This window comes from Nitrospinota bacterium (assembly GCA_016217735.1).
Lineage (GTDB): Bacteria > Nitrospinota_A > UBA7883 > JACRGQ01 > JACRGQ01 > JACRGQ01.
Window position 1 is genome coordinate 1 of sequence record JACRGQ010000025.1, and the last position, 56,898, is coordinate 56,898.

The window sequence follows — 56,898 nt, forward strand, 5'->3', positions numbered from 1 at the left end:
AGGTGCGACACAGCTTTCCCCGGTTTCCACTTAATGAAATTCTACGATTTCCAAGATACAAGGTGCGAATTCATTCGCACTATCGGCCCACCGGGCCAATCCTTCTTGGCGCGTTGCGCAAGGGAGCCACGGAATTAACAATTCAATCCGTGGCGGGTATCCCCTTTAAGGGGACAACGCGGACAAGAGTGTCCGCGCCACCTATGAATTAGCCTTTCCGTCTTAATGCAATAGGAGGATTGCGCCCGCGGCCGCGCCGACGGCTAATAAAATCCATTTAATGCCCGCGAGCGTTAGGCGCAATCCCCTGTTCTCTTTTTCAGTTTCATCCAGCAAGGCGCGGCCGGTTTCCCGCGCGCCTTCGCAGGCGTGTATCGTCTGTTCGTCCAGCGACATCTGCTGTCGCGCGTAGTCAAGCTCTTCCCCGGCGGATGCCGCCGCGCCGTTGCACGCGTCGAGCGCCGTACGCAGCGCCCCGTTCTCCTGATAGAGCGCGTCGCGCAGGGCGGTTTCAAGGGGCCGCTCCGATTCGCGGCGCTTTCCCTCTTCCGCCAGCGCCACCAGCGGCGGCAGATACTCGCGCGGCACCGCCACGTTCGCCGCGCCCTCGTCAAAATGCGCGGGGCCGTCTTCAGCGGCGGCGTGGTTACCGAAGCAGAGCGTTAAGGCGGCGCAGCAGAGCAGCGTCATCCGCCATTTTTTGTTTCTCTCCATCGCCCCTCCTTTCTCTTTGCCCAGGTAGGTGCGACACTTCTGTCGCACTCTCGGCCCACCGGGCCGATGCCTCTTTTCTCCGTTGTTCATAAAAAGGAAGGGCCGCCGCCGCGCGCGTTGAACGCGCACGGTTCTCATCCGCCTTCTTTCCGGCGAGGCGGAGCCTTTCGCGCCCGGCGGCGCGTTCGGCGTCCAGCGTTTGCAGGGCGGATTCGGCGGCCCGTAACCGTTCTTTCAAAATTCCCTTCTTTTCCCCGCCGCCGCCGTCCGGCACGCGGAAGACAAGCCAACTGGCCGCCGCGAAGATGGCGAGTATGGCAAGGACCAGGTGCCGTTGTTTCATCTATCCCATCCGGCGTATTGCGGTTTCCATTTGCCCAAAATCACCGCGGGGTAATTCAGGTTTTCCCGGCAGGAAATTCCGGCCCGGAAACGGCGGCAGCATTCCACGCCGCGTGCGCCGCAGGCGCGCATCTCTTCTTGAATCCAGCCGAGGCCGCCGTTATAGGCGCGCAACGTCAGCTCCCAGCGGCGCTCATCGTCCGGCAGCCGTTCGTGGAGATGCCGGTCATACCGCACCAGCGCGCGGATCGCCCATTTCCAGTTAAACATGCCGCCGCCCGCCAATTCGGGGTACGCGCCGCCGATCCAGGCCGCCGTGGCCGGGGTGAATTGCGCCAGACCGCCGGCGTGCGATGAACGCGCCTGTTCGTCAAAGCCCGATTCCTGCCGTATCTGCGCGGCAAAAGTGGAAACCGGTTCGTCCTTCCCCCAGACAAAGCGGACTTCGCGCGTGAGAAACGGCCGGTATTTCGCGGCGGGAGAGGCGTTTCCCATGAGCGATACGGCAAGCGTCAGCGCGGTTATCGGTATCACAGCCCCTCCGCCATGGCGATGATGATGGCGAAGGCGAGCGCCGCGATGACCAGCGCCTCCGCCAGCACCGCCGCCCCGTGGGCCAAAATTGTCGCGCCGCCGCCGGCCGTGGAGGGGTGGGATTTAAGGTGGGATAAGGAGCGGTGCAGGTCTATGTAGGGGAACATCGATTTGCGGGTGAAGTGAAACACAAGAAGACCGCAGCCGACGACGGCGACTTTCCAAAACATGAGGCGCAGGTCATTGCGCGTGCCAAACAGCAGAAACGGGACAAATGAAAAAAGATATGCGGGAAACAGCCGCTTGAGGTTGCGGGCCGTCCGGCGAACCGGGGAGGCGTTCACCACTTTGCTTGCGATACCAATCAACTTTTCGTTTATCATCATGCAGCGAAAGATAACCGAAAATTCGGCGGTATTAAATCACGCGGGACGTTTGTGGCGTTTTTGGTGGAATTGACGCGGATGGAGGGGAAAAGGCCAAAATAGCCTCGCTGGAGGAGATGCGGGAATTGAAGGAATTGAAAGGCGGGATATTAGCGGGAAAAAAACGGCTCGATTTTGTGCGGCTTGTCCAAGTCGCAGCGCATTTCCATCGGGATGCAGAACGAGAATGTGCTGCCTGTGCCGGGATCGCTTTCCACCCATATTTTGCCGCCGTGCAGTTCGATGATCTGCCGGGTGAGATTAAGTCCGATTCCCGCGCCGCCCGCTTTGTTGCGGCGGTTTTCGGCTTGCCGGAAGCGTTCGAAAATTATTTCATGCTGGCTCCGGTCGATGCCGATGCCGGTATCGGTCACGCTCACCATGATTTCGCGGGGAAGTTCTTTGACGAGGACTTCGATGGATCCCCCCGCGCCGGTGTATTTGACGGCATTATGGATGAGGTTGCCAAGCGCCTGCGTCAGCTTGCGGTAATCGGCGTACAGCAGCAGCGGACGCTGGTCGATGTGGGCGCTGATGGCGATGCCGCTTCCTTCGGCCATCAGGCGGAATTGTTCGACGCACCGTATCGCCAGTTCTCCCATGTTGATGCGGTCGACGTTCATCGGCATATTGCCGCTTTCGATGCGCGAGAGGTCGAGCAGATCGTTAAGGAGTTTTTCAAGCGTCTGGCCCCGCTCCATGATGATCCTTAGGTAGGAGGAGCGCTCTTCTTCGTCCATGCCGTGGAAATCGATCATGAGGCGCGCGAAGCCGATGATGGAGGTGAGCGGCGTCCGCAGCTCATGGCTGATGTTCGCTATGAAATCGTCCTTGAGGCGGTTGGCGTTGTGAAGCTTCTCGTTTACATTTTCCATATCCCGCGTTTTTTCCGCCACGGTTTTTTCGAGGGAGGCGTTGATGGCGGAGAGTTCGGTTTGCAGATCGGTCATCTCGATGATCTGGCCGACGGCGTTCACCATTGGCACGAGGGCCCGCATGATCTGCCCGTCAAAAAAGCCGGGGGAGGGATGTGAAAAATTCGCGACGCCGGTGAGGCGTCCCTGGTAGAGCATCGGGATGCAGGCGACCGATCCCTGGTTGGGTCCGCGTCCGCTTTTGATAAAGGCCGTGTCGCCGGCAATATCGTTGATGACAACGGGCTGCATGGTTTTCGCCGCCATGCCCGCCGCGCCGGCGCCCGGCTTGAGCGAAAGCCCCTCCTTGTGATGATGTTTTCCCGCAAGCGTTTCGAAGTAGTCCATCTGGCCGGCGCCCGCAGAATGCACCAGGAGATCGTTAACCCGGTCATGCAGCATGATGGAGCACTGGTCAAAATTAAACGCGTCTATGAAAATCTTCACGATGCGATGGGGAATTTTGGCGGCGTCGCCGCAACTGCTGAGAATATTGGAAAGGCGCGTGAACGCGGAAAGGAGCAGCACCGCGCGTTGGAAATCGGCATTCATGCCGCGAAGCGAATCCGATACCGCATCGGCCATTTGGTTTTTTTGCGACAGCGCCGTTTTCATGGCGGCCACTTTTTCCGCGATGGGCCGCTCTTTCGGCGGCAGGCGTTTAATCCCGCGGCGGATGTCCGCCGTTATGCCGTCTTCGGCATCGGCGATGCTGGATAACACATCGGCCAACTTCGGAGCCTTTGTTCCCTTTTTAAGTTGATTCGCCATATTCAAACGGATTATAGCCTATTTTGCACCGCGCGCCGATTGGCCGAAATGCGCACGGCCCCTAAAAATAAACACGGAAGTCGGCATGGGCGGAAAGCGGGTATGATCCGTATTCGCTATTTATCCCCTGGGCCGAACCCGGTTCGCCGCGCGGGATATTGAAGCCAAAGGCCAGCTCGCTTTCATCACTCAATGAAAAGAGGCCGTAGAACGCCAACGCCCGCGAGTTGTCCCCCCAGTTGACCAAGGCGAGCATTTGGCCGGTGAACAGCGGCGTGAATTCATATGAAAAACCGAGTGCGCCATATTCCCGGCCCGGATACGGCGTGGCGCCAAACCGGTAAGCGGCGGGGGAAGAGGCGCCCACGCCGTTATGAAAGTGCTCATAGCGGATTGTAAGCGAGTTGGAAAACCGGTGCTCGGCGCCGGCGGCGATTTCAAGCCACGCATTGGCGCTGTTTTGGCGGCGGTGTCCTTCGGCTCGCAGCCCGAGCCATGAAAAAAGCTCCCCTTGCAGCGATCCGCCCATCACCGTGTCATCCTTTATTTTTCCTCCCAGCAACGCCCATTCGAAACGGGCGAATGTGACGGCGGCCCGCGCGATGGTGGCCGCGCCGCCGCCGTCAACGGAACTTGCGTAGCCGTTTGCCCCGGCGGGATCGGCCGCGTAGCCGAGCGCATGGATGAGGGATATTTGGGAAAGCGGACCCACACGGAAATCAAGCCGTGCGCCGTCAACGCCGGGCTTATAGACCCGGTAAAAGTTTTGGGCCGCGAAGGGGGCGAAGAAATCGTTCGGCGTGAAGTAAAAGCAGGTGGCCAGGCCGATGGGTTGCCGTCCCGCGCGCAGATCAATCCGGCCGGCGGAAAAAGTGAGGAATAACTGGTCTATGGCGAACCGCGCCGCGTCGCGTTTTCCATCGCGCAGCGCCCACTCCAGCGCGCCGCTGCGTTCCACCTCCGCCGTTTTTTGCAACTCGGAGCCGGCGTATGAGCCGAAGAGGTGGCCGTTGAAATCCAGGCCCAGATGGGGACCTAACCGTCCCGCGGCGATAAGCCGCCCCTCCGCGGCGAGCACGCCGTCATTGCGCGCGGGGTAGAGCGCCGGGATGTCCGGGTTTTGGCTGATGCCGCCGTAGAGGCGGATCAGTCCGCGCGCCCCAAAATTATTTTCACCGCCATCGTATTCGTAAAAAGCGGCGGCAGGGAGCGCGGACGCGGTCAGCAGGGCCAGCGCGAAGAAGAGCGCGCGCGGCTGTTTCATCCCTTGCGTTCGTCCCCGGCCAGCTTGCCGTCGCGCAAGGTGATGATGCGCCGCGCGCGGTCCATCACCCGCTGATCGTGCGTGGAAAAAAGAAAAGTAATCCCGTGCGCGGTGTTGAGGTGGTCCATGATGGAGAGCAGGGAGGCGGCGGTGGCCGAGTCGAGATTGGCGGTCGGTTCGTCGGCCAGAATGACGGCGGGTTCGGTGACCATCGCGCGCGCTATCGCCACGCGCTGCTGCTGCCCTCCGGAGAGCTCTTCGGGGCGGCGGTTCTCCAATCCTTCAAGGCCGACCTCTTTGAGCATCTCCATCACCCGCGCGCGCCGTTCGGTTTCCGGCATTCTCTGAAGGACGAGAACGAACTCGGCGTTCTCGTAGGCGGTGAGCACCGGGATGAGATTGTATGCCTGAAAGACAAAGCCGATCCTGTCGCGCCGCATGGAGGAGAGCGCGGTGCGGCTGAGGCGCGCCAGGTCGTTTCCTTCCAGCGTGACGTTGCCGGCGGTCGGCACGTCGAGCGCGCCGATGATGTTCAGGATGGTGGTTTTGCCGCTGCCGGACGGTCCGCAAAGCGCCGCGAAATCGCCTTTGTTCACCGTGAGCGAAAAACCGTCGATGGCGGTCACGTCGATTTTTCCCTGATGGTAGACCTTGGTGACGTTTTCCAACTGTATGATCGGGCCGCTGTCCATGGTATTCCCCAATTAAATGTTGCGTATGCTTTCCACCGGCGGGATCCGGCTGGCTTTCCACGCGGGGTAAAGCCCCGCCAGCAGCGTCAACCCGAAGATCGCGGCGGCGATGCCGGCCACGTCCGCGGGATAGTAGATCACCTTCATGACCGGATCCACTGGTACGCGGTTGAGGTCATAACCCGGCGGCAGGAGCGAGCTGAGGTCGTATCCCCAGCGGCTGAGGTAGATGTATAAGGGCGCATTAAGGATTACGCCCAGCGCCAGCCCCAGCAAGCCGATGAAAAACGATTCCATCAGCACCAGCCGGAACAGAAACCAAGGGGACGAACCGACCGCCAGCATTATGCCGAATTCGTGTTTGCGCTCCAGCACGCTCATCAGGATGGTATCGAGGATGCCGGCCGCCACCAGCAGCCCGATGAAGAACTGGAAGAAGAGGTGGGAGATGCGGTCTATGGTTATCATGCCCGCGATCTCTGTCTGGGTTTCGCTCCACGTCCAGGTTTCGGTGTCCGGAAAGGCGTGGGCGGCGATGGCGGCGCGGATATCGGGGGCGAGGCGCTCGTCGTTCAAAAAAACCGCCACCAGCGTCGCCTCGTTTTCCGCGTAGCCGAGCATGCGCCGAAGCCGGTTGATGGGGAGCAAAATAACTCCGCCGTCAACCGCGTCGACATCGGTCTGGAAGATGCCGGTAACGCGGGCCAGATCGCTGACGATGTTGCCGTTCACATCGGCGGCGGTGTAGACAAGTTTTTTTCCCACTTTGAGATTCAGTTTTTCCGCCAGCTTCGCGCCCACCATGACCCCCGGCTCGTCGGCGTTTTCAAACAGGCGTCCGGCGGCCAGCGATTTCAGAAAGAAATTGTATTCGGCTGATTCCAGCGCGGGATCGATGCCGATAATGCTTCCTCCCACCGTTTTGGCGGCGGTGGCGATCATCCCTTCCGCCATGATGCGGGGAATGGCGCGGGTGACGTTCGGCATTGCCCCGGCGGTTGTCAGCATTTGAGCGCCCACGGCGATACGTTTAGTCGCCGACGGACTATCCAGGTAGCCGGTTGGTTCGATGGTCACATGTCCGAACCCCATTTTCACGCTGGTCTTAACCATGTTGGCCCAGTTGTGATTGGCCATGCCGGTGAAGAGGAGCGTGACCCACAGGCCGGTGCCCACCGAGAGCGCCGTGAGCAGGGTGCGTCTGCTCCGCCGCAAAAGGTTCCGCCAAGCCAACCGCCAGATCATCATGTCACTGGTGGTGCAGGGCTTCCAGAGGTTTCAACAAGGCGGCTTTCAACGCCGGATAGATGACAGCCGCCAACACCACAATGAACATGAACCAGACCGGCATGGCGAGCGCCTTTGTGGTCAGCTTGCAGTACCATATCGGGTCGAACGCGATGCCGGCGAGGGACGCGCCGGAGGAGAGGGAGGAGAGGTCGATGCCGTGAACTTCAAAATGGCGCACCACCGGAATGCCGAAACCGAGAGCCACCACATTTGCGATAACCGCCTCCAGCATCGCTTCGGCCACGATCAGCCAAAAGACCTGCGACGGGGTGACGCCGATGGCCTTCATCACGCCAAATTCCCGTATCCGTTCAAAGACGTTCATGAGCATGGCGTTGAGGATCACCATGCCCACCGCCGAGTAGGCGATGAAGAGCATGAAGAGGAGCGAGATGTCCATCACGTCGATCATCTTGGCCAGCACCGGCTGCAACTGCCGCCAGTCTTTGACCTCCATTCCCGGGGCCAGCGCGGCCACCGCCTCGGCCGCTTCGGCCAGGGCGCGGTCTTTGTTTATGCGAACCACGGCGATTTCGTGCGCCCCTTCCGGCACTCCCATCAGGCGGCGGAACTCGGCGTCGACCATGAGGAATCCGCCCTGATCCACCGCGTCTCCCACGCTTTTAAGGATGCCGCGGACGAAATAGATGTCATTGGCCAACGCGCCGTCGGAGGCTTGGCTGATAACAACGATTTCGCCCCCCGGCTTCACGCCGAGCGTGCGGGCCAGCTTTTTGCCTATCACCACTTCTTTGGGTTTGTCGGCCGAAAGCCAATCGCCCTCCATCACTTGGCGGTCGATCACAGTCACCTTCGGCTCGTTCACCAAGTCAACGCCGCGCATCCAGATGCCGGAGGAGGTGCCGCCCGCCGCCGCCAGCCCAAAACCGTAGAGGCGGGGCGCGGCGTGTAAGCCCGTCAGCGCCAGCTTATCCACCAGCGCGGCGGGATCGGGCACACGGGCGTAGAGGTCGGGGTCGTTACGGTAACCGGGGGCGTGTATCTGGATGTCTCCCGTGCTCACCCCGATGGCATTCTGTTCCATCGTATACAGCAGCCCTTGGCCCAGCGCGGCGAAGAAAAGCATGATGAACCCGGCGAAGGCCATTGAGCCGATGGTGATGACACTACGCACCCGTTTGCGGCTGATATTACGAAGCGCGATGGGGACGATCTTCATCTATTTTTTTCTCAGTGAAGCGAGGGAGAAAAGCTCGTCCGGCAGTTTAATGTCGAACTCCAGCGATTCATGCACCACCTCGGTGTACTCGTCCGGCTTATCGGACGGCACCACCTTCAGGACGGCGGGTATCGTGCGGCCGCTAAAGTTCTTCAGGCCGGTAAAGGTCATGGTGCGCGCTATGTTCATCTCCTCGTCATAGTAAATTTCCTTCACCGGAATATTCTCGTCCTTGACGGACAAAATGATCTTGCCCCAGACCACGGCGGATTCCGGCTTCGGCATGAGGGTGAATTCCATGATGTTCATGCCGTCCCTCGTTCCGGCGAAGGTGATCTCGGCGAAGTAGTCGTCCAGCATCCGGGATTCCTTCACCAAGTCGTCGTTGGTGAAATGGCTTCCCATCCAGGAGCCCATCATCATGCCGCTGGTGAGCCGGATGGTGCGGTCGGTCTGCGGCAGGTAGGTGAAGATGTCGTTGCCCGATTTGAGCGTGGCGGCGTCCTTTTCCTTGAGCGGCAGAATGATGCGGACGAGCGAACGGTCTTTTCCCTTGCTCCACCCCTCCATTTTGAGGCTGCGGGAGTAGTTGCGCGTTTTCACCCGCATCAGCATGATGCCGTGCGACGAATCGCCGCGCCACATCTCGTCGATGCTGTCGAGGATGCGGGCCGCTTTTTCACGCGGCGTTTCGGCGGCGGCGGGAAAGGGAAGGATCAGGGCCGCCAGCAGCACAATCATGGGTTTGTTCATCATTCGTACCTCAATGCGCCAAGCACATCCAGTTTACATGCTTTATTGGCCCGGCGCACGGCGCATGTCAATTGTTTCCCGGGGTGAACGGCATGGTTTTGGGAATCCCCGTTTCCTTCGCGAGGGAGTGAAGGTAGACCATGGTAAAGTCCGGCGGCGACGCGGGGCTGAAAAGGGCCGGCGCGTACGTATTGAATAATTCCAGCGCGGCGCCGTTCTCTTCCCGCGCGATGTGGCCCAGCATCCCCGCTTTCAGCACAAAGGCGCGCAGCCGCGCATCATCGCCAAAATCGGCGGTGGCCAGGAGTTTCCTGGCGGCGCCGGCCGATGCCGCGGCATCCCGCGCCGAGAGCGCATGCACAAGCCGCAGCCAATCCGTTTGGCCGCAGTCCCGCATCACGCGCGGCCACAGGCGCGCCAGTTCCCCCTCCGAAAGGAAGGTAATGGTATTACGGGCGACATATAACAAAGCCCTGTTGTGCTCGCCGCCGCAGCCGGGGGATGTCAGGATGACCGCGGCATCCCGTACATCGTTAGGCATTCCCTTCGGCAGGGGCGCGCCGGTCATGATGAAATCCTGGAGTTGCCCCGCCCGCACCGCGTATTGGTGCTGCATGAAAAACGGCGAGGCCGTTACCCGCGTGACCGCGCCGCCGCGCCGCGTGCCTTCAAGCATGTCCAACAACGGAAGGGGGGAGGACCGCAATTCGTTCAGCGGGAAGAAATTGGATTGCAGGTACCGGGCTTTCACGGCGTTCGTATCCAGATACGGAAAATAATCCGAGTTGGGCTGGACGCCCATTTTGTTGAAAAATCCCGCCAATAGTTTTTTATCGCCCAGCCGCAGCAGGCGCAGATCGTCCGGCGTGGCCACGCCCACCCGCGCCAGCAACGGGGCAAGCTCCGGCGGCGCGGCGGAAAGCGCCGGCTCCGGGAGTTTCCCTCCGTTCCGGGCCACGATAATCACGTCCGATTTATGGGCGCTGTAGATGGCCCAATCGGAAAAATTGCCGTCCATGGCGTTAATGATGGATGCGAAAAGCCGCGCATCGGTTTCGTACAGGTGCAGCCACTGGATATATATGCCGCCGGGATTCAGGTTATGGGAGACGAGCGAGTAAAACTCCAGCGAGAAAAGGCCCGATACGCCGCTCACCCAGGGATTGGAAGGTTCGGAGACGATGATGTCGTATTGTTTCCGGTTGATGGCGAAAAAGGTCTTTGCGTCGTTAATGCGGATATGGCTCCGGGGATCGTCGAAGGTCCGGGCCGAGACGTCCCTGAATTGTCGCGCCGCTTCCACCATTGCCGGCTCGATTTCTATCGTCTCCACGCTCCGCAGCGAAGGCGAAGCAAGGAGCACCCGTGTGGTAAAACCGGAGCCCAATCCGATGTTAACCGCGGTTTCGGCCTTCGGATTGAACAGTATCGGCAATGTCCCCAGCAACATTTGCGTGGATTCGTCCGTTGTGGGGGGGCTGTCAGGGAGGATATTGATGGAAGCATCCGGCTTGCCGTTAGTGGCGACGGTGAGGGAGCCGCTGTCATCGCGCATAACGGTAACCGTGGCGGTTCTCCCGTCTTTGTGGAAAACGATGTGCTCACTGGCATCTATGGTGGCGGCGCCGTTGCGGTAAACGCCGGAGGCGAGCTGTTCGGCCTTGAACGGCACCGCGATGATCACGGCCATTCCCATCGCCGCGAACGCGCCAAGGGCGTAAGCGCCGCGGCGTGATTGGCCCGCGTGGTATAGCAGCAGAACGCCCAGCGCCGCGTCCATCGCCGCCGCCGCAATGCATAATCCCCTGAGCCCCAGCATCGGCATCCCCACGTATATGGCGAACGCCACCCCCGCGATGGCCCCCGCCGTGTTGAAGGCGTAGACTTCGCCGATGGATTTTTCGCCGTGGCCGGCCGAAACAAGCGCAGCGGTGAACAGCGGAAGCGTCATGCCCGCGCATAACGCCGCGGGAACCATCACCGCGGCGGCGATAAGATGGCTGGCGGCGTTAAACAACGTGTATCCGCCGCCGGTCTTGGCCAGCGATTGCATGATATCCGCCATTACCCCAAAACTGCTTGAGTACACCGGCAGCGTGGCAAGGGCAAGCAGGCCCATGGCGATTTGGACATAGCCGGCATACGCGGTCTTGCCGGGAAGGGTGTCAATCCGCCTTCGAATCCAAAATCCGCCCAATCCGAGGCCGATGATGAATGCGCCGACCATCAGTTCGAATGCGTGCGTGGATGCCCCCAGCACAAGGCTGAGCATCCGCAACCACCCCACCTCGTACATAAACGATGACGCGCCGGTCACGAATGCGGCGGCGAGGAAAAGCGTCCGGAGGGTTGTGGCTCCGCCCCTTGCGTCAACCTCGGGCACCAGGGCGGGCGATTTCTTTCCGCGGGAGACCAGCCATGCGGCCAAACCGGCCACGGCATGGAGAAGCGAGGCGGCCAGCAACGTGCCGGGAAGGCCCAAGCGCGGAATCAGCATAAAGCCGGATGCGATTATCCCCGCCGCGCCGCCCAGGCTGTTCGTGCAGTACAACAGGGAAAGCGAATAACCGGCATTCAGCGGAAAGGCGCGTATCAGCGCGGAGCTGATGAGCGGGAATGTGGCGCCCAGCAACATCGTTTGCGGCAAGATGAGCGCGGCGGAAAGGACGTGCTGGAAAACGCCCGCCGCGAGCGGAGATGGAAGGGCGGGCAATATGGCCTTGTACGCAAAGGTGGTGGCGGCCACATACTCATGGTGGAAAGCCCATCCCCACACGGCGAGCGCCCCTTCCGCCGCGGCGTACACCGCGAGCGGATTTTTAATTCTTTCCGACCACTTGCCCGCAAGCCAGGCTCCCGCCGCCAGGCCGCCCATGAACAGGGCCAGCACCAGCGTTTGGGCATAGGCCGCATGCCCCAGAAAAAGCTTCAGGTAATGCGTCCAAATCGATTCGTATATCAGGCCCGCAAATCCGGAAGCCGCGAAGATGGCGTATATCAATATTCTGATGACCCGCTCCCGTTATTATTGCCGCCGCCGCGCGCGGCGGTGATTCACTGTCAAAGATGGCGCCACCCCCGGAGCCGTACTTGTTTCCGCCATTTCCGACGGGGTTATTCATACCTCAATGCGTCTATGGGGTTCAGTTTAGAGGCTTTGTATGCCGGATAAAAGCCGAAAAAAAGCCCCACCGCGCTGGAAAAGCCGAACGCCAGCAGGATGGAGGAGGCGGTGATGATGGCCGGCCAGTCGGCGAAGTGGGATATGACCCGCGACAGGCCGATTCCCAGCGCGATGCCGAGCGCCCCGCCGAGAAGGGAAAGCAGCAGCGCCTCGATGAGGAACTGGAAACGGATGTCGGCCGCGCGCGCCCCCACCGCCATGCGGATGCCGATTTCTTTTGTCCGTTCGGTGACGGAGACCAGCATGATGTTCATGATGCCGATGCCGCCGACCAGCAGCGAAACGGAGGCGATGGCCATGAGCAGCAGGCTGATGATGCGCACCATCTGTTCGGCGGACTGGAGAACCTGCGTGATATTGCGCACCGAGAAATCGTCCTCCTGTTTCGGGCCGATACGGTGGCGCTGCCGGAGCAGGGCGTTGAGATGTTCCTCGGCTTCGCCGAGTTGATCGAAACTTTTTGCTTTCACGAAAATAAGCCGCACGGAATCGGCAAAAATGCCCCCCAGCACTTTTTTCTGCGCGGTGGTGACCGGCATGTAGATGGTGTCGTCCTGATCGCGCCCGTCAGGGGATTCGCCCTTCTTCTCCAGCACGCCGATTACGGTGAAGGGCACCTTTTTTATATTAATCACCTTCCCCACCGGATCGATGGCGCCGAAGAGGTTGTCGGCCACCGTCGTGCCGATCAGGCAGACTTTGGCGGCGCCCCGCACGTCTTCCCATGTGAAAAGGCGCCCGGCGGTGACGGACCAGTCGCGGATTTCGAACACCGGCGGCGTGGTTCCCTGAATGATGGTGGACCAGTTCTGGTTGCCGTAGACCGCCTGCGCCACGCCATTGACGAAGGGGGCGGCTTCCGCCACGGCGCTCAATTCCTTCCGCATCGCCTCCGCGTCCCCCAGCGTAAGGGTCGGTTCGGTGCCGGCGCCCATCCGTTGGCCGCCGCTGGTGGCGCTGCCGGAAAAGACCATGAGGAGGTTGCTGCCCAGCGAGGCGACCTGCTCGCCCAGCTTTTGCCCCGCGCCGGCCCCTATCGCCAGCATGGTGATCACCGAGGCAACGCCGATGATGATGCCGAGCATGGTGAGGAACGAGCGCATCTTGTTCACCAGCAGCGCGCGCAGTGAAATCCGGCCCGTCACCCGCAGATTGATCATCGCCCCTCCCGCGGTTCGTCCGTCACGATGAGGCCGTCGCGTACGCGGATGATGCGGCGGCTGTAGGCGGCAATGTCGGCCTCGTGCGTGACGAGGATGATGGTTTTTCCCTTCTCGCGGTTGATGCGGACGAACAGCTCCATGATCTCGGCGCTGGTTTTGGTGTCGAGGTTGCCGGTCGGCTCGTCGGCGAGAATGAGCGGCGCGTCGTTGACGATGGCGCGGGCGATGGCCACCCGCTGCTGCTGGCCGCCGGAGAGTTCATTGGGCCGATGCTTTTCCCATCCGGTAAGACCCATATGCCGCATCGCTTCCCCGGCGCGCCGCCGGCGTTCCCCCGGCGCCACGCCGCTGTACAGCATCGGCAACTCCACATTCTCCAGCGCGTTGGTGCGCGGGATCAGGTTGAATCCCTGGAAGACGAAGCCGATTTTCCGGTTGCGGACCGCCGCCAACTGATCGCCTTGCAGCCGGTCAACGTTGCCGCCGTCAAGGTGGTATTGCCCCTTGGTGGGGGTGTCAAGACAACCGAGGATGTGCATGAGGGTCGATTTGCCGGAGCCGGATGGCCCCATGATGGCGGCGAATTCACCGGCTTCGATTTGCAGCGATACGCCGGCCAGCGCCGTGAAGGGGTTCTTGTTTTCGGCCCCGTATACTTTGGTAATGTCCGTCAACTGTATGAGCGGCATAGGGGGTCAGCTCCGATTTTGCGATGGTTGAGCGCGTCCGCGTTGGCAGGCTGTTGAAAAATCCCCGTGTCATCCTGAGCCGGAGGCGAAGGATCACTTTCCGGAAAGAGATTCTTCGCTACGCTCAGAATGACATGCATAAATAGTGTTTCACGCCGCGTTAAAAGAGGCGGTGGCCGCGCTGGTCGTTTTTCCCTTTTTGCGCCAGGGTATCCACAATGATCTCCATCCCTTCCTTCAGTTCGGGAGAGGTGACTTCGGTATAGCTGCCGTCGCCGATGCCGGTTTGCACGGCGATGCGGCGTGGCGCGTCTCCGGCCAATATCCATACACCGCTGCCGTGGATGGGGGGCGGATTTTCCTTTTTATTTTCTTTCCCGGCCGTCTTGGGCTTGAAGCGGAGCGCCCCGTTCGGCACCTTCAGCGCCGCATCGCGCGTTTCAATGATGATGCCGACGTTGGCGGTCATGCCGGGCTTGAGCTTCAGCTCCGGATTGTCCACCCGCACCACCACGTCGTAGGTGACCACGTTTTGCACCACCGCCGGGGCGATGCGTATCTGGTGGACGGTTCCTTTAAAAACCATATCGCTATAGGCGTCCACGGTGAATTCCACCGGCTGGCCCGTCTTCACGCGGCCGATGTCCGCCTCGTTCACGCTGGTGTCGATCTGCATCTGCTTGAGGTCTCGCGCGATGTTGAAGAGCGTGGGGGTCGTGAAGCTGGCGGCCACGGTCTGCCCCACATCCACGTTGCGCGAGACCACTGTGCCGTCCACCGGGGAATGTATTTTGGTGTACCGGAGGTTGGTCAAGGCGACCGCGACAGCGGCCTCCGCCTGCTGGCAGGTGGCCTTGGCGCTGTTAAGGTTGGCGCGTGCCAATTCCAGGTTGGTTTCGGCCTGATCCAGGTCGCCGCGGCTTACCGCCTGTGCGTCGAAAAGTTCCTTGGTGCGGCGCCGGCTCCGCTCGGCGTCGTGCAGGCTCGCCCCGGCCCGTTCCCGCGCGGCAACGGCGACCGCCAAACTGGCGGTCGCCTGCTCAAGCTGCGCTTCAAAAGCGGTGGGGTCTATCTCCGCCAGCAGTTCTCCTTGTTTAACGAGGGAGTTGAAATCGGCGTGAAGCGCGCTGATCCGGCCGGAGACCTGCGTACCGACCAAAACCGACATCACGGGATTCACCGTGCCGGTGGCGGACACGGCGGAGCGCAACGGCCCGCGTTCCGCCGTGGCGGTTTTGTATTCCTGTTCGCCGGTTTCCCGTTGATGGTACGCGTAGTAGCCGCCGCCCGCCGCGAGCAGCGCGATGATGCCGATAATAAGCGCTTTCTTCATGCAGCGATCCTTTTTTTCATGGCGCAACGAACTCTGAATCCCATTATATAGTTTTGACGTACAAGAGAGAAGAAAGGTTCAATCGCCGCGTGGCGGCCCACGCGGTCAATTTTCTTTCGGGATGCGGAATTCCTTCTGATGGCCGACATACCACTCCACATAACTGTTGTAGAGGTTGTCCGCCAGTTCGGCGATGTCGGGATTGGGTTGATCCATGTTTTGCAGCGTCATCTCCAGCGAGCGGACGTACTCGTTGCGGTAATGCTCGCGCATATCCGGATGCACCTTCCCCAGGAAAGACGGGTCCGCCATCACCTGCAGCGCTTCATTCAGCGCTTTTTTCATCTCCTTTTGCAGTTCCACGCTCTCCTGGTAGGTGAATTTGCGGTTGAAATCGCCGCCGCGCACGATCCGGAGGTATTCCTTGTTCGCCCGCTGCGATTTGTAGAAGTGCGCGGCGGCTTCCAGTTCCTGCGAGGTCCAGTCGCCGCGTATCGGGCTGCAGGCGGCAAAGATCAGCAGGGCTATCAGCGGGATGCGGCGGATGTTGGAGGGCATCAGTACGCCGGCGGCATATGTATGTTGTCGCGGTTGGCGTTATACCAGTCCACAAACGCGGAAAAAAGCTCTTCCGAGCGATGCGCGGTTTTAGAGTCCGGGTTATCCAGATTTCGCCGCGCCAGTTCCAGCGCGGTCTGGAATTCGCCCCGGAAATGCTTCTTGAACTCTGGATGCACCTTGTCCAAAAAACCGTCCTGCACTATCCGGGCGCTGGCCAGCGCATTGTCGGTGAGCTTTATCACTTTTTCTTTTTCCCCCACCGAGAAAACCTCCCCGGCGCGGTTGATGATGCGGGTCGCTTCGCGGTTGTCCCGTTGCGCGGAGTAGTAGTAGTTGCTCGATTTCATATCCTCCGGCGACCACACGTGCTTGTCTTGCTGGCAGGCCCCCACGGCGGCGAGCAACACCAAGACCGCCCGGATAAGGGGGCTTGCAAAAGAGCGCGTACCATTCATGGTGATTATAATTATGCCATAAACGGTTTTTAAATCAAATAGATAGATATGTTGGCCGGAAGGTAAGGGGGGCGGTTATACATGATTGTTGCGGGGAAGGATTATTCTTCCGTCGGTGATTGTGCCGGTTGATATAATATTTATATGGCAGGAAAAGGTTAAAGCATTAATGGTTCAGATGATCGTTGCCACGCTGTTGTTCGGCCTCGGCCCCGTTCTCATACGGATGGGGCTTAACGAGGGGATCAGCCCGGAGCACATCCTGGTGCTGCGGATGATGGTGGCGTTGCCGCTGTTCGCCGTCACGGCGCTTTTTTTCCGCCAACTCAAAAGCTCGGCCCTTTCCATGCGCGATTTTGCGTTCGTGTCGGTGGTGAGCGTGGCGGGGATGGGAGGGGCGATGTACTGCTTCATCCATTCCATCGAATTGTTGGGGGCGTCGGTATCCACGCTGCTGGGGGCGGTCAGCCCCGCGATCACCGTGCTGATGGCATGGAGGCTGGGGCGTTCTCCCATTACGCCGCTCAAGGTCGTTAGCCTCGCGGTATCGTTTGCCGGCGTCGCCCTTCTGCTCCTGCCGGTCATCGGGATTGGCAATCTGGGAGCGGTGGTGGCCGGCTCGATGGCCGGGGTGGGGTATTCGATGCTGGCGAACCTCTGCTCTTCGGCGGCGATGCTGGCATTTGAAAAATACATGGAGCGTAAAAGCCCATTAGTGGCGGCGTTTCACATCACCGCCTTCATGTTCATTTACGCCGAGGCGCTCTATGGCATGCCGCCGCTGGCTCTCGGCCTGAAAACGTGGGTGATCGTTCTCCTGCTTGGCAGCGTGGCGTGGTTCGTCCCCTTCATGCTGTTTTTTTACGGCATCCGCGCGTTGGGAGCATCGAAGGCGGCGCTGGTACAGAACAGCGGTCCGGCCGTGACGGTGCTGGCCGCGGGATTTTTGCTCAACGAGCGGTTGGTGTTGGCGCAACTTGCGGGAATGGCGCTGGTGTTATCGTCGGTCTATCTGTTGAAAAAGGACACTACGCCCGCGCCGCCACCCGGTGGAGACACCGTTGTGTTTCCACCGGGTGGCGCTTTTCAGGATTCCCGTTCGCCGTAGCGTTCTTTCCACCGTTCGCTGCCCGGTCCATACAGGGACCACGCGGTGGAGCCGATCTTGAACGGGTCATCATCGTTGCGCCGGTAGGGGCGCGGGCCGAGCATGGCGTAGGCCACTTTTCCCAGGACCAGCAATGTGAGCAGGACAAAAGATGCAATGAGCACTGTGGTAAGCATAAGTTACCCCCAAACAAAAGTTACGCCTTCGCCACCATTCTACCACCGATGGACGGTTTTGTTCCGTCAAGTTTATGCAAGTTTATGCGGAATTAAGACCGGCGATTTGTTGCGCGCGGAAAAAACGGAGCGGCTATTCGGCCGCGTGGCCGTTGAGCGATGAAAGTTCCGTCAGCAGGTGGTTTTGAATCTGGTGCGCCATGCCGTTGTAGCAGGCGAGGTCGTTGAAGATCATCGAAAATCCCAGCACGTCGCCGTTCTTCAGCGGGTAGTAGCCGCTTATGGCCGATACCGAGTCCAGCGTGCCGGTCTTCACTTTCACCGGGTTGGAGGCGCCGATATCGCGCTCGCGCACGCTGCCGTCCTTTCCCATCACCGCCAGCGAGCTTATGAATTCCGGTCCGGCTTCAAACTCGTGGTAGAGGCGGTCCAGCACGTCGGTGAGCGCCGAGCATGATACCTTGTTGTCCTTGCTGAGTCCCGATCCGTCGACGAAGCGGTAACGGTCTTGCGTGATTCCCCATTCGGCCATCACCGATTCGGCCACGGTCAGTCCTTTGTTGATGGTGCCGGGGGCGGAGACCTTTTCGGCGCCGACCGTCTTGAGTATCTGTTCGGCCATGAAGTTGTTGCTGAATTTATTCATGTCCATCACCTGATGCAGGAGCGGCCGCGAGCTATGCACAAAAAATTTGGTGGTGGGGCGCGAAGGGGGCGCGTTCAGGATGCCTCCGTCCACCGCCACACCCATGCCGGTCAACAGTGTTTTGAAGGTGTCGCCGAAGTAGCGCACAGGGTTGGCCACGGCGCGGTAGTAGGTCAGCTCGCCGCCGCCGGGGCGGATGCGCCCCAGCACTTCCATCGTCTCGCCGCCGCCGGGGCGCGGCTTCATCCGTATCGCCACGAATTTACGGCCCCCGTTGCCGTAGGTCATCCGGTTCACCAGCTTGAAATAGGGGGTGGCCGGATCGACCACCACCATCGGCTTTGCGCCGGACGGGTCGGGGTAGATCATCACCGTCACGGTATTGAAATTGAGCGCAAGCGCGCTGAGCGGCGCTTCAAACGCGCGGCGTATGGAGGAAAGCCGCCATCCGGCCGGGAAGAACTCGCCGTCGAAGTAGCCGTCGTCGAGGATGATGCCGCCGGTGATGCGGGTGATGCCGCGTTTGCGCACCTCGTTGGCGATCAGCCAGAGGTCTTCGGAAACGAGGTGCGGGTCGCCGCGGCCGCTCACCACCAGGTCGCCCTCGATGGTTTCCCCTTTGCGCGTGCCGGTGTAGGAGAAGATGGTGTCGAACTTGTACCACGGCTTAAGCGTTTTCAGGGCCACGGCGGCGGTGATGATCTTCATGTTGGAGGCGGGGGTCATCAGGAGGTCGGGATTTTTTTCGTAGATGGTGTTGCCGTTCTTGAGCGAGCGCACCACCATGCAGACCCGTCCCCTCTTAAGGCAGGGGTTGCCGATGATCCGGTCGAGCCGGTCTTCGATGTCGTCCGCCAGCGCCGCGCCGGGGAGGGTCAGCGCCAGCAGCGCCGCCAGCAACGCCGCGCGTGCAAGCGCGGGAATGGCCGGGCGGCGGCGGGGGCCATGCCGATGTTTGTCGTCAGTTGTGCCGGTCATAATCAAGAAGGGATGATACAACAGATGGCGGGGGAGGGGGGAGCCTAAATTACCCGCGTGGCGGCGCGCCAAGCAGGGCGATAACCGCTTCCAGCAGGGAGGGGGCGAAAACGTCCGGCGCGGGGGCTTCTCCGCAATCGATCTTTACTTTCTCCTCCGCGCCGAAACCGGTTTCCACCAGCGCCGTCCGCGCGCCAATGTTCCTGCCCAGTTCCACGTCGCATATCTTGTCGCCAATGACGATAGCGTCCGCGATGGCGAAGCCGTGCTTTTGCCGCGCGGCGTCCACCATTCCCGGCAGCGGTTTGCGGCATTTGCACGTGATGCTGTACTCCGGCACCATGCCGCGCGGGTGGTGCGGGCAGTAGAGGATTTCCCTTATATATGCCCCTTCGGAGGAGAGCAGTTCCTCCACGCGGCGGTTCACGGCCAGCACTTCTTCAATGCCGTAAAACCCGCGCGCCACCCCCGACTGGTTGCTGACGCCGAACACGGCGTAACCGGCCTCGTTCAGAAGCTTGATGGCCTTAGCCGCGCCGGGAATAAGCTCGATCTCACGCGGCGAGCTGATATATCCCTTGTCGATGTTAATGGTGCCGTCGCGGTCCAAAAACGCCGCCTTGATCGTCCGCATGGGGTGGATTATAGGGTGAATCCGGGTTGAATGATAAGGCCCAAATCCGTTTGACAGGGGCGGAGGATGCTGATAGCATTGCCGGACATTTTTAGAACGGATTGGCGTTGGATAAAAAAGACGGGAAACGCGGTCCCAGCTACATCGAACTGACGGTTTTCGCGAGCGTGGGGACGCAACTGGTCGTCTCCATTTTTATCGGGTTCGGCATGGGGTATTGGCTGGATAAATGGCTTGGCACCCAGCCGGTTCTGATGCTTGTGTTCATGCTGTTGGGTGTGGCGGCCGGGTTTTTGAACATATATAGAACGGTTGCAAGGGGAACGAAAAGTGGGAATGGACCGGATAATAACCGTTAAGGCGCTGGTTATCACCGCCATGCTTGCCTTCTGCGCCGCGATTTTTTACACGAACGCGCACGCGCTGGCGGTTGTGGTCGGCGGACTGGTGGCGGTGGCGAATTTCCGCCTTGGCGCGCAGGTGCTCAAGCGGATCGTGATTCCGGGGGTGGCGCCCGACGCGGGCAAGAGCGCCGGCATTTTTTCCTTTCTGGTGCGGTACGCGGTTCTCGCGGCCGAACTGTTTGTGATAATCCGCCTCGGCATAGAGCCGGTGGCGTTTCTTGTGGGACTCTCGGTGGTGGTGGCGGCGGTGTTCGCCTCGGCGCCCGAACTTAAAAGAGGGGAAGTATGAGCGAGCCATTTTTATATTTGACCATTCCCGGCCTTGAACATTATCCGCACGTCACCTACACGTGGGTGGTGATGGCGCTGTTCGCGGTGTTGACCATCGCCATCCGCGTTTCGATGAAGCTCATTCCGACCGGCTGGCACAACATGGTGGAAACGGTGGTTGTCGGTCTCGTGGAAAACATGGAGTCGGTCATCGGCCACGGCGGCAAACGGTTTCTCCCGCTGCTCGGCACGCTGACGTTCTTCATTTTCACCGCGAACATGATCGGTCTCGTCCCCGGCTGCATCGCCCCCACCTCGAACGTGAACACCAATCTCGCTATGGCGCTCACCGTCTTCGTGGTGTACAACTTCGTCGGCATCCAGAAGCAGGGTTTTGTCACCTACTTCAAGCATTTCATGGGCCCGGTTTGGTGGCTGAGCTGGCTTATTTTCCCCATAGAGATCATCTCGCACCTTGCCCGCCCCATCACGCTGGCGATGCGGCTGTTCGGCAACGTCAAGGGGGAAGACCTCGTCGTTCTCGTCCTTCTTTTCCTGGTGCCGCTGGTGCTGCCGCTGTTCATGATGGCGTTCATGGTATTCACTGGCCTGCTGCAGACGATCGTGTTTTTACTGTTGGCGATGGTTTATTTACAAGGCGCTTTGGCTGAAGAGCACTGAAACAGGTTACACACTTCGGTCAAGGCTTGGTTCAACACATTTTTTGGGAGTTATACGATGAAGAAACTTAACCTCTTTTTGCTGGCGTTGACCGCCCTCGTGGCGGCGGCTCCGGCGGCGTTCGCGCAGGAAGCGGAAGCGGCGGCCGCCGCTGGCGGCAGTTCCTCCGGCGCGCTCACCTACATGGCGCTTGGCTGCGTCGTCGGCCTCGGCCTGGCGGCGCTCGGCGGCGGCATCGGCATGGGCCATGCCATTTCCGGCGCGCTTTCGGCGATGGCCCGCAACCCGGGATTCTACCAGCGCCTGTTCCCGAACATGCTGATCGGCCTGGCGCTTATCGAATCGCTGGTCATCTACACGCTCGTTATTGTTCTGATCCTTTTGTACGCCAACCCGATTCACTAAGGGTTTTTCGAATATTTCGCGGCCGGGTGGAAAACCCCGGCCGCTTCTTATAAACTATCCGGGTAAGGCCTTATAAACTACCCAACCCGGGCAAGGGAGATGCATTGTGCTCAAGGTGGTTGTCTTTATAAAGCAGGTGCCCGACACCAGCTCAAAAGCCGGCGTCAATCCGGACGGCACCATCGACCGCGCACGCGCCAAGCGGATGCTCAATAACTTTGACCGCTACGCCCTCCAAAAAGCCATCGAAATAAAACGGAGCGTGGGGGCCGAAGTCACCTGCGTCACCATGGGGCCGCCGCCCGCCATTGAAGTGCTGGTGGAAGGGCTTGAACACGGGGCCGATTATGGCATCCTCCTCACCGACAAACGTCTCGCCGCCTCCGATACGCTGGCAACAGCCTACGCGCTGCACAAGGTGGTGGGCTACATCGGCCAGGTGGATATCATCCTCACCGGCCTTCAGACGACCGACGGCGACACCGCGCAGGTGGGTCCGCAAATCGCCGAGCGGCTCGACTTGCCGCAGATCAGCTATTGCGAATCGTTGACCGTCACCGGCAAGGCCGTGATGGCGCGCCGCGTGGTGGAAGGCGGGTTTCAAAATGTGGAAACCGCAATGCCGCTGCTGATAACCGTCGCCAACAGCGCAACCCCCTTGGGACACAAGCGCTTTACCGAAGTGGCCCAGGTGAAAGAGATGCTCCGCTCCCCCGAAGAGCGGACGCGGCGCATCAAGTCCGTATCGCTTGACGCCGTGGGGGCCGATGCCGCCCGCACCGGGCTGGTCGGTTCCCCCACCGTGGTGGGAAAAACATGGAAGCTGGGAGAGGTCGGCGGAAGCTGCAAGGTTTTTGAAGGCGAGGCGGTGGAAACGGAAGTGGCCCACCTGCTGGAAAGCCTCGCCGCCGACAGCCGCAACATAGCGGAAATGCTCAATGGCTAAGAACAACGTCACCGTGGTGGCCGAACAGCTGCAAGGTGACTTGCAGCAGATCACGCCGGAGTTGTTGGGGGCCGCGCGCGAACTGGCGCAAAAGCTTGGCACCGGCGTCTCCTGCTTTTTGCTGGGGCACAACGTCACGCCGATGGCGCAGCGCATCATTCATATGGGGGCCGACATCGTTTATCTGGTGGACGACCCGGCGCTAAAGGAATACGCCACGCTGCCGTACCGCCGCGCCGTGCTCACCATTTTGAAATCCATGGCCGAGCCGCCGCCAATCATCCTGATGGGCTCCACCACCATCGGGCGCGACCTCGCGCCCCGCGTGGCCGCCAGCCTCGAAGTCGGCCTCACCGCCGATTGCACCGAGTTGGACATCGGCGATTACGAGCACAAAGGTAAAGCCGATCCGCACAAAGTCGGCACGTTCAATAACATCCTGTACGCCATCCGCCCCAGCTTCGGCGAAAGCCTCAAGGCGCGCATCCTGGGGCCGTGGAAAAACCCGCAAATGGCCACCACCCGCATCGGCGTGATGCAGCCGTTGCCGTTGGACAGTTCCCGCACGGGGCAAATCATCGCCGTGCCGGTAACATTTGATACCGCCGACTTCCGCCTGAAAGTGGTGGAAACGGTGCGCGATGTTTCGAAGGCGGTCGACATCACCGCCGCGAAGGTGATCGTCGCCGGCGGTTTTGGCGTCGGAGGGGTGGAAGGTTTCGCGGTGGTGCGCGACCTCGTTTCCATTTTCAATGAAGGGGTGGTCGGCGCAAGCCGCCGCGCCGTCGATTGCGGGTGGATACCGTATGCCCACCAGGTGGGGCAGACCGGCAAGACGGTCCGGCCGGAGCTGTACATCGCGCTCGGCATTTCCGGCGCCATCCAGCACCGGGTCGGGATGAACAACAGCAAAACCATCATCGCCGTGAACAAGGATGCCGACGCGCCGATCTTTAAGTTCGCCCACTACGGCATCGTGGGCGACCTGTTTCAGGTTGCGCCGGTGCTCAAGCGCGAGTTGATGAAGCTGGCGAAAGCGAAGAGTTTGTGAGGGCCGCATGAAGCGCATCGAATATGACGTATTGATAGCGGGCGGCGGCATCGCCGGCCTGACCGCCGCGCACCGTCTGGTGGACGGCGCGAAAGCGGCGGGAACGCCGCTGCGGATCGCCGTGCTGGAAAAGGCGAAAAACTTCGGGGCGCACGTGTTGAGCGGCGCGGTGAGCAACCCCCGCTCGGTGAAGAAGCTGTTCCTCGATTACGAAACGAACGGTTTCCCCTTGGAAGGGAAATGCGCCGAGAGCCACTTAACGCTGCTTGGCGCGCGCCGGGCGAAGGATGTGCCGTTTGCCACGCTTGCCATGCCGGAGATGAACAAGACCGGTTACCTCATCCTCTCGCTTTCCAACGTCTGCGCATGGATGGCGGAAAACCTTTTAGAGAAAACAAAGGATACCGCCGTCGCGGTCGATCTCTACAACGGCTTTGCCGCGCAGGAAATTCTTTACAGCGGCCAGCGGGTGACCGGTGTGCGGGTGGACGATACCGGCGCGCCTGAGCAGGATAACTGCCACGCCAAGATCACCATCTTCGCCGACAAGGGGTTGCTGTCGCGCGACCTCGTTGAAAAATTCAACCTGGCGCAGAGCAACCAAACGTACGCCGTCGGCGTGAAAGAAGTGTGGGAGACCGAGCAGGATTTTTCCGGCAAGGTCTGGCACACCCTCGGCTATCCGCTGATGGACGGCAACTTTGGCGGCGGCTTCATTTACGGCCTGAAAGACAAAAAACTCGCCATCGGCATGGTGGCGGGGCTGGATGGGCCAAACCCGAATCTCCAGCCGCCGCAGATTTTGCAGGCGATGAAAAAGCACCCCTTCGTGCAGCGGATGATCAAAGGGGGAAAGCTTGCCCGCTATGGCGCGTCCATCATCCCCGAAGCGGGATGGTTCGCCATGCCGAAGGAGTTGGCGGTGGATGGCGCGATGATCGTGGGGGATGCCGCCGGCACGATGGACATCAAGGGATTCTCCGGCGTGGACAAAGCGATGGAAAGCGCCATGGCCGCCGCCGATGCGGCCTTCGCCGCGCTGCAAAAGAACGATACGTCCAAAGCGGCGCTGGCTTCATACCAAAAGGCGCTGCTGGACGGCTGGGTGGGACAGGAACTGAAAGCAAGCCGCTATTATCGCCACGCATTCCACGAGAACAGGGCGCTCTTTAGCGATTACCTCCCCGTCGTGCTGAAGGGGCTGGACAAAGGAAGCATGATGAGCGGCGGCGTCAAGGCGTTCTTCACGGGGCCGGGCGGCCTCATTGGGGGCGGCTTGAACCTGCTCAAGCAGATGGGTGGCGGCGGCTGCGGGGAACTTCGGCTGCCCGAAGACCGCACCTGCTCCAAACCGGATCACCAAGCCGCGCCGTTGGCCGAGCCGGAAGGGTTTGCGAAGAACACCCTGTATCTCACGCCGGACGTGGTTTTTTACGCGCATACGCATTACCACGAGGGCAACGACCACATCAAGGAATTCGACGCGGCGGTTTGCAAAAAGTGCATCGCCCGCTTCGAGGCGGGGAACAACCCGCCGCCGTGCGTTGGGGATTGCACCGCCGAGGTGCATAGCGTGTTGGTGAAAGATGGCGCGAAGAGCCACCAGATGGCTTTGGAAAACTGCGTACAGTGCCGCACCTGTGACATCGTTTGTCCGGAAAAGAACATCCGGGTGAACGCCGCTTTGCACGGCAGCGGTCCCGATTTCCGGGGACTTTAATAATGCGGGGGCGCGCCACTTCGCCCCTGCAAGAAATACCCGGCATCGGGCCGAGTATCGCCGTCTATCTTGAGGGGGCCGGCATACGGACGGTGGCCGATCTGAAAGGGCGCGACCCCGAAGCGATTTACGAAGCGATCTGCCGCGCCCAGGGTCAACAAATAGACCGCTGCTTGCTTTACGTCTGCCGCTGCGCGGTCTACTACGCCGAAGGGGGACGCGCTCCCACGAAGCTGAAGTGGTGGAATTGGAAGGACGCCGTCCCAGTAAAAAAGCCGCGCCGGACGGGCTGATAACGCCGGTGATCAGTCGAGGCGGGTGACCACTTCGTCGAACGGCAGGCGGTTGCGCGGTTTCGGCTCTTGGGCGCGATGGCCGAAGGGGATCACCAGGGCCGGCACATACCGCGCCGGATCGGCGCCGACCGCTTCCATCAGCGTATCCGCATCAAAAGCGCCGACGGGGCAACTGTCGATACCGATGAAGGCCGCGGCGGTCATCATGTTCGCCGCCGCGATATGGCATTGCGCCACGCTCCATTCAGCCGCGTTGACACTATCGTAATAGCTCCTGTAATAATCCAGCCTCGCCTCCCACCGGTCGCCGAAGCGCTTATGCAGGATTTCGCGGAAGTGCGGCGCGTCCGGGTGGATGTCGGCGGTTTTCGCCAGAATGACCACCACCACGCTGGCCTGTTCCACCTGTTTTTGATCCTTGCACGCGGCGCGCAGCTTTTTCTTCATCGCGCCGCCGCGCGCCACGAGGAAATGCCACTGCTCCATTCCCATGGATGAGGGGGAGAGACGCCCCGCTTCAAGAATATAGTCCAGCTCTTCTCCACCCACCGGTTTGGCCGGGGCGAACTCGCGGCAGGCGTGGCGGAAGTTCATCGCGTCGAGAAACCGGTTTTTCATTGTTGACTCCTTTTGCTCTTCCGAAAACAGTAACAGAGGAGGCTGGCGCGGGCAAGGGTTTTCCCGCGCGCGGCCGCGTGATTCTGTGCTAAACTTTTTGAAACAGGGTAAGGGGAAACATGAAAAACAAGGCGTGGGGCGGCCGGTTCAAGGCCGCGCAGACGAAGGCGTTTCTGGAATACGGCGCGTCCATCGGCTTCGATAAAAAACTGGCTGAATACGACGTGATGCAGAATGTGGCGCACGCCACCGCTTTGCACAAGGCGCGCATCCTCACGCCGGGGGAACTGAAGAAAATAGTCGGCGGCCTCAAGAAGGTCGCGGCGGAAATACGCGCCGGCAAATTCAAGTACCGCGTCGAGGACGAAGACATCCACATGAACATCGAGCGGCGGCTGACGGAGATCATCGGCCCGCTGGCGGGGAAGGTCCACACCGGCCGCAGCCGCAACGACCAGGTGGCCACCGACGTGCGGCTCTACACACGCGAGAACGCCATCGCCATCGCCGGACTCATAGCGGGGCTGCGCCGCGCCTTCGTGGCGCAGGCGGAAAAGAACGTTGACGCCGTGATGCCTTCGTACACCCATATGCAGCAGGCGCAGCCGATACGCGTGGCCCACTGGTTCATGGCGTATCAGGAGATGTTCCGGCGCGACGAGGAGCGCTTCCACCTCGCGGCGCAGGGGGCCAACGTGATGCCGCTCGGCTCCGGCGCGCTGGCGGGGGTCAATTATCCCATCGACCGCCGGGTAACCGCCAACCTGCTCGGCTTCGGGGCGATTTCGGCCAACTCGCTCGACGCCGTTTCCGACCGCGATTTCGCGGTGGAATTCCTCGCCGCCACCGCGCTCCTCTTCGCGCATCTCTCGCGCTTCGCCGAGGACCTCATCATCTATTCGTCCAGCGAGTTCGGCTGCGTCGATCTGCCCGACGAATACTGCACCGGCAGCTCCATCATGCCGCAGAAAAAAAATCCCGACCTGCTGGAGCTTTTCCGGGGCAAGACCGGCCGGGTGAACGGCAACCTGATAAGCCTGCTCACCATCATCAAGGGGTTGCCGCTGGCGTATAACAAGGATTTACAGGAAGACAAAATCGGCCTTTTCGACAGCTGCGAACAGGCGCTCGCAGCGCTGCCGCTCGCCACGGATTTCGTGAAAAAGATGAAGTTCCACGTGAAGCTGCTGGAAGCGCGGGTGAAGAACGGATTTCTAACGGCGGTCGACCTCGCCGACTATTTGGCGTTGCGGGGGATGCCGTTCCGCGAGGCGCACCACGTTGTGGGGGCCATCGTCCGCGAGTGCGAGGAGAAGGGGATGACCTTCGCCGATCTGACGCTTGCGCATTTGCGGGCGCACAGTCCGCTGTTCAAAAAGGATGTGTTCGATTATCTCGATCCCACAAAATCCCCCGACCGGAAGAAAACGTTCGGCTCCACCGCGAAGAAAGAGATTTTGGAGCAGATAGCCGCCGCGAAACAGGAACTGGACAAATGAGCATTAGAGGGAGGGCCATCATTGCGGTGGCGTTGCTTGTTGCCCTCCTTGCACCGCTTTCCGGCTGCGGCCTGAAAACCGCCCCACAGCCGCCCGCCCCCAAAGATTCCCCCGCCTCCCGGTAACCTTGTCCGGGGAATTCAGCTGCCGCTGGATTGGTAGTGGTCTATGCCGCGTTTCCAGACGTACAGTGAGAGGGCGAAGAGGAGCGCGCCGACCAGCGGCGTGGCCATCTGCAAGGCGGGATGGAAGAGGTTCTCGCCGGTTTTATCCAAAAAATATTGCGCCGGGTAGAAGTTCACGAAGGCGATGGGGAAGAGGAACGTCAGGAAGAACTGCACCCCGTGGCTGTAGATGCTGACGGGGTAGAGGATGAACTCCTTGCTGGAAAAAACCACGATGTGGACCAGCGAGGAGTTCCGCAGCGTCCAGAACGCAACGGCGGAGACCGATAGCCGCATGGCGCTTTGTATCATCACGCCGCCCACGATGACGAACGGCAGGAAAAAGTCCTTTTTCAGGCTCCACTCGATCCCTGAATACTTTGCGCCGTAATACAGCGCCACCGCCCCCAAAAAGAAGTGCGCCACGGTGGAAGCCTCGAACCGGGAGAAAACCACCTGTCCCAGCGGACTCAAGGGGCGGACGAGCGTCCGGTCGAATTCCCCCTGAATCAGCATCTGGTCGAAATTGACCAGCGCGTTGAAGAAGAGGGTGGTGAATCCCTGCGAAAAAGTGAGCAGGCCGAAGAGGAAGGCTATCTCGCCCGTTGTCCAGCCGTGGATTTCCTTGAAGCGGGCCAGCACCACGATCAGCAGCCCCAGCTGGGCGAGGTAGAAAAAGAGGATGGCAACGAGGAATAACAGGAACGACGCCTTGTATTCCATCCGCGCCCGCACCGAAAGGAGCGCCAGCGTGGCGTATATTTTCAGCGTTTCCATCAGCCCCCCTGTATCACCAGGCGGCTTTTCGCGGCGTTCCAGGCAAGCAGGCTCGCCGCCCCCATGATGCCGACCCATGCCGCCTGCTCGGTGAGCATGACAAGCGCCCGCTCCGGCGCGGCATGGCCGACCAGTATGGCGGCGGGGGTGGAAAAGATGTGCTGAAACGGCAGCAGCGCGATGAACGGTTTCATGAAGGCCGGAAATAAATCCACCGGTATCACGCTTCCCCCCAGCAGGTTCAGCAGGCCGTACTTCATCAGTTGGAAAGGGAAGACTTCGATGACCCAGAAGGCGATCAGCCCGAAGAGGTAGTTGAGCATGAAGAGGATGAGGTAGCCCATCACGAGTGAAAGCGCGCCCAGCGCCGTTCCCTGCGCGGTGAACGGGATGTCGAGCTTGAAGAGGAAGACGGAGAAAATGAGAATCGGCACGCCCCGCGCCGCGGTGTGGAAGGCGGAAAAGCCGATGCACTGCGCCAGGTTCATCATGAAAAAGGAGACGGGACGGATCAGGTCGGTGGCGATGGAGCCATCGCGTACTTTTATCGCGATGGTGGTGTCATCCATCGAAAACGAAATCCGTATCGCCATCGCCGTCACCGCGTACGCCGTGATGCTGGCGGCGGTGAACCCCCCCACGCCGCCCCCCTGCGCGTAGAGCGCCCGCCAGAGCGCGGTGAAGACGAAGATGTACAGGAAGCCGTTGAGCACCGCCATGAAATAGTCGAAACGGTAGGCAATCTCCTTCTGGAACGATACGGCGGCGAATTTGCCGAATACCGCGAGGTTCATTGTGCCGCCTTCTCCCCCGGCGCGTATGCGGGAAGCGCCGTTGTTTTTTCGTAGATGGAACGGATGATGATCTCCACCGACGGTTCGCGCACCGAGAGGTCTTTCACCGGATAAAGGCTCGCCAGTTTGCCGATGGCCAGCGCCAGCCCGGATGAATCGTGTGCATGGCGGAGCCACATCTTCTTCCCCTCGCGCCGCACCGGCACCAGCACCGGCACCAATGGAAGCTCCGTTACCTCGTTTTCGAAATCGACTTCGATGATTTTGTCGTGCGGAAATTTCTTTTTCAGCTCTTCGGTGGGACCGTCGTAGATGATGCGTCCTTTGTCCAGGATAATGAGCCGCTTGCAGAGCTGCTCGATGTCGTTCATGTCGTGCGTGGTGAGGATGATGGTGGTGCCGTCCTTTCCGTTAAGTTCTTTCAGGAAGGAGCGGATATTTTCCTTGGCAAGCACGTCGAGGCCGATGGTCGGCTCGTCCAAAAAGAGCACCGCCGGGCGGTGGACGAGCGCCGCGGCGATGTCGCACCGCATCCGCTGGCCGAGCGAGAGCTTCCGCACCGGCATCTCCATCAGGCCGTCGAGACCCAGACCCTTTGTGAGACGCGCCATCGTGGCGTCAAAGTCCCCCTTCGGCACGCGGTAGATCACGCGGAGGATTTCAAAACTTTCGCGCACCGGCAGATCCCACCAGAGCTGCGTCCGCTGGCCGAAGACCACGCCGATGTTCATGCCGTTCGTCCGCCGGTTTTCGTACGGCACGACGCCGTTCACCCGCGCCACGCCGCCGGTGGGGACGAGGATGCCGGTGAGGATTTTTATGGTGGTGCTTTTTCCCGCGCCGTTCTCGCCGACGTAGCCGACGAATTCCCCCTGGGCGATGCCGAAGTTGACGTTCTCCACGGCGTGGATGATCCGCTTCTTCGTGCTGAAGAGCGCCTTCACCGCGCCGAGCAGCCCTTTGCCCGATTCGTCCACCGTGAAGGTCTTGACGAGGTTTTGCGCTTCAATGGTGTATGCCATCGTTAAATGATACCGCAATTTGCCGCCGGTTGCCCCGCGGGCGGGTGGGCCTTACAATGTAAGTATGGCAACAGAAAGTGTGGCAAAGGCGGGAGCTTCGGGGGGCATGTACCCCGTGAAAAAGAAAGCGGCCCCTCCCCCCGGAAACGAGGCCGCGGGCGCTTCCGCCGCGGCGGCAAACGCGGCCGGGCCGACCGGCAAGGCGGCGGATACCTATGCCAGCGGGCCGGGCGGCGCCCAGGGCGGAGCGGCCGGCAAAGGCGGCAAGATCAACGTGCAGGCTTGACCGGCGCGAAGCAGCACCACCGTGGCCGATAATCTTACCCAGCCCTCCACCGGCTATCGCTATTCGCTCGACCCGTTTTTGCTGGCCGGTTTTACGGCTGAATGTCTGCCTTCCGCAACGGCGGCCCGCGCCATCGATCTTGGCACGGGCAACGGCATCCTCACCGCGTTGTTGGGCAAAATGTATCCCGCGTCATCGTTTGTCGGCGTTGATATACGGAAGAGCGGCCTTCCGCATGCGCGCGGCAACGCGCCGCACGCGTTGTTCGTCAACGCCGATATCCGCGCGGCGGCAAATCTGTTCCCCCCCGGCGCGTTCGATCTCGCGGTGAGCAACCCGCCGTACCGCAAGGCGGGGGATGGCCGGATGAATCCGGACGGCGACAAAGCGGTGGCGCGCCACGAGGTGGCGCTCACGCTGGAGGAGCTTGTTACGGCCGCGCGTCATTTGTTGCGCGATGGCGGCGTGTTTTGCCTTGTCCATCTCGCGGAGCGGAGCACGGAACTGATGCACCTTTTGCATGAATGCGGCTTCGCGCCGCGCACCGTCCGGTATGTGCAGAGCCGCGAAGGGGAAGACCCGTTCCTGGTTTTGGCGGAGGCGGTGAAAGGGGGGCGCAACCGCGTTACGGTGAAGCCGCCGTTCATCGTCTACGCCCCGGATGGCGGCTACACCGCCGCGATGAATGCCATCTACGGGAAATTCGATGTCCTCTGACAGGGTGTTGAAAAACTGTTTATGCATGTCATTCTGAACGTAGTGAAGAATCTCTTTCCGGAAAGAGATCCTTCGCCTGCGGCTCAGGATGACAGCGGAGGGGGGCGGCAGCCTGTCGACGCGCCAAAGCCCCGCCTGCTGATTATCGGCGGGCCCACCGGCGCCGGGAAAAGCGCCATCGCCGCGCGGGTGGCGCAATTGGTGGATGGCGAGATCGTCAGCGCCGATTCGGTGCAGGCGTACCGCCACTGCGATATCGGCAGCGCCAAACCGGATGCGGAGATGCGCCGCGCCGTGCCGCATCACCTGATAGACGTGGTGGAGCCGGATCAGCCGTTCACCCTAGCCGATTTCCGCGCCGCCGCCGCCGTTGCCATCGACGGCATTGTGGCGCGCGGCAAAACGCCGATTGTCTGCGGCGGCACCGGGCTTTATATCAAAGCGCTGCTGGAGGGATTGCATGGCGGTGCGCAGTCTGATCCCGCTCTGCGCCGTGAGTTGCTGGAGACTTCCTTGCCCGTCCTGTACACCCGCCTCGGAAAACTTGACCCCGCGCGCGCCACCGCGCTGCACCCCAACGACCGGCACCGCATCGTCCGCGGAATCGAAAACGCGTTGCTGCCGCAAAAAAACGTGCCGCCCCCGCCCCCCGCGTACGATTTTGTTTTCTTTATCATCACCGCTCCGCGCGGTATCATTTATCAACGGATCGAGGATCGCGTGGACGCGATGCTTGTGCATGGCCTGTTGGACGAAACCAAGGCGCTGCTCGCGCGGTATGCGGCGGACTGCAAGCCGCTGATGAGCGTCGGCTACCGTCAGGCGGTTCAACACCTGCGCGGCGAATTGGATGGGGCGGCGCTGGCCGCCGAAATAAAAAAGGCGACGCGCCACTACGCCAAACGGCAGATTACATGGTTTTCCTCCGTGCATGGGGGGATTTGGGTGAATGCCGATGCGCTGGGAACCGGCGGCGCGGCGGCGTTTATCGCGGATTATTTTTTGGGACGGAAAACATGAAACGGTGGGGGATGCTCTTGTTTGCGGCGATGCTGGCGTTCGCCCCGGCCGCGCGTGCGCAATCGCCGGCCGATACCGAGATGCCGGACTATCAGACGCAGACCCCCGCCGCCGGCGCCCAGGAAATCCAGGTTTTTCCCGAAGTGGGCGCAACAATCACCGCAAAGCCGTCCAACGGCATACAGCCTCCCTCGTTGGAACAAGCGGGGCGTTTGGCGAAGAAAAAGGATTTTCCACGGGCAATAGAGACGCTTAACGCCTTGCCGCCCACGGAGGACAGCGCCCAGAAAGCCGCGCGCGCCTATATCCGCGGCTTGGCGCTCAAGGAACTGCAACAGCCCGCCGAGGCGGCCCCGCTTTTGCGCGAGGCAGCCGCCGATCCGCTCCTGGGGGACTGGGCGCTGTTGAGTGCCATGGAGGCGTACGCCGCGGCGGGCCAGCCGGGGCAGGTGATCGCGGCGGCGGACGAGCTATATGCACGGTTTCCCTATTCGCCGCTGGCCGAAGGAACCGCGTTGATGAAGGCCAAGGCGCTGATGGACACTGGACTGTATGCGAAGGCGGAGATACTCCTCAAAGAGCGGCTTGCAAAGGGGGCGAAGGCGCCCGAACGGGCGTATCAGCTTTTGGCCCGGTGTTTCGAGGCGGAGGGGAAGATTGTGGACGCCCACGCCGCGTGGGCCGAAATCTGGTTTGGGTATCCGGCGGCGCCATTTGCCGCCGACGCCAAAGTTCAGATGGACCGGCTGAAAAGTTCGGGCAAAGGGTTATTCCTGACCGCGTCAGCCGGCAAAAAGCTGGAGCGGGCGGCGGCGTTAATGCAAAACCGCCTGTACAAGGATGCCGTGGCTTACATCGGAAGCCTTGATAAAGGCAGCTTTACCCCCGGACACCGCGCGGAACTCTATCTGCACTTGGGGCGGGCGAGGGAGCGGCTGGGGAATAAGGACGACGCGATGGAAGCGTACAACCATGCGGCCCGCGCCGCCGGCCCCAAGCTTCGCGGCGAAGCGCTCTACCGCGCCGCGCGGATCAGCTGGAACCGCGATGAGAGCGGCAAGACCGCCGAGCTGCTCAACAAAATACTGAAGGAATCCCCCAGCTCGGATGTCGCCGCGCCGGCCGTTTATATGCTGGGGCGGCTGGACGAAAGCGCCGGCCGCCGCGCGGAGGCGATAAAAAAATTCGAGCGGACGGCGGCGGTTTATCCCTCGTCACCGGCGGCGGAACTGGCGCTGTGGTATGCCGGCTGGCTCCGCTATATGGACGGTGATTACGCCGGCGCCGAAACGGCGTTTCAGCGGCTGGCGGACCGCGACGAGAATTCCGGCGCCGCGCCGATGGCGCTCTACTGGATTATCCGCTCCCGGCAGATGCGGGCGAGTGACTTTTCCGCCCCGCTGGAGCGGCTGCTCAAAAAATATCCGCTTTCGTACTATACGTTGCTGACAAATGGTGGCGGCATCAGCTACCGTGTTCCGGTGGAACTTCCGGCGCCGCCCGGCGGCCAGTTCCACGAAACCGCCGCCGTCCGTATCCGCGAGGGGATGGGCCGCTTCGCCCAAAAGCCGTCCCTTTCCCCCAAAGGAGTTTGGGCTTATGAATCGGCGCTGGCGTGGATGCGGCTCGGTTTCACCGGCCGCGCGCGCGATCTGTTGGACATCGTGGCGGCCGAGACCCCCTTCCGGCGGGAGACCCGCACCTGGCTGGCGGTTCAGTACCACGGCGCGGAGTGCTATCAGTGCGTGTTCCGCGAGGCGGATACCATCCTGAAAGAGAGCGTCGAAAAGGACTATCTCGATTTTCTTTCGCTCCTCATTTTTCCCGTCGCCCACTGGCGCGCCGTGGCGGACGAGGCCGCCGCAAATAAAATAGACCCGTTTCTTATCCTGTCGGTTATCCGGCAGGAAAGTATTTTCGATCCGGACATCGTTTCCATCGCCGATGCGCGGGGGCTGATGCAGGTCATCCCGCCGACCGCCGCGCGGATGGCGCGCGAGTTGGGGATTGAGTCCTTTACGGCGGATCAGCTCCAGATACCGGAGCGGAATATCGCCATCGGCGCCCGCTATCTGGCCGGGCTGGTGAAAAACGAAAAGGGGGATTTGCCGCTGGCGTTGGCCACCTATAACGCGGGTCCCAACCCGGTGGCCAAGTGGAAGGGGCGCATCCCGATGGATGACGCCTCGGTCTTCGTTGAAAGAATCCCGTACACCGAAACGCGGGAATATGTTAAAAAAGTCCTGCGTAATTACGGCTTTTACAAAAAAGTTTATTTGGAGCTGTTGGGCGGCGCGCGGGCGCAAAACCTCCCCTAGCCGCCAACCGGAAAGGAAGATATGTTCGACGCCGTCATACGGAACGCCACCCTTTACGGTCTTGAAGGGAACCGCTCCGCCGCGGCCGATCTCGGCATCAAGGACGGGCGGATAGCCAAGATAGGCGTGATAGCGGAAAAGGGCGCCGTCGAAATCGACGGCGCCGGCTATTGCGCCCTCCCCGGCTTCGTCGACGTCCATTCGCACTCCGACTATTATCTTCTCATCGACCCCGCCGCCGAGGGAAAACTGCGGCAAGGGGTGACCAGCGAGGTGGGGGGAAACTGCGGTTACAGCTCCGCCCCCATCGGCGGCGATATCTTCCGTGTGCGGAGCGAAGCGTACAAGGAGCAGTTCGGCCTCACGCTGGATTGGAAGACGTTTGACGAATATTGGCGGCGGCTGGAAAAGAAAAAAAGTTCCGTGAATTATGCGGGACTCATCGGCTACAACACCCTGCGCGCGTCGGTGCTCGGCAGCAAAGACGTGCCGGCCGCGGGGGAGGGAAAGGAAACGATGAAGCGGATGATCCGCGAGAACATGGCGCAGGGTGCCGCCGGCATGAGCGTCGGCCTCGTCTATCCCCCCGCCTGCTTCGCCACCAAGGAAGAGATGGTGGAAATGGTGGGGGAGGTTGCCAAGGCCGGAAAACTCTTCACCACCCACATCCGATCCGAGGGGCCGCGCCTCGTTGAATCCATCGAAGAGGTGATCGACATCGCCCGCCGCACCGGCGTGAAACTTCAGATATCGCACCTTAAAACCGCCGGCAAGGAAAACTGGCACAAGCTGGATACAGTGTTCAATATGATAGAGGCCGCCCGCGCCGACGGGGTGGATATCGAATGCGACCGCTACCCCTACATCGCCAGCAACACCGGCTTGCAGGTGGTGCTGCCCGACTGGGCGTTCGACGGCGGGCGCGACGGCACCATCGCCTTCCTCAAAGACCCCGCCGCGCGGAACAAGATGCGCGCGGAAATTTTGGCCAATCACCCCGAACCGGAATACTGGGATACCGTGATGGTGTCGCAGGTGGTCACGCCGAAGAATTACGATATGCAGGGGGTGACCGTCGCGCGGGGAGCCAAAATAACCGGCAAAGACCCGGTCGATTTCGTGTTCGACATACTGCTGGAGGAAAAAACCGAGGTGGAGGCGATCTACTTCTGCATGAACGATACAAACATGGACCGCATCCTGACCAAGGACTACGTGATGGTCGGCTCGGATGCCGGCGCGCGCTCCGTCGGCGGCCCGCTTGGCATCGGGCGGCCGCACCCGCGCACCTTCGGCACCTTTCCGCGTTTTTTCGCGGAGTACGTTTTCGGGCGGAAGCTCGTGTCGATGGAAGAGGCGGTCATGAAGACCAGCACGATGGCCTGCCGCCGTTTCGGCCTGGCGGGGCGCGGCGAACTGCGCGAAGGCTATTGGGCCGACATCGTGATGTTCCGCCCGGAGGCAATCGCCGATACCACCACCTACGAAAATCCGCTTTCGTACCCGAAAGGGGTCGACTATGTATTCGTCAACGGCACGCTCTCCATCAACAAGGGGGAGTATACCGGCGCGCTCGCCGGAAGGGGCCTGAAAATACTTTGAACGAGCAGCGGCTCTACGAAGTAAAACAGGCCACCATCGCCCTGCTGGCGGAACGGTGGGAACAGAACTACCTGCTCAACCGCGGCGCCATCGCCGCCCTCCCCGGCGTGGCGAAACTCTTCGGGCGCTTCGCGGGTATTCCCGCCGTGCTGGCGGGGGCCGGGCCGTCGCTGGACCGCAACGTCCGCCTGCTGGCGGTGGCGCGGGGAAAAAGCGTTGTCATCGCCTGCGACGCGGCGCTGAAACCGCTTGCGGCGCTCGGCCTTGTGCCGGATATCGTGGTGAATCTCGATCCGCAGCTCTACACGTCCAATTTTTTCGAGGGGGTCGACACAAAAAACATCACCCTCATAGCCCCCACCATTGTCCACCCGTCACTTCGGGAGATGTGGAAAGGCCCGTTCTTTTTTTACAACAAACATGCGCCCGACATTCCGATATTGGCAAAAATATCCCTCAACCATCCGCAGGTGGGGGCGCTGATACCGGGCGGCTCGGTTCTTTCCGTGGCGTACGACCTGGCCTTTAAAAGCGGTGCCGACCCGATAGCCTTCATCGGGCAGGACCTCGGCTACCCCGGCGGCAACGCCTATGCCGCCGGCACCCACTTCGATTCATTCGAGGCCGAATCGATATTCGACCAACAAGGGGATGTGATCGTGGAGGAGCGCGATCTCTTCGGGCGGGCGCTCAAAACGCAGAAATCGATGGCCGTCACCAAACAGTGGTTCGGCTGGGCCTTTGCCACCTGGCAGCCGGAGCGGAAACGGCGCATCTTCAATTGCAGCGAAGCGGGGATATTGACCAACTGCCCGCTGATGACGTTCGGGGAGTTCGTGTCGCGTTTTTGCCGCAAAGGGGTGAACGTGGCATGGGGCATCAAAAAAGCCGCCAAAGGGTGATCCACACATCCCATTCTTAAGTGGGGTAGGCAATTAGAAACCCCATCCTCTTTTTTACCGGACACTACTGTGACGCTATAAAATGTCAATCATCGTTTCGGCTTGTCCGCCTTTGGATTATCCTGCCGATTGAAGCGATATCCAACTTTACGCGGTTTTCGCGCGGCGTTGCGCGATAAGGTCGGCCACGGAATAATGCCGGAGGGCGCACTCGTGTATTTGGCATCCGGCGGCCACCAGTTCCGCCACCAGCATGTTCGTGTTTTCGGCCTTGAGGGTAAGCTCCAGGGCTTCTCCCACGCGGGCGGCCCTATGCACAAAATCAAGCCGCTTTACCACCTCCAGTGTTTTTTCCGATGGCTCCGCGCGCAAATGGAAATAGTAGGGAAATTCCGCGATGTCTTTTAACCGCCCCTGATAGGCGGTGCGGCCGCCGTCCAAAATCAGCACATGACCGCACAAGCCGGTTATGAAATCGAAATCGTGGCTTGTTATCAACAGCAGTTTCCCCTTTTCCGCCATCTCGCGGAAAAGGGCGGACAGTTTTTCCGCCCAAACGACATCCACCCCTTGCGTTGGTTCGTCCAGGACAACCAGCGGGCGGTCCTGCATGATGACCAGCGCCACCCCCAGCCGCTGCAACATGCCGCGGGAATAATCCCCCACCTTTTTTTCAGCCTCGTCGGCCAAGCCGACTGTATGTAGCGCGCCCATGATTCGCTGGGTATCGGCGGCGCTGTCGCCATCCCAAAAAAGGCCGAGGTTGTCATGCGCGTTCATATGCGGATGAAATGCGGGGATGCCGATGAGGCCGCTGATCATGCCCAGCGCGCCCACGGTATCGGTATGCGGGTTTTTGCCGGATACCGTGACGGCGCCGGCGGTGGGGAACGCCAGACCGGTGATAAGCCGCAACAACGTTGTTTTGCCGGAACCATTTTCCCCCAAAATGCCGAAACAGCTTCCGGGCGAAGCTTCGAATGTCACATCGGCAAGGAGATTGGCCTGTCCCACCTGTTTGCCCAGGCTCTCCACGCGGATGCCGCTAAAACCGGCCGCGTTCACTTCGGATATGAGCGGATTTCCGATTTTTAATGTCCGGCCGCGCATGGCCGCCGCCTTGGCAAATGATACGACTTGGTTATCCGGCTCAGTCATTCCCCGGTCCGCTACTTTTTATCCGCCGCAAAAGAGCGCCGAAAGTGGTTTTTGCAAGCCTGTTCGGAGATGGCCCGTGAGCGGAACATGCCCTTGAAAGGGGCGCTCACCGAACGCAGGCGCTTCATTTCCATATGCGTTGATAATACCGCAAATATCCCCCGCCCCGAAACCCCAAACGCGCCCATCATGAATAAAGCGAGCTATTCATGGCAAGGGGGTTGCGCTAGAATGAACCGCGGCTGTAATAAAAACAGGGCGGCGGGAGGAAGCGAATTGAAGCGGGTGATGGTGGTATTCGGTACGCGTCCGGAGGCAATCAAGATGGCCCCGGTGGTCTTGGCGCTGAAGGCCAGCGGCATGTTTGACGTAAAAGTTTGCATCACCGGCCAGCATCGCGGCATGCTGGATCAGGTGCTCGCCATGTTCGATATCGTCCCCGATTATGACCTGAACATAATGAAACCGGGACAGGACCTTACCGACATTACAAGCAACGTCCTTGCCGGCATGCGGGGCGTATATCGCGCATGGCGTCCGGAATGGACTTTGGTGCATGGCGACACCACCACAACTTTTTCCGCCAGCCTCGCTTCGTTTTATGAGCGCATACCGGTGGGGCACGTCGAGGCCGGGCTGCGGACGCACAACAAATATTCCCCGTGGCCCGAAGAAATCAACCGCCACGTTACCGGCGTGCTTGCCACGCTTCATTTTGCGCCAACCCCCGCCGCGCGGCAAAACCTGATTAATGAAGGCATCGCTCCGGCAAACGTGGAAGTAACCGGCAACACGGTGATCGACGCCCTCCTGGGCGCGATAAGAAGACTGAAGGAAAATCCCCCGCTCATGGAGCAGTTCAAAAAGCGTTTTTCGTTCCTTGATCTTTCCAAAAAGCTGGTATTGGTCACCTGCCACCGGCGTGAGAATTTCGGCGAAGGTTTTCAGCGCATCTGCACGGCGCTCGCGCGGCTTGCAGGGCGGAGCGATGTGGAAGTGCTCTATCCGGTGCATCTGAACCCCAATGTGCAACAACCGGTGAATGAAATGCTGGGTGGCCGCAAGAATGTTCACCTTATGGAACCGCTGGACTACCTTCCCTTTATTTACCTGATGGAACGCTCACATCTCATCATTACCGATTCCGGCGGTATCCAGGAAGAGGCCCCCTCGCTTGGCAAGCCGGTGTTGGTGATGCGGGATGCCACCGAACGGCCCGAAGCCGTTGATGCCGGCACCGTGCGGCTTGTGGGCACGGACCCTGATAAAATATTCAACGAAGCCAAAGTTCTTATTGAAAATCAGGACGATTATGAAAGAATGTCACGCCTGCACAATCCCTATGGGGACGGATTGGCGTCTGGCCGGATAACAAAGAGGTTGTTGCTTGGAACATAAGATCAACAAGGTTCAGGTCGTTGGCTTGGGTTACATCGGCCTCCCCACCGCGGTTATTATCGCCGACCACGGCATCGACGTTGTGGGGTTGGACGTCAGCCAGCGGATTGTGGATACCATCAATCGCGGTGAAATACACGTCATCGAGTCGGATATCGAAAAGGCCGCGCACCGGGTAGTGAAGGAAGGGAAACTGCGCGCCACGCTCAGCGCGGAGGACGCGGATGTGTTCATTATCGCGGTGCCCACGCCGTTTACGGATGGGCACCTGCCGGACGTCACCTTTCTCAAGGCGGCCGTGAAATCAATTGCCCCATCGTTGCGGAAGGGAAACATCGTCATCCTCGAGTCAACCTTGCCGGTCGGCACCACCAACGACATGTGCGCGTATATGAAGAAACTGCGGCCCGACCTTTCTTTTCCGGACGCCGCCGGGGATCAGGCCGACATTCGCGTGGCCCATTGCCCCGAACGGGTGTTGCCGGGCCATGTCATGCGCGAGTTGATCGAGAACGACCGTGTCATCGGCGGGATCAGCGCGGCGTGCGCCAAAGCGGCGAAGGCGTTTTACGGTATTTTTGTAAAAGGGAAGTGCGTGGTGACCAACGCCCGCACGGCTGAAATGACGAAGCTCACCGAGAATTCGTACCGCGACGTGAACATCGCGTTTGCCAACGAGCTTTCGATCATTTGCGGGAAGCTGGGCGTTAACGTGTGGGAGCTTATTGAACTGGCGAATCTCCATCCGCGGGTGAACATCCTGCAACCGGGGCCGGGAGTGGGCGGACATTGTATCGCCGTTGATCCGTGGTTTATCGTGTCATCCGCGCCACAGGAGGCGCGGCTCATACGCGCCGCCCGCGAAGTAAACGACAGCAAGCCGCTTTACATTATCCAGCAGGTGAAGGTGGCCGCGGCCAAGGTGAAATCGCCGGTTATCGCCTGTCTTGGCCTTTCGTACAAGGCGGATATCGACGACCTGCGGGAAAGCCCCGCGGTGGATATCGTGAAACATCTCGCCGAGGATGATACCGGTTTCCTTCTGGTTGTGGAGCCGCATATAAAGGAACTTCCCCGCGCTCTGGCGGATTTAAAAAACATTGAAAAAACGACGTTGGACGACGCCATTGGCCGCGCGCATATTGTGTTGTTGTTGGTGAACCACAAGGTGTTCATCAACCTTGATCGGGCGAAGCTGGCGGGAAAAACGGTTATCGATACGCGCGGCATCTGGCGCACCGCATAAGGCCGGAGCGCCCGGGAGTTTGCGGTATCATCCAGCGAATGCCGCGGTAAGCCCGCTTTCATGTTTTCCACGGCAATTCGCGCGCTGAAAATCCAGAAAAAGGCCCGTTGACTCCGCCGCTCCAGTATAATGGCCGGAACGTTAAATCGTTTAACAGGGAGATGAACCGCCGCATGCGATTTAAAAGAATGCTGCTTATCGAAGCCGAAAAGCTGTTTAAGGCCCCCGTATTCTGGGTGGCGCCGCTCGTCGCGATTCTCTACTTGGCCCTGATGCTTGTCGGCTTCGAAGTGTACGCCGCGAAAAACGGGGTGACCGCGGCGGAGGCCGCGTCGATGAACAACCGCTACAGCGGTTCGGCGGTGGTTTACGCCTATTCCGCGGCCAAGCACATGGTGGAGAATGTCTTGCACCTTTCGCGGGAGGCCAAGGGAACCATTCTGCAACCGACCGCCGAGGAGGATCTGCCCGTCGAGGAGCGGACCATAAAGGGCGGTGGCGGCAAAAGGTTCGATTTCTTCGGGACGTTGCTGCACAGCCTGGCCAATCCAAAGCCGATGCCGTCTTCGCCATGTGATAGGGGAAATCAGCCGGCGGCTCCCGCCACGCCCCCCGCGGCGGACGAATCTTTTCTGCCGGATTTTTTCCTTGGCACGGCCTCCGCCGCGGAGGTGTTGCCCCCCGGGCCTCCGGAATTCAGGCCGGAGGATTCATTTATGGAGCGGCTGGCCCAGCGTATCCACTGGCTTGCCGATGCATCATCGCTGGAGGACAAAGTGATAGACAGGGGGCGTTTTAACGGGCTTCGTTTTACATACCTCTCGTTTTTCTTCGCTTTTATTTTTATCTTTCCCCCGCTCACCGCGGCGGTGACAACACACGTATTCGCCCTGGAATTCAGCCGTGGCACGATAAAGACGGCCCTTTTGATGCCGGTGAAGCGTTGGCAACTGCTCGCCGCTAAAATGGCGGTGGTGGCCGGTTATCTGCTGGTGGCGATTTTCGGCTTTATTCTCCTGACGTTGGCGGTCGGATGCATTTTCACCGGTTACGGAAATCTGGTGCTGGATTCGGAGTTGCTTGGCTTCACCGGCGGCAACCTGATGATAAAAGGGGATGGCGCCGTCATGTTATTCGCCGCGGTGGCGCCGGTCGCGGTTCTTTCCCTCATGCCGATTGCCGCTATTACCGCGTGGCTTTCGCTTATTAAGCCGGAGCCGGCCTGGGTCATCAGCATTTCCGTCATCGGTTATTTTATTTTCTACGCGCTTGGCGAAACTCCGCTATTCGCGGAAATCCGTTTCCTCTTTCCGACGTCGTACATGGACGGGTGGGGGCTGCTTTTCCGGCAGTCATTAAGCGCCTCCTTGCTGATAACCAAGCTTATCGTATCCGGCCTCATTACCGCCGGGATAATGGTGAAGGCCGTGAACAAGTTTTCGAGGCAGGATATCGGTGCATGAGCGGCATCGTTCAACCGCTCGTCACCATGGGGGAAAGGGCGGCCGCGCTGCTGGCGCCGCAACGTTACCGGGAATGGCTTTGGTTCGGCGCGGCCGCGGCGCTGCTGTTCGCGGGGAATTTGCTGGGAAGTTTTGGCGCGGCCGGCGTTTTCGGGGGGTATGTATTCAGTCTCTCACTGCTGGGGCTTGCCGCGCCGCGCCGGCTGTTGGAGGTCTTCGTTTTTCTGCTCGCCCTGGGCCATCGCGATTTTACCTACACGGCGCTTAAGGTAGGCCCCGCAAACCTTTATATCACCGAATGGGTGTTGCTCATTCTGATGCTGGCGGCGGTGCCGCGGATTGCGGACATGTGGCGCAACTGCCGCGCGGCGCTGCTGGCGTTGGGCCTGTATGCGGGAATTGGATTCGTGTTCTTTTGGCTTTCGGCCCGCTATTGGCCGCTCGGTTCGATAGTGCGGGATTTCACCATAGTGTATTACGCGTTCTTCGCGGTGGCGGCGCTGGCTTTCTTGCGGGATGCCGGGGATGTCAACCGGCTTTTCATCGCAATGCTTGCCGGCTCATTCTTCAATCTCGGAGGCGATCTGCTTAATTACCTGTACGGCACTTTTCCGGTCACTCCCGAACAGAAGAATTATTCCCTGCGCAACTCTTTTTATTATCTCATTTGCACGGCGTATCTTTTGCCCGGACTGTTGTTTCTTGACAGAAAAATTCGTCCGTGGGCCGTGGCGTATGTTACGGCCGTTTTTGTGGTCGTGCTTCTTTACGCCTACAGCAAAACGGCAATGGCGGCTATCTTGCTGATATCCGTTTTAAGTATTTTGGTTCTGGCAAAACGCGCGCGGATGCAGGTGTTGATCGCCATCTCCATGGCGTTTATGCTGGCGCTGATTATCACCCCGATGGCCAAAACATTCAAATTCTCCTCCCTTTTCACGTCGCAACCGGCGCGCGATGATCCTCGTTCAATGCTGCGCACCGCCGCCCTGCGGGATTTTTCCGAATATCCCTATGGCATCGGCTTCGGCGCGCCCATTTTCGGCGGGCATTCACGGGAACTGCTGTTGGATCCCGACGGATTCCATGCCTTGCACAATTCGTATCTCACCGTTCTCCGGCGCATGGGGGTGGAGGGGTTCGCGGCATTCTCCGCGATTGTGGCGCTGGCTCTTTACGGCGTGTACCGTGTGTGGCGTTCATCCGCCGGGAATTATGAGGCATGGTTGACGCCATTCGCCATGCTTCTGGGATTTATCGTGGCGGCTGTTTTCGCCACCGCGCATGTAGTATTGGAAGGGCCGTTTTTCGGGGCGGTATTTTGGCTCTTGTTGGGCGCCGTTTTCACTGTCATGCGCGATCATGGCCAGACGTGAGCCGGTTTCGGTGCGCGCCTTTATTGCCCGAAGTATCGCTTTGACTTTCGACCACATCATTTCGATGGGATTTAAATCCGGACTGAGGGGGAGGATGGATGCCGCATGAAGTTTATGGATTCACAGGGGGTGAAAAGGATGGGGATTCGGAATTATTTTGTAAATTCCTGATGTATTTGATAAAGTCAGCAAAACGGGAAAAATGTTTCTTTTTTAATAAGATGGCTTCAGGGCCAATAAACGCAACTAAGATGCCTGAAAAGATGGGGCGGCATTCAGCACTTGAAGCTATGAAGTATTCGTAAATCATATAGCGGAGAGTTATGATGATTTCTTTCGTCACCGTTGGATAAATTAAAAATTATCGTGGAGTGTGGAAGTGGATTCACCCGGCTCGAAAATACCAACTCAGAACGTGATCTGCCCCTTCGCCATGCATCCGGATTCTTCTCCCCAAGGAAATAATCCTGGTGAAAATGAATTTGATTTTCTGGAAATCGCTGGAATTTTGTTTAAGGGGAAGGGAAAATACGTCATTCTTGCAATTGTTTCGATTGCCGCTATCGCAGGGGTTGTTTACGCAAAATCGCTTCCCAATATCTACAAGTCGGAGATATTGATTATTCCAAACAAGAAGATCGGTGGTTCTGGAGGCGGCGGGGCCGCATCTATGGCAAATCAACTTGGGGGGCTTGCTTCTGTTTTGGGTGTTAGCGTCGGGGGCGGAAAGCAGGAGAATGAAAGCGAAGTGTACCTGGCGATAATGCGTACGCGCCCGTTTGCTGAATATACGATCAAGGAGTTTAACCTTCTGCCCTTACTCGCCGTTGAAATAAATAAAATATATCCGGATACCGTCAAGCTGGATGATGCGGTAGACATGCTTCTCGATAATATGGCAATCGTTAAAGCCACTAAAGAGTTGGGATCAGGCTTGCGCATCTCTTTTTCGAGTAAGTCTCCGGAATTATCCGCCAGAATCGTGGAGACGTTAGTGAAATCTATAAACAGATACTCCCAGTACGATACCATCGAGAGGGCAAAAAAAGATATAGCGATGGCTAGCGCTCAACTGCAACAATCTCCTCTGACAATGATGCAAAAGGTTATTTGGGAAATCGTCTCGCAGAAAACCATGGAAATTATCCTCGCTCAAGCGCAGGATGATTTTTCCTTCCGCATAATTGAGCCAGCGGTAATTCCTAAAGTAAAGTTTAAGCCCCGACGCAGCTTAATTGTTGCTGGTTTTACAGGCATTGGTTTTCTGGTTGGGATTCTGGCGGTACTGCTTCTGACTCGACCATCCTTCCAAAAGAAAAGTTTATAACGAGCTGGTGGCGCGGCTCGGCGGGGCGGACCTTTTCATGGGTATGTGTGTGTAAGGAATTTTGGCAATGTGCCGATAGATAATATGGCAAAATATACAGCCAATGTGGAGAATTATGAAAAGTCTGCTGGAAAGTGAAATTAATTGACTAATTCCGTCACGTAAAGTATAATGTTCATAGTATGAGCGATTTGTTGGGGATGAGTGTAAATAATGGTTTAGGGTGGTATGCGCTAAGGGTGCGGCACCAAAATGAATTTAGCGTTTCCGATTTCTTTCGCAAGCAGTTTGGAATTCAGGCAAATGTGCCGGCCATGGAAGTGTGGAAAAGAAAGAACGGCCTGAAAGTTGCCGTAACTAAGCCTTTATTGAGCACTTACGTGTTTATCGAGGCGAAATGGGAGGCTATCGAGGCCAAAATAATGTTTTCCCACAAAGGGGTATTAGGCTTTGTCCGAAACAACGGCAACCTTGCTGTCATTCCAAATGAACAGGTGCAAACCCTTGAAAGATTGACTTCTTCAAAGGCTCCGATTTATGATCTGCCATATTCCAAATTAAAAGAGGGTGAGCGGGTTTATGTCGTCGCTGGCCCTTTGGCCGGGGCGATTGGACAATTTGTCCGGATTAATCCCAAAACGGGACGTTTTATAGTTACCCTTGACCTTTTCAAGAGGGCCTTGGTGACCGAGCTTGAATCGGATTTATTGGAGCCATTTTAAACCGCTTTATTCACTTTAAAGCGGGTTGAACCTTGTTGCTTGCGTGGAAAATGTGAGTAATTTGAAGGTGCTTGACAAGCAGTGAGGCCGGAGGCGCGCAAAAAAATCGAATGAAAGACAAACAGGAAAAAGAAAAACTTGTGCTACGGCCGGTTTCCCCATATTCGTCCGTGAAGTCCTCGGCGGATGACGCGGTTATCATGCAGATATTTAGTTTGGTGGAAAAAATCCCGCATATTTCCGAAAAGAAAATAACGGCCTTTACCGGAATTGCCGCGGGGCTTGTGAACTCATTTATGCGCAAAGTTGCCGCCAAGGGATGGGTAAAGGCGCGGCAGGTTAGCGCCAGGCGTTGGATTTATTTCATCACCCCGGAGGGGTTCGCGGAAAAAAGCCGTCTTACTGTAAAATATCTGGGCAACACTCTGCGCACGTATAAAGTGGCGCAAAAAGTGATCGAAGAGCATCTTGAGATATGCCAACGCAACGGCTGGGAAAAACTTATTGTGGCCGGGAGCAATGAGTTGGCGGACATCGCCGTCCTTAACATCACGGGCACCAAAGGGCTGACGCTTGTTGGCAAGCTCATAAATGGCGGCGCGGCCGCGAATTATGAAAAAGAAGCCGGCGTTTTTCAATATTCCGATGTTGAAAAACTGGAGTTCGACAGGATTCTGGTTTGCGAACCCGGCTTCGCCGAGTGGACGGCGGAGAACAATAATCATCTCGTTATTGGGAAACAGACTGATATTTTGGGCAAAGTTATGGAAATCTCGTTTTGAAAAGGCCATCGCCCGTCTGTATTTTCAGATGTGTATAGTTATGGGGGGGGGCGCCACGCTAGTGAAGAAAATGGTGCGAGAATATCTCAAGAGTGCCGAGCTTGATGGACTGGCTAATAAACATGGCCGCAAGGCCCTGGATTGCCACGAATAATTCAGGTGCTAAACATTCAACCCATCACCCTGCTCCTAAGCCGTCTCTGGCGCCATATCAGCGTTCGACGGCGCGGGCAGTTCGGGCTCCTGCTCGTTTTGATGATCCTGGCCTCGTTCACGGAAATCGTCAGCCTGGGGGCTGTACTGCCTTTCCTTGGTATGCTCACCGCGCCGGGGCGCGTTTTTGAACACCCAGCCGCCCAGCCATTCGTCCAATTCTTAGGGTTCACCGAGGCAAATCAGCTTTTGTTACCCCTTTGCATTGCCTTTGGCCTGGTGGCTCTCATGGCCGGCGCGATGCGCATGTTGCTGCTCTGGGCCAACACACGTCTATCCTATGCGACCGGCGCCGATCTCAGCATCAGCATCTACCGCCGTACGCTTTATCAGCCATACGCGGTCCACGTCGCCCGCAACAGCAGCGAGATCATCAACGGCATCTCAAACAAAACGAATGGAGTAATACACGTCATTTTGATGATCCTCAACCTTGTCGGTTCGAGTGTCACACTGGCCGCGATCCTGATCGCCCTATTGGCCGTTGACCCGGTAAGCGCGCTAACGGCCTTTGGCGGTTTTGCTTTGATCTATGTTGTCATTATTCGGGTTACCAGGAATCGGCTATTACGTAATAGCCAATGCATCGCCCGCGAATCGACACAGGTCATTCAATCGCTGCAAGAAGGGTTAGGCGGCATTCGTGATGTCCTTATTGATGGCAGCCAGGCCACTTATTGCCAGATTTACCGCAACGCTGATCACCCCCTGCGCCTTGCCCAAGGAAGCAGCTCCTTTATCAGCGGCAGCCCGCGATATGTAATGGAAGCGCTGGGTATGCTGCTTATCGTTGGTCTGGCTTATACGCTTGCCCAGCAACCGGATGGCATTGTCAAGGCCATCCCTGTTCTGGGTGCTCTGGCATTCGGCGCTCAGCGTTTTTTGCCTGTGCTTCAGCTGGCGTATGTCTCTTGGTCCGGCATTCAAGGCGGACAAGCCTCCCTGCAAGACGCAATTGAATTGCTCGATCAACCCCTTCCCGACTATGCCAATCAATCGGCTGCCGCCCCGTTAACGTTCCGGCACACAATCAGCCTGGAAAAACTTTCGTTTCGCTATAGCCCCCATACACCATGGGTAATCAATAACGTCAACCTCAAGATCGCCAAGGGCAGCCGTGTGGGTTTCATCGGCACGACCGGCAGCGGCAAGAGCACCCTTCTCGATATCGTCATGGGCCTGTTGCAACCTACGGAGGGGGTAATCGCAATTGATGGGCAGCCCATAACGCTACGCAACCACCGTGCTTGGCAAGCGCATATCGCGCATGTGCCGCAGGCCATCTTCCTGACCGATAGCACTATCGAAGAAAATATCGCTTTTGGTGTGCCCAAGGACCAGATCAACCATGCGCGTGTCGAGCAGGCGGCTCAACAGGCGCAAATTGCCGAAGTCATCGGAACCTGGCCCAAGCAATACCAAACCTTCGTCGGTGAACGCGGCATCCGTTTATCCGGCGGCCAACGCCAGCGCATCGGCATAGCGCGCGCCCTTTACAAACAGGCCGATGTCATCATCTTTGACGAAGCAACCAGCGCTCTGGACAACGAAACTGAACAAGCCGTCATGCAAGCCATCGAAGGTCTCAGCGAGGATCTCACAATTCTCATTATCGCCCACCGTTTCACCACCCTGAAAAACTGCACACAGATAGTGGAATTGGGTGATGGCGGCATTAAGCGAACGGGCACCTACCAAGAAATTATGGCGCAATTGGTATAAACTGCTTTGGGTAAACACATGAATCGAACAAATCCAAACTCACGTATTCTTGTTACCGGCGCCGATGGTTTCATCGGATCGCACCTGACTGAATCCCTGGTGCGTCAGGGGCATAACGTCCGTGCATTCGTGCTCTACAACTCCTTCAATTCTTGGGGTTGGCTGGATCATTGTGCGCCCGACGTTAAAAATCAGTTCGAGGTATTTGCCGGCGATATCCGCGACCCGCATGGGGTGAAAGAGGCCATGAAGGGTTGCGACGCGGTGTTGCATTTGGCCGCCCTGATCGCCATTCCCTATTCCTACCACTCACCCGACACGTATGTCGATACCAACGTCAAAGGCACGCTGAATGTGATGCAAGCGGCGCGCGAGCTTGGCGTCAAAAGAGTCGTTCACACATCGACCAGCGAAGTTTATGGCACGGCGCGTTTCGTGCCAATTACCGAAGAGCACCCCTTGCAGGGGCAGTCTCCGTACTCGGCCACCAAGATTGCCGCGGATCAGCTGGCCTATTCCTTCTACACGTCCTTCGGTCTGCCGGTGGTGATTGCGCGGCCCTTCAACACCTATGGCCCGCGCCAGTCCGCCCGCGCCGTGATTCCAACCATCATTACCCAGATCGCCAACGGCCGGCGCCAGGTCAAGCTCGGCGCGATATCGCCTACACGGGATTTCAACTTCGTGCAGGACACGGTAGCGGGTTTCATCGCCGCCCTGAATTCCAATCAGGGGTTGGGCGAAGTGGTTAACTTCGGCAGTAATTTTGAGATTTCCATCGGCGACACTGCCCGGGTCATTGCGGAGGTAATGGGTGCTGAAATCGAGATACTGACCGATGAGCAGCGCCTCCGGCCCGAAAGGAGCGAGGTGGAACGGCTGTGGGCATCTAATGAGAAAGCTCGTAAGTTGCTGGGTTGGCAACCACAGTATGGAGGCTTGGAGGGCTTTCGGCGAGGCTTGGCAGTAACCGTTGACTGGTTTAAACGGCATGTCGATCTTATTGGCTATAAAGCGGATATCTATAATGTCTAGACGTGCAGTGATTCTCGCGGGGGGAAAGGGCACACGGTTGCGTCCCTATACGGTTGTTCTGCCGAAACCGCTGATGCCAATTGGTGAATTCCCCATTCTCGAAGTGATCGTCAAGCAACTTGTTGCCGCTGGTTTCAGCCATATAACCATGGCGGTCAACCATCAAGCGGAAATTATCAAGGCGTTCTTCAGGGATGGCGGGAAATGGGGCATCCGCATTGATTATTCGCTTGAAGACAGGCCGCTTGGCACCATGGGGCCGCTTCTGCTGATTAAGGACTTGCCGGAACATTTTTTAGTGATGAACGGGGATGTTCTTACCGATCTCGATTATCTTGATTTTCATGATGCCCACGTTCGGGCGGACAACATTTTTACCATCTCTTCATATATCCGGGAGCAACTCATCGATTACGGCGTGTTAGAGACCCGTGATGGCCGTTTGATTGGCTTGCGCGAAAAGCCGCGAATGAATTATGAGGTCAGCATGGGGGTCTATATGATGTCAAGGCGCGCGCTTGGTTTTATTCCATCTGTTAGTGCTTATGGATTCGACCACCTTATGCACGATCTTGTTGCCGCAAAGCAAAATGCCGCGGTCCGCAGATTCGGGGGCTACTGGCTGGATATTGGCCGGCCGGATGATTACGCTCAGGCCATTGAGGAATTTGAGAGCATGCGTGCACGGTTTCTCCGCGAATAAATGAAAAGCATACTGGTAACCGGCGCTGGGGGGTTCATCGGGCGGCGACTGATAAGCTTCTTGGAAAATGCAGGCCACTCTGTGCGTGCGCTGGGGAGTGAGGACGGCGATATCGCCGACCCTGCCACCTTGGGGCGGCTTGATGCGCTACCTGTGGATTTTGTATTTCATCTTGCCGGACGGACCTATGTGCCTGACGCATGGCGGGAGCCGGCGGATTTTCAGCGGGTGAACGTTGTCGGCACCCTGAACGTGCTGGAGCTGTGCCGGGCAAAAAAAATACCTTTGACTTATGTCAGCGCTTATTTGTACGGCATACCGTCCTCATTGCCGGTCAAGGAAACCGACAGGATTGAGCCAAATAATCCCTATGCGTTGTCGAAAACCCTCGCTGAATCCCTATGCCGATTTTATGCCGAGCATTTTGCGATTCCCCTGACTATCATCCGTCCGTTCAATATTTACGGGCCGGGGCAGAAGGGACACTTCCTGATTCCCGAAATCATGGCGCAGATAAAAGCCGGAAAACCCATTCGCCTTAAAGACCTTTTTCCCCGGCGGGACTATCTTTACTTGGATGATTTGGTTGATGCATTGATCCGCACGATCGGTCCGAAGCCGGGATTCCATGTCTACAACATCGGTTACGGCAGCTCGTTCAGTGTGCGTGAAATCGTCGATGTCATCCAATCCGTCGCGGGGACATCGCTGCCTGTCGTGAGCGAAAATGCTCCCCGGCAAAATGAAATTTCGGATGTATACGCGGACATTGGCAAAGCCGTGCGTGAATTGAACTGGCATCCACGACACAGTTTGGAAGAGGGTATTAAGACCATGATCTTTAGCGGGGAGCATATCGCATGACCGACCGGCACGTACCGATCAACAAAGGCAATTATTCAATGGATACTCCGGAACGGGAGACGCATTTCGAGCAATGCCGCGGTGATGGCTGGGAAGCGGAATATACGGATTACCGAAACAAATGGGCTGCGCTTGCCAAGTCGCAGCATGTATCCGAATATCCCCTGCTGGTGGATATAGAGCTTTCATCGGTTTGCAATCTGGCTTGCCCGATGTGCTACACCATAACTGATGAATTCAGCAAGGTGGTGAACACCACCCGGATGGACTTTGATCTGTATAAGCGGATTATCGATGAAATCGGCGGCAAGGTTCCGGCAATACGGCTGAGTTTGCGTGGCGAGGCTACCCTGCATCCCAAGTTTATTGAATGTATAGCTTATGCCAAGGAGCGGGGGATTAAGGAGGTTTCTTTCTTAACTCATGGCGGCAAGCTGACGTTGCCGTATTTTGAAAAAATGGTTCATGCGGGCATTGACTGGATCACCATTTCAATTGATGGCCTTGGGGAGACTTATGAGAGCATCCGCAAGCCACTTAAATTTAATGACCTGTTCGACAAGATCAAGGCGATTAAGAAATACAAGGACGACCATAACCTCAGACGCCCGGTGATTAAAATTCAAGGTATCTGGCCCGCGATTGCCAATAACCCAGAGGCCTATTACCGCGCGTTTGCTCCATACTCCGATTTGGTTGCGTTCAATCCTTTAATTGACTATCTGTCCAATGACTCTCATATCGAATATCTGGATAATTTTACATGTCCGCAACAATATCAGCGGCTGGTGATAGGGGCTGACGGGTTGGTGATGAAGTGCTCGAATGATGAGGAAAACCGCGAAGTGATCGGCGACATCAAGCGGGAAACCGTGCATCAGGTGTGGCACGGCGAGAAAATGGAGGCGGTGCGCGAAATGCATAAACAGCCGCGCGGTTTTTTGCAAAGTGCCGTATGCCGCAAGTGCTATCTGCCGCGCTTGACCAATGACGAGGAGGCGCAGTTGGGCGACCGCACATTCATCGTGCGCAATTATGTGAACCGCAGCCAGGTGATAGGTAAATAGGCGGCAAACCTGTGAGAACTGAACCCAGAGGATAATTTTCACCATGTTCAAGAAATACACGGCGGATCGTTGCTACATCATTGCGGAGATCGGCGGCAATTTCACCGCCATTGACGAAGCTCGCCGCCTGATTGACGCCGCCGCGGAATGCGGTGTGGACGCGGTCAAACTACAGACTTATCGCGCCGATACGTTGTCCAGCACCCGTGCCATTTTTGATATGGAGAACACGGGGATTGTTTCCCAGTATGAGATGTTTCAGAAGTTCGAAATCAGTGAGAGTTTGCACAAGAAAGTCTTTGACTATGCCGAATCCAAAGGCTTGGACTGGTTTTCCACGCCTTCGCACGCAACCGATGTGGATATGCTGGAAAAATACGGTGTCGGCGCACACAAAATCGGTTCGGACGATGCGGTGAACTTGCCTTTTCTGCGCCATGTGGCGCGTACCGGCAAGCCGATTATGCTTTCGACCGGCATGTGTACGCTGGAAGAAGTACGCGATTCGGTTGATGCCATTTTGGCGGAAGGCAACGAAAATCTGATTTTGCTGCACGCCGTCACAAGCTATCCGACCCATCCGGGAAACGTCAATTTAGCCGCCATGCAGACGCTGATGCAGGCGTTCCCGCAACTGGACGTCGGTTACTCCGACCATACCCTGTCGCCGGTTGCCTGCTTGTGTGCAGTGGCGATGGGTGCGCGGGTGATTGAAAAACACTTCACGTTTGACAAAAAGGCCGATGGTCCGGATCACATGCTTTCCGCCGACCCGGGGGAAATGAGGTGGCTGGTGGAGGCGGTGCGCAACTTCGAGACCATGCGCGGCTCCGGGATCAAGCGGCCCGCCGACAGCGAGAAGGTCACACGGCGCAACAACCGCAAGAGCGTAGTGCTGAATCGCAACGTGAAAGCGGGAGAGCGTTTGACCGAACAGGACATCGCCGTCAAACGGCCCGGTTACGGCATCGGCCCGAAATATTTCGACCAAGTCGTCGGGCGGACGGTGGCCGCTGACATGAAAAAAGACGACGTGCTGACTTGGGCTGATCTGGCGTGAGTGTTGGCGTCATCATACAAGCCAGAATGGGTTCGACCCGTTTGCCCGGCAAGGTATTGATGCCCATTTCGGGCAAGGCGTTGCTGGATCATGTGCTGGGCAGATTGTCCCTGCTGAACTTCCCGGTAACGGTGGTGGTCGCCACCAGCGGCCTGCCGCAGGACGATGCCATCGCCCTGCATTGCCTTTCCAGGGGCGTGAAGGTATTTCGCGGCAGCGAAACCGATGTGCTTGACAGATATTACCAGTGCGCCCGTGAATGCGGCTTTGCGCATGTGGTGAGGCTGACGGCGGACAATCCGTTCACCGATATGGAAGAGTTGCGGCGATTGATAGATATCCACTTGGCCCAGCATAACGATTACACCCACTCTTTTGGCGCCATGCCGCTGGGCGTGGGGGCGGAGATTTTTACTTTTGCCGCTTTGGAAAAAAGTGCGCGGGAAGGCCATGCGTCTAATCACCGCGAACATGTTAACGAATTTATTCAGGAGAACCCCGGCAGTTTCAAAATTTGCGCGCTGGAAGTGGCCGCAACCAAACGCCGCCCCGATCTGCGCCTGACGGTTGATACCAAAGACGATTATCGGCGCGCCTGCGCCATTGCCGGACACGATCCAGACCGTTGGATAGGCACTGAAGAGGCGATTCGGCTATGTTCGCACTCTGCATAGAAAGTTCCCATGCGCGCGGCATGGGGCACTTCTACCGCGCATTGAACTTGGCGGATGGACTGGCGAATGCGGGGATACCTTGCATGTTTTATGTGAACGATCACATTCCTTCCCGTCAAATCCTCCTTGAGAGAAAGTCGCCGCACCGGACAGTGGACCTTGAGGACCTCACGGGCAACTGGGAAGCACAACTGATACGGCAGGATGGCATACTGTTGTGGATCGATGACCGCCTCGATACCGACGTCCGTCATTCGGAAAAAGTAAAAGCGGCCGGCATTCCGTTGGTGACATTCGATGACCGGGGGACGGGAGCGGAGTTGGCGGATATGCACATTGCCGCGCTGGCCTTTGATGCCCAAGAGCGGCTTGCGGGCGGCAAGTTGTTGCGCGGCGCGGACTATCTGATACTGAACCCGCAAATCGCCGATTACCGGCGCTTGCGCAAGCGGCTTTCCAGCATACTGGTGACGTTGGGTGGTAGCGATACCTACGGAGTGACGGTTAAGGTGGTTCGGCTGCTTAAGGGAATGGGGTTGGCCGCCACCATTGTTATAGGACCGGCGTTTATGCACAATGATCTTTTAGAGCACGAGTTGACACCGGCGTTTACCGTAAAGCGTGGCATTCCTTCGCTGATTGAGGAATTTGCCCGGCATGACCTGGCGATTACCGGCGGCGGCATCACCCCGTTCGAGGCTAATGCATCCGGCTTGCCCTGCGTGGTGATCGCCAATGAGCGATTTGAGATACCAGTTGGCCAAGCTTTGCAGAGCCTGGGTGGTTCGGTCTTCGCCGGGAGTCATGAAGCGTTGACGGCGCCATTGTTTTCGATGGACTTGCCATTGGAACGGATGAGCGGCGCCGGGATGAACAATATCGGATTGCAAGGAACACAACGCGTAATATCCGCGCTTTTGGAACTCACCGAATGAACAGGAAAGCGGTGGTTATCCACCAACCCGATTTTGCCCCCTATCTGGGGTTCTTCCATCGCTTTCTGAATGCGGATATGTATATCGCGCTGGATCACGTGCAATTTGTAAATGGCACCAGCCGGGCTTGGACGCACCGCGACAAAATCAAGACCGAACAGGGTGAAAAATGGTTGACCGTTGGCGTAAAAAAGGCGCCGCGCGATACCGCGATTAACGATATTGAGCTTTCCACCACCGCCGACTGGCGGCGTGATAATCTGCGCCTGCTCGAACAGCATTATCGCAATGCCCCGTTTTTTGCCGAAATGATGCCGGAGATAAACCGTTTGTACGCCCAACCATTCCGCATGCTGCGCGATTTCAATATGGCCTCCATAGAAATGCTGATGGACTTGCTCGATGTGCGCATTCCCTGGGTATGGTCAAGCGGCTTGGATCCGGTTGGGACAAAAAACGAATTGCTGGTTGATTTGCTGCGGAAGGTTTCCGCCACGCACTACTGTTCCGGCGTAGGCGCGCGGGATTATTTCGATCCGGCTCCTTTCAGGGAAGCGGGGATTGAAGTCGTATGGCAAAAATTTACTCCCCCCGCGTATCCCCAGCTTTATGGTAAATTTGTTCCGTATTTGAGCAGCATCGATCTGCTGTTTAACTGTGGCGTGGAGAAATCCAGGGAAATATTGAAAGGCTGTCAATGAATATTCTGGCGATAGGCGCGCATTTCGATGATGTGGAGCTGGGGTGCGGCGGCGCCTTGGCAAAACACGCGCAAAACGGCGACAATGTCTATGTGTATGTGGCAACGGTTTCCGGCTTCACCAATCAATACAATCAAACCGTCCGGTCCAGCGAAATTGCCCTTGGAGAGGCGCGGGTTGCCATGAAAATACTTGGCGTAATAGAGATGGTTTGCGGCAAGTTTAAAACATTGGATGTTGAGTTCGTCGATGAACTCAATATCGAAATCCTTAAAATTGTTCAGGAAAAAAAAATCGACAAAGTCTACGCGCATTGGGTCGGCGATATCCATCATGACCATCAAGCTGTGGCCAAAGCCTCGCTGCACAGTTGCCGGCATGTGCCGCGCATGTTGATGTACCGAAGTAATTGGTACCATTCCACCATGGAGTTCCGGGGGAATTTTTACGTTGACATCACCAAGCAGTGGGAGGTCAAGGAGCGAGCCATTCAATCACATGCCTCGGAAATGTACCGCACCAGCAGCAAGTGGGTCGGATTTTTCAAGAATGAGGCGGAGAATGCCGGTCAGCGGATTGGCGTGAATTATGCGGAAGTTTTCGAGGTGGTTAAATGGCTGGAAATGTAAATTCTTATCTTAACCGGTTACTCCAAATCCACTGGCTACGGCCGGAGACTGCCCTGTGGCGCACCTTTGACTGCCTGTTAATGGAAAAATATGGGGGCATCTCCGGGCGTTCCGTTGACTTGGGGTGTGGTGACGGCACCATGAGCTTTATCATGGCGGATGGAACAGTTGACGAGTATGACGTGTTCATGGATGTCGGAGAATTGCAAAACTACAATTCAGGAGCCGATATTTACAACCAGAACACGAACATCCGGCTCAAAACCGATTTAACTCGCTTACGGCATGCTTTTGAATGGGGTGTGGACCACAAGGATGGGCTGATAGACAAGGCAAAAAGATTTGCGCCGTTTTACCGGAACACTCTGGTTTGCGACCTGAACCAGAAACTGCCATTTGAGGACGGCCATTTTGATTCCGCATTTTCCAATATCCTGTATTGGCTCGATGACATGGATATTACGCTGTCTGAGTGGCGAAGAGCGATAAAGAAGCAAGGAAAGCTTTATTTGTTTGTTCCAAACA

General features: G+C 58.3%; 59 protein-coding genes. 35 read left to right on the plus strand and 24 right to left on the minus strand.

Going from position 1 to position 56,898, the window contains the following annotated elements; all coding sequences use genetic code 11:
* Positions 1-222: 222 nt before the first annotated feature.
* The 16 genes from HZA03_03930 to HZA03_04005 form a co-directional block, all read right to left on the minus strand.
* Positions 223-714 carry a hypothetical protein gene (locus HZA03_03930; protein ID MBI5637104.1) on the minus strand — a complete coding sequence of 164 codons (492 nt, stop codon included), beginning with the start codon at positions 712-714 and terminating at the stop codon, positions 223-225.
* Positions 647-1,057 (minus strand): hypothetical protein, encoded by a 411-nt coding sequence (locus HZA03_03935; protein MBI5637105.1) that lies wholly within the window; start codon positions 1,055-1,057, stop codon positions 647-649. Before HZA03_03935 ends, HZA03_03930 begins: the two co-directional genes overlap by 68 nt.
* Positions 1,054-1,590 carry a transglycosylase SLT domain-containing protein gene (locus tag HZA03_03940; protein MBI5637106.1) on the minus strand — a complete coding sequence of 179 codons (537 nt, stop codon included), beginning with the start codon at positions 1,588-1,590 and terminating at the stop codon, positions 1,054-1,056. Before HZA03_03940 ends, HZA03_03935 begins: the two co-directional genes overlap by 4 nt.
* On the minus strand, positions 1,587-1,976 hold the full coding sequence (locus tag HZA03_03945) for a hypothetical protein (GenBank protein MBI5637107.1): 390 nt from the start codon (positions 1,974-1,976) through the stop codon (positions 1,587-1,589). The genes HZA03_03940 and HZA03_03945 overlap by 4 nt, the downstream gene beginning before the upstream one ends.
* A 149-nt stretch (positions 1,977-2,125) precedes the next feature.
* Positions 2,126-3,700, minus strand: a complete 1,575-nt coding sequence (locus HZA03_03950) for a GAF domain-containing sensor histidine kinase (GenBank protein MBI5637108.1) — start codon at positions 3,698-3,700, stop codon at positions 2,126-2,128.
* A 61-nt stretch (positions 3,701-3,761) separates the two neighbouring features.
* Entirely contained in the window at positions 3,762-4,964 is a 1,203-nt protein-coding gene (locus tag HZA03_03955) for a hypothetical protein (GenBank protein ID MBI5637109.1), read from the minus strand.
* A complete protein-coding gene (locus tag HZA03_03960) occupies positions 4,961-5,656 on the minus strand; it encodes an ABC transporter ATP-binding protein (protein ID MBI5637110.1) in 696 nt (231 codons plus the stop codon). The genes HZA03_03955 and HZA03_03960 overlap by 4 nt, the downstream gene beginning before the upstream one ends.
* A gap of 12 nt (positions 5,657-5,668) precedes the next feature.
* The gene (locus HZA03_03965; GenBank protein MBI5637111.1) at positions 5,669-6,871 is read right to left on the minus strand and encodes an ABC transporter permease; all 1,203 of its coding nucleotides are present in this window, start codon (positions 6,869-6,871) and stop codon (positions 5,669-5,671) included.
* Between the two features lie 34 nt (positions 6,872-6,905).
* Positions 6,906-8,063 carry an ABC transporter permease gene (locus tag HZA03_03970; protein MBI5637112.1) on the minus strand — a complete coding sequence of 386 codons (1,158 nt, stop codon included), beginning with the start codon at positions 8,061-8,063 and terminating at the stop codon, positions 6,906-6,908.
* 63 nt (positions 8,064-8,126) lie between these two features.
* Positions 8,127-8,882, minus strand: a complete 756-nt coding sequence (locus HZA03_03975; GenBank protein MBI5637113.1) for an outer membrane lipoprotein-sorting protein — start codon at positions 8,880-8,882, stop codon at positions 8,127-8,129.
* Positions 8,883-8,946: 64 nt separating this feature from the next.
* Positions 8,947-11,880: a spermidine synthase gene (locus HZA03_03980; protein MBI5637114.1), complete on the minus strand. Its 2,934-nt coding sequence runs from the start codon at positions 11,878-11,880 to the stop codon at positions 8,947-8,949.
* Positions 11,881-11,993: 113 nt separating this feature from the next.
* Entirely contained in the window at positions 11,994-13,223 is a 1,230-nt protein-coding gene (locus HZA03_03985; GenBank protein MBI5637115.1) for an ABC transporter permease, read from the minus strand.
* Positions 13,220-13,915: an ABC transporter ATP-binding protein gene (locus tag HZA03_03990; protein MBI5637116.1), complete on the minus strand. Its 696-nt coding sequence runs from the start codon at positions 13,913-13,915 to the stop codon at positions 13,220-13,222. Before HZA03_03990 ends, HZA03_03985 begins: the two co-directional genes overlap by 4 nt.
* 160 nt (positions 13,916-14,075) lie before the next feature.
* Positions 14,076-15,248 (minus strand): efflux RND transporter periplasmic adaptor subunit, encoded by a 1,173-nt coding sequence (locus HZA03_03995; protein MBI5637117.1) that lies wholly within the window; start codon positions 15,246-15,248, stop codon positions 14,076-14,078.
* Between the two features lie 105 nt (positions 15,249-15,353).
* Positions 15,354-15,806 (minus strand): hypothetical protein, encoded by a 453-nt coding sequence (locus HZA03_04000; protein ID MBI5637118.1) that lies wholly within the window; start codon positions 15,804-15,806, stop codon positions 15,354-15,356.
* Complete coding sequence (locus HZA03_04005; GenBank protein MBI5637119.1) at positions 15,806-16,264, minus strand: hypothetical protein; 459 nt, start codon at positions 16,262-16,264, stop codon at positions 15,806-15,808. The genes HZA03_04000 and HZA03_04005 overlap by 1 nt, the downstream gene beginning before the upstream one ends.
* A 169-nt stretch (positions 16,265-16,433) precedes the next feature.
* On the opposite strand from HZA03_04005, the gene HZA03_04010 reads away from it, so the two are divergent.
* Complete coding sequence (locus tag HZA03_04010) at positions 16,434-17,372, plus strand: EamA family transporter (protein ID MBI5637120.1); 939 nt, start codon at positions 16,434-16,436, stop codon at positions 17,370-17,372.
* On the opposite strand, the gene HZA03_04015 is transcribed toward HZA03_04010, so the two are convergent.
* The 3 genes from HZA03_04015 to HZA03_04025 form a co-directional block, all read right to left on the minus strand.
* Positions 17,351-17,548 (minus strand): hypothetical protein, encoded by a 198-nt coding sequence (locus HZA03_04015; protein MBI5637121.1) that lies wholly within the window; start codon positions 17,546-17,548, stop codon positions 17,351-17,353. The genes HZA03_04010 and HZA03_04015 overlap by 22 nt on opposite strands.
* A 133-nt stretch (positions 17,549-17,681) precedes the next feature.
* Positions 17,682-19,172, minus strand: a complete 1,491-nt coding sequence (gene dacB / locus HZA03_04020) for a D-alanyl-D-alanine carboxypeptidase/D-alanyl-D-alanine-endopeptidase (GenBank protein MBI5637122.1) — start codon at positions 19,170-19,172, stop codon at positions 17,682-17,684.
* 49 nt (positions 19,173-19,221) lie between these two features.
* Positions 19,222-19,806, minus strand: coding sequence for an HAD family hydrolase (locus tag HZA03_04025; GenBank protein ID MBI5637123.1), 585 nt, complete (start codon positions 19,804-19,806; stop codon positions 19,222-19,224).
* 143 nt (positions 19,807-19,949) lie between these two features.
* Here HZA03_04025 and HZA03_04030 point away from each other — a divergent pair, with 143 nt between their 5' ends.
* From HZA03_04030 to HZA03_04065, 8 genes are all read left to right on the plus strand, one after another.
* A complete protein-coding gene (locus HZA03_04030) occupies positions 19,950-20,165 on the plus strand; it encodes an AtpZ/AtpI family protein (protein MBI5637124.1) in 216 nt (71 codons plus the stop codon).
* On the plus strand, positions 20,143-20,499 hold the full coding sequence (locus HZA03_04035) for an ATP synthase subunit I (protein ID MBI5637125.1): 357 nt from the start codon (positions 20,143-20,145) through the stop codon (positions 20,497-20,499). Before HZA03_04030 ends, HZA03_04035 begins: the two co-directional genes overlap by 23 nt.
* Positions 20,496-21,161, plus strand: coding sequence for a F0F1 ATP synthase subunit A (atpB, locus tag HZA03_04040; protein ID MBI5637126.1), 666 nt, complete (start codon positions 20,496-20,498; stop codon positions 21,159-21,161). The genes HZA03_04035 and atpB overlap by 4 nt, the downstream gene beginning before the upstream one ends.
* A 57-nt stretch (positions 21,162-21,218) precedes the next feature.
* The gene (gene atpE / locus HZA03_04045) at positions 21,219-21,566 is read left to right on the plus strand and encodes an ATP synthase F0 subunit C (GenBank protein ID MBI5637127.1); all 348 of its coding nucleotides are present in this window, start codon (positions 21,219-21,221) and stop codon (positions 21,564-21,566) included.
* A gap of 106 nt (positions 21,567-21,672) precedes the next feature.
* Entirely contained in the window at positions 21,673-22,512 is an 840-nt protein-coding gene (locus HZA03_04050; GenBank protein MBI5637128.1) for an electron transfer flavoprotein subunit beta/FixA family protein, read from the plus strand.
* The gene (locus HZA03_04055; GenBank protein MBI5637129.1) at positions 22,505-23,563 is read left to right on the plus strand and encodes an electron transfer flavoprotein subunit alpha/FixB family protein; all 1,059 of its coding nucleotides are present in this window, start codon (positions 22,505-22,507) and stop codon (positions 23,561-23,563) included. Before HZA03_04050 ends, HZA03_04055 begins: the two co-directional genes overlap by 8 nt.
* Positions 23,564-23,570: 7 nt before the next feature.
* Complete coding sequence (locus tag HZA03_04060; protein ID MBI5637130.1) at positions 23,571-25,283, plus strand: 4Fe-4S dicluster domain-containing protein; 1,713 nt, start codon at positions 23,571-23,573, stop codon at positions 25,281-25,283.
* A gap of 2 nt (positions 25,284-25,285) precedes the next feature.
* Positions 25,286-25,576, plus strand: a complete 291-nt coding sequence (locus tag HZA03_04065; GenBank protein ID MBI5637131.1) for a DUF4332 domain-containing protein — start codon at positions 25,286-25,288, stop codon at positions 25,574-25,576.
* A gap of 12 nt (positions 25,577-25,588) precedes the next feature.
* Here the strand turns inward: HZA03_04065 and HZA03_04070 are convergent, their stop codons facing one another.
* A complete protein-coding gene (locus tag HZA03_04070) occupies positions 25,589-26,197 on the minus strand; it encodes an NAD(P)H-dependent oxidoreductase (GenBank protein ID MBI5637132.1) in 609 nt (202 codons plus the stop codon).
* Between the two features lie 119 nt (positions 26,198-26,316).
* Between HZA03_04070 and argH the strand changes: the two genes are divergently transcribed.
* Positions 26,317-27,696, plus strand: coding sequence for an argininosuccinate lyase (argH, locus tag HZA03_04075; protein MBI5637133.1), 1,380 nt, complete (start codon positions 26,317-26,319; stop codon positions 27,694-27,696).
* 140 nt (positions 27,697-27,836) lie between these two features.
* Here the strand turns inward: argH and HZA03_04080 are convergent, their stop codons facing one another.
* From HZA03_04080 to HZA03_04090, 3 genes are read right to left on the minus strand one after another with little or no spacing between them, the layout of a single operon-like run.
* The gene (locus HZA03_04080; protein ID MBI5637134.1) at positions 27,837-28,637 is read right to left on the minus strand and encodes an ABC-2 family transporter protein; all 801 of its coding nucleotides are present in this window, start codon (positions 28,635-28,637) and stop codon (positions 27,837-27,839) included.
* Complete coding sequence (locus tag HZA03_04085; GenBank protein ID MBI5637135.1) at positions 28,637-29,431, minus strand: ABC-2 family transporter protein; 795 nt, start codon at positions 29,429-29,431, stop codon at positions 28,637-28,639. Before HZA03_04085 ends, HZA03_04080 begins: the two co-directional genes overlap by 1 nt.
* Complete coding sequence (locus HZA03_04090) at positions 29,428-30,453, minus strand: ATP-binding cassette domain-containing protein (protein ID MBI5637136.1); 1,026 nt, start codon at positions 30,451-30,453, stop codon at positions 29,428-29,430. The genes HZA03_04085 and HZA03_04090 overlap by 4 nt, the downstream gene beginning before the upstream one ends.
* Before the next feature lie 64 nt (positions 30,454-30,517).
* On the opposite strand from HZA03_04090, the gene HZA03_04095 reads away from it, so the two are divergent.
* The 6 genes from HZA03_04095 to HZA03_04120 are packed head-to-tail and all read left to right on the plus strand — an operon-like array spanning position 30,518 to position 37,298.
* Positions 30,518-30,739 (plus strand): hypothetical protein, encoded by a 222-nt coding sequence (locus tag HZA03_04095; protein MBI5637137.1) that lies wholly within the window; start codon positions 30,518-30,520, stop codon positions 30,737-30,739.
* Between the two features lie 21 nt (positions 30,740-30,760).
* Positions 30,761-31,456: a methyltransferase gene (locus HZA03_04100; protein MBI5637138.1), complete on the plus strand. Its 696-nt coding sequence runs from the start codon at positions 30,761-30,763 to the stop codon at positions 31,454-31,456.
* 42 nt (positions 31,457-31,498) lie between these two features.
* Positions 31,499-32,476 (plus strand): tRNA (adenosine(37)-N6)-dimethylallyltransferase MiaA, encoded by a 978-nt coding sequence (miaA, locus tag HZA03_04105; GenBank protein MBI5637139.1) that lies wholly within the window; start codon positions 31,499-31,501, stop codon positions 32,474-32,476.
* Positions 32,473-34,794 carry a transglycosylase SLT domain-containing protein gene (locus HZA03_04110; protein ID MBI5637140.1) on the plus strand — a complete coding sequence of 774 codons (2,322 nt, stop codon included), beginning with the start codon at positions 32,473-32,475 and terminating at the stop codon, positions 34,792-34,794. Before miaA ends, HZA03_04110 begins: the two co-directional genes overlap by 4 nt.
* 21 nt (positions 34,795-34,815) lie before the next feature.
* A complete protein-coding gene (locus HZA03_04115) occupies positions 34,816-36,396 on the plus strand; it encodes a D-aminoacylase (protein ID MBI5637141.1) in 1,581 nt (526 codons plus the stop codon).
* Positions 36,393-37,298: a motility associated factor glycosyltransferase family protein gene (locus HZA03_04120; protein MBI5637142.1), complete on the plus strand. Its 906-nt coding sequence runs from the start codon at positions 36,393-36,395 to the stop codon at positions 37,296-37,298. Before HZA03_04115 ends, HZA03_04120 begins: the two co-directional genes overlap by 4 nt.
* A 147-nt stretch (positions 37,299-37,445) precedes the next feature.
* Here HZA03_04120 and HZA03_04125 read toward each other — a convergent pair whose 3' ends face one another.
* A complete protein-coding gene (locus HZA03_04125; protein ID MBI5637143.1) occupies positions 37,446-38,456 on the minus strand; it encodes an ABC transporter ATP-binding protein in 1,011 nt (336 codons plus the stop codon).
* 276 nt (positions 38,457-38,732) lie between these two features.
* Here HZA03_04125 and wecB point away from each other — a divergent pair, with 276 nt between their 5' ends.
* From wecB to HZA03_04220, 19 genes are all read left to right on the plus strand, one after another.
* On the plus strand, positions 38,733-39,854 hold the full coding sequence (wecB, locus tag HZA03_04130) for a UDP-N-acetylglucosamine 2-epimerase (non-hydrolyzing) (GenBank protein MBI5637144.1): 1,122 nt from the start codon (positions 38,733-38,735) through the stop codon (positions 39,852-39,854).
* Position 39,855: 1 nt separating this feature from the next.
* A complete protein-coding gene (gene wecC, locus HZA03_04135; protein ID MBI5637145.1) occupies positions 39,856-41,100 on the plus strand; it encodes a UDP-N-acetyl-D-mannosamine dehydrogenase in 1,245 nt (414 codons plus the stop codon).
* Between the two features lie 173 nt (positions 41,101-41,273).
* A complete protein-coding gene (locus tag HZA03_04140; GenBank protein ID MBI5637146.1) occupies positions 41,274-42,563 on the plus strand; it encodes an ABC transporter permease subunit in 1,290 nt (429 codons plus the stop codon).
* Complete coding sequence (locus tag HZA03_04145) at positions 42,560-43,939, plus strand: O-antigen ligase family protein (protein MBI5637147.1); 1,380 nt, start codon at positions 42,560-42,562, stop codon at positions 43,937-43,939. The genes HZA03_04140 and HZA03_04145 overlap by 4 nt, the downstream gene beginning before the upstream one ends.
* Positions 43,940-44,037: 98 nt before the next feature.
* Complete coding sequence (locus tag HZA03_04150; GenBank protein ID MBI5637148.1) at positions 44,038-44,244, plus strand: hypothetical protein; 207 nt, start codon at positions 44,038-44,040, stop codon at positions 44,242-44,244.
* Between the two features lie 68 nt (positions 44,245-44,312).
* Positions 44,313-45,266, plus strand: a complete 954-nt coding sequence (locus HZA03_04155; protein MBI5637149.1) for a hypothetical protein — start codon at positions 44,313-44,315, stop codon at positions 45,264-45,266.
* Between the two features lie 182 nt (positions 45,267-45,448).
* Positions 45,449-45,988: a hypothetical protein gene (locus HZA03_04160; protein ID MBI5637150.1), complete on the plus strand. Its 540-nt coding sequence runs from the start codon at positions 45,449-45,451 to the stop codon at positions 45,986-45,988.
* Positions 45,989-46,098: 110 nt separating this feature from the next.
* A complete protein-coding gene (locus HZA03_04165) occupies positions 46,099-46,770 on the plus strand; it encodes a hypothetical protein (protein ID MBI5637151.1) in 672 nt (223 codons plus the stop codon).
* Between the two features lie 255 nt (positions 46,771-47,025).
* Complete coding sequence (locus HZA03_04170) at positions 47,026-48,705, plus strand: ABC transporter ATP-binding protein (GenBank protein ID MBI5637152.1); 1,680 nt, start codon at positions 47,026-47,028, stop codon at positions 48,703-48,705.
* An 18-nt stretch (positions 48,706-48,723) separates the two neighbouring features.
* Positions 48,724-49,740: an SDR family NAD(P)-dependent oxidoreductase gene (locus HZA03_04175; GenBank protein ID MBI5637153.1), complete on the plus strand. Its 1,017-nt coding sequence runs from the start codon at positions 48,724-48,726 to the stop codon at positions 49,738-49,740.
* The gene (locus HZA03_04180; GenBank protein MBI5637154.1) at positions 49,733-50,443 is read left to right on the plus strand and encodes an NTP transferase domain-containing protein; all 711 of its coding nucleotides are present in this window, start codon (positions 49,733-49,735) and stop codon (positions 50,441-50,443) included. Before HZA03_04175 ends, HZA03_04180 begins: the two co-directional genes overlap by 8 nt.
* The gene (locus tag HZA03_04185; protein ID MBI5637155.1) at positions 50,444-51,307 is read left to right on the plus strand and encodes an NAD(P)-dependent oxidoreductase; all 864 of its coding nucleotides are present in this window, start codon (positions 50,444-50,446) and stop codon (positions 51,305-51,307) included. It abuts the gene before it with no gap.
* Positions 51,304-52,374, plus strand: a complete 1,071-nt coding sequence (locus HZA03_04190) for an SPASM domain-containing protein (GenBank protein MBI5637156.1) — start codon at positions 51,304-51,306, stop codon at positions 52,372-52,374. The genes HZA03_04185 and HZA03_04190 overlap by 4 nt, the downstream gene beginning before the upstream one ends.
* Before the next feature lie 43 nt (positions 52,375-52,417).
* The gene (locus tag HZA03_04195) at positions 52,418-53,434 is read left to right on the plus strand and encodes an N-acetylneuraminate synthase family protein (GenBank protein ID MBI5637157.1); all 1,017 of its coding nucleotides are present in this window, start codon (positions 52,418-52,420) and stop codon (positions 53,432-53,434) included.
* A complete protein-coding gene (locus tag HZA03_04200; GenBank protein ID MBI5637158.1) occupies positions 53,431-54,108 on the plus strand; it encodes a glycosyltransferase family protein in 678 nt (225 codons plus the stop codon). The genes HZA03_04195 and HZA03_04200 overlap by 4 nt, the downstream gene beginning before the upstream one ends.
* An 83-nt stretch (positions 54,109-54,191) precedes the next feature.
* The gene (locus HZA03_04205) at positions 54,192-55,043 is read left to right on the plus strand and encodes a glycosyl transferase (protein ID MBI5637159.1); all 852 of its coding nucleotides are present in this window, start codon (positions 54,192-54,194) and stop codon (positions 55,041-55,043) included.
* Positions 55,040-55,744 carry a WbqC family protein gene (locus HZA03_04210; GenBank protein ID MBI5637160.1) on the plus strand — a complete coding sequence of 235 codons (705 nt, stop codon included), beginning with the start codon at positions 55,040-55,042 and terminating at the stop codon, positions 55,742-55,744. Before HZA03_04205 ends, HZA03_04210 begins: the two co-directional genes overlap by 4 nt.
* Complete coding sequence (locus HZA03_04215) at positions 55,741-56,373, plus strand: PIG-L family deacetylase (GenBank protein MBI5637161.1); 633 nt, start codon at positions 55,741-55,743, stop codon at positions 56,371-56,373. Before HZA03_04210 ends, HZA03_04215 begins: the two co-directional genes overlap by 4 nt.
* A partial coding sequence (locus tag HZA03_04220; protein MBI5637162.1) for a methyltransferase domain-containing protein occupies positions 56,358-56,898 on the plus strand: 541 nt, incomplete at its 3' end. The genes HZA03_04215 and HZA03_04220, both read left to right, overlap by 16 nt.

Bases quoted from the DNA above. Each gene is read 5' to 3' on its own strand.
- HZA03_03930 (MBI5637104.1), bottom strand. From the start codon at position 714: ATGGAGAGAAACAAAAAATGGCGGATGACGCTGCTCTGCTGCGCCGCC.
- HZA03_03935 (MBI5637105.1), bottom strand. From the start codon at position 1,057: ATGAAACAACGGCACCTGGTCCTTGCCATACTCGCCATCTTCGCGGCG.
- HZA03_03945 (MBI5637107.1), bottom strand. From the start codon at position 1,976: ATGATGATAAACGAAAAGTTGATTGGTATCGCAAGCAAAGTGGTGAAC.
- HZA03_03950 (MBI5637108.1), bottom strand. From the start codon at position 3,700: ATGGCGAATCAACTTAAAAAGGGAACAAAGGCTCCGAAGTTGGCCGAT.
- HZA03_03955 (MBI5637109.1), bottom strand. From the start codon at position 4,964: ATGAAACAGCCGCGCGCGCTCTTCTTCGCGCTGGCCCTGCTGACCGCG.
- HZA03_03960 (MBI5637110.1), bottom strand. From the start codon at position 5,656: ATGGACAGCGGCCCGATCATACAGTTGGAAAACGTCACCAAGGTCTAC.
- HZA03_03975 (MBI5637113.1), bottom strand. From the start codon at position 8,882: ATGATGAACAAACCCATGATTGTGCTGCTGGCGGCCCTGATCCTTCCC.
- HZA03_03985 (MBI5637115.1), bottom strand. From the start codon at position 13,223: ATGATCAATCTGCGGGTGACGGGCCGGATTTCACTGCGCGCGCTGCTG.
- HZA03_03990 (MBI5637116.1), bottom strand. From the start codon at position 13,915: ATGCCGCTCATACAGTTGACGGACATTACCAAAGTATACGGGGCCGAA.
- HZA03_03995 (MBI5637117.1), bottom strand. From the start codon at position 15,248: ATGAAGAAAGCGCTTATTATCGGCATCATCGCGCTGCTCGCGGCGGGC.
- HZA03_04000 (MBI5637118.1), bottom strand. From the start codon at position 15,806: ATGCCCTCCAACATCCGCCGCATCCCGCTGATAGCCCTGCTGATCTTT.
- HZA03_04005 (MBI5637119.1), bottom strand. From the start codon at position 16,264: ATGAATGGTACGCGCTCTTTTGCAAGCCCCCTTATCCGGGCGGTCTTG.
- HZA03_04010 (MBI5637120.1), top strand. From the start codon at position 16,434: ATGGTTCAGATGATCGTTGCCACGCTGTTGTTCGGCCTCGGCCCCGTT.
- HZA03_04015 (MBI5637121.1), bottom strand. From the start codon at position 17,548: ATGCTTACCACAGTGCTCATTGCATCTTTTGTCCTGCTCACATTGCTG.
- dacB (MBI5637122.1), bottom strand. From the start codon at position 19,172: ATGACCGGCACAACTGACGACAAACATCGGCATGGCCCCCGCCGCCGC.
- HZA03_04025 (MBI5637123.1), bottom strand. From the start codon at position 19,806: ATGCGGACGATCAAGGCGGCGTTTTTGGACCGCGACGGCACCATTAAC.
- HZA03_04035 (MBI5637125.1), top strand. From the start codon at position 20,143: ATGGACCGGATAATAACCGTTAAGGCGCTGGTTATCACCGCCATGCTT.
- atpB (MBI5637126.1), top strand. From the start codon at position 20,496: ATGAGCGAGCCATTTTTATATTTGACCATTCCCGGCCTTGAACATTAT.
- atpE (MBI5637127.1), top strand. From the start codon at position 21,219: ATGAAGAAACTTAACCTCTTTTTGCTGGCGTTGACCGCCCTCGTGGCG.
- HZA03_04055 (MBI5637129.1), top strand. From the start codon at position 22,505: ATGGCTAAGAACAACGTCACCGTGGTGGCCGAACAGCTGCAAGGTGAC.
- HZA03_04060 (MBI5637130.1), top strand. From the start codon at position 23,571: ATGAAGCGCATCGAATATGACGTATTGATAGCGGGCGGCGGCATCGCC.
- HZA03_04065 (MBI5637131.1), top strand. From the start codon at position 25,286: ATGCGGGGGCGCGCCACTTCGCCCCTGCAAGAAATACCCGGCATCGGG.
- HZA03_04070 (MBI5637132.1), bottom strand. From the start codon at position 26,197: ATGAAAAACCGGTTTCTCGACGCGATGAACTTCCGCCACGCCTGCCGC.
- argH (MBI5637133.1), top strand. From the start codon at position 26,317: ATGAAAAACAAGGCGTGGGGCGGCCGGTTCAAGGCCGCGCAGACGAAG.
- HZA03_04080 (MBI5637134.1), bottom strand. From the start codon at position 28,637: ATGGAAACGCTGAAAATATACGCCACGCTGGCGCTCCTTTCGGTGCGG.
- HZA03_04085 (MBI5637135.1), bottom strand. From the start codon at position 29,431: ATGAACCTCGCGGTATTCGGCAAATTCGCCGCCGTATCGTTCCAGAAG.
- HZA03_04090 (MBI5637136.1), bottom strand. From the start codon at position 30,453: ATGGCATACACCATTGAAGCGCAAAACCTCGTCAAGACCTTCACGGTG.
- HZA03_04095 (MBI5637137.1), top strand. From the start codon at position 30,518: ATGGCAACAGAAAGTGTGGCAAAGGCGGGAGCTTCGGGGGGCATGTAC.
- HZA03_04110 (MBI5637140.1), top strand. From the start codon at position 32,473: ATGAAACGGTGGGGGATGCTCTTGTTTGCGGCGATGCTGGCGTTCGCC.
- HZA03_04115 (MBI5637141.1), top strand. From the start codon at position 34,816: ATGTTCGACGCCGTCATACGGAACGCCACCCTTTACGGTCTTGAAGGG.
- HZA03_04125 (MBI5637143.1), bottom strand. From the start codon at position 38,456: ATGACTGAGCCGGATAACCAAGTCGTATCATTTGCCAAGGCGGCGGCC.
- HZA03_04140 (MBI5637146.1), top strand. From the start codon at position 41,274: ATGCGATTTAAAAGAATGCTGCTTATCGAAGCCGAAAAGCTGTTTAAG.
- HZA03_04145 (MBI5637147.1), top strand. From the start codon at position 42,560: ATGAGCGGCATCGTTCAACCGCTCGTCACCATGGGGGAAAGGGCGGCC.
- HZA03_04150 (MBI5637148.1), top strand. From the start codon at position 44,038: ATGCCGCATGAAGTTTATGGATTCACAGGGGGTGAAAAGGATGGGGAT.
- HZA03_04160 (MBI5637150.1), top strand. From the start codon at position 45,449: ATGAGCGATTTGTTGGGGATGAGTGTAAATAATGGTTTAGGGTGGTAT.
- HZA03_04165 (MBI5637151.1), top strand. From the start codon at position 46,099: ATGAAAGACAAACAGGAAAAAGAAAAACTTGTGCTACGGCCGGTTTCC.
- HZA03_04170 (MBI5637152.1), top strand. From the start codon at position 47,026: ATGATCCTGGCCTCGTTCACGGAAATCGTCAGCCTGGGGGCTGTACTG.
- HZA03_04175 (MBI5637153.1), top strand. From the start codon at position 48,724: ATGAATCGAACAAATCCAAACTCACGTATTCTTGTTACCGGCGCCGAT.
- HZA03_04180 (MBI5637154.1), top strand. From the start codon at position 49,733: ATGTCTAGACGTGCAGTGATTCTCGCGGGGGGAAAGGGCACACGGTTG.
- HZA03_04185 (MBI5637155.1), top strand. From the start codon at position 50,444: ATGAAAAGCATACTGGTAACCGGCGCTGGGGGGTTCATCGGGCGGCGA.
- HZA03_04190 (MBI5637156.1), top strand. From the start codon at position 51,304: ATGACCGACCGGCACGTACCGATCAACAAAGGCAATTATTCAATGGAT.
- HZA03_04195 (MBI5637157.1), top strand. From the start codon at position 52,418: ATGTTCAAGAAATACACGGCGGATCGTTGCTACATCATTGCGGAGATC.
- HZA03_04205 (MBI5637159.1), top strand. From the start codon at position 54,192: ATGTTTTATGTGAACGATCACATTCCTTCCCGTCAAATCCTCCTTGAG.
- HZA03_04210 (MBI5637160.1), top strand. From the start codon at position 55,040: ATGAACAGGAAAGCGGTGGTTATCCACCAACCCGATTTTGCCCCCTAT.
- HZA03_04215 (MBI5637161.1), top strand. From the start codon at position 55,741: ATGAATATTCTGGCGATAGGCGCGCATTTCGATGATGTGGAGCTGGGG.